Annotated in this window: 40 protein-coding genes (2 of these 40 running past the window's edge); 24 read left to right on the forward strand and 16 right to left on the reverse strand. The window is 55.1% G+C overall.

Features of this window, described 5'->3' with window-relative positions; all coding sequences use genetic code 11:
• The 7 genes from QWI16_RS15545 to QWI16_RS15575 form a co-directional block, all read left to right on the forward strand.
• Positions 1-882: the final stretch of a beta-N-acetylhexosaminidase gene (locus QWI16_RS15545; RefSeq protein ID WP_302714469.1), read on the forward strand. Its footprint begins 1,674 nt before the window's first position; only the last 882 of its 2,556 coding nucleotides appear in the window; its start codon lies off the left edge, out of view; it ends in the stop codon at positions 880-882.
• A 704-nt stretch (positions 883-1,586) separates the two neighbouring features.
• Positions 1,587-4,241 carry a TonB-dependent receptor gene (locus QWI16_RS15550; RefSeq protein WP_302714471.1) on the forward strand — a complete coding sequence of 885 codons (2,655 nt, stop codon included), beginning with the start codon at positions 1,587-1,589 and terminating at the stop codon, positions 4,239-4,241.
• Positions 4,242-4,312: 71 nt separating this feature from the next.
• Positions 4,313-5,836, forward strand: a complete 1,524-nt coding sequence (locus QWI16_RS15555) for a tryptophan halogenase family protein (RefSeq protein ID WP_302714473.1) — start codon at positions 4,313-4,315, stop codon at positions 5,834-5,836.
• 36 nt (positions 5,837-5,872) lie between these two features.
• Positions 5,873-6,577: a DUF6445 family protein gene (locus QWI16_RS15560; protein WP_302714474.1), complete on the forward strand. Its 705-nt coding sequence runs from the start codon at positions 5,873-5,875 to the stop codon at positions 6,575-6,577.
• Positions 6,578-6,741: 164 nt separating this feature from the next.
• The gene (locus QWI16_RS15565; RefSeq protein ID WP_302714475.1) at positions 6,742-8,247 is read left to right on the forward strand and encodes a tryptophan halogenase family protein; all 1,506 of its coding nucleotides are present in this window, start codon (positions 6,742-6,744) and stop codon (positions 8,245-8,247) included.
• Between the two features lie 593 nt (positions 8,248-8,840).
• Positions 8,841-11,933, forward strand: a complete 3,093-nt coding sequence (locus tag QWI16_RS15570) for a TonB-dependent receptor (RefSeq protein WP_302714477.1) — start codon at positions 8,841-8,843, stop codon at positions 11,931-11,933.
• A 123-nt stretch (positions 11,934-12,056) separates the two neighbouring features.
• The gene (locus tag QWI16_RS15575; RefSeq protein ID WP_302714478.1) at positions 12,057-13,565 is read left to right on the forward strand and encodes a tryptophan halogenase family protein; all 1,509 of its coding nucleotides are present in this window, start codon (positions 12,057-12,059) and stop codon (positions 13,563-13,565) included.
• Between the two features lie 27 nt (positions 13,566-13,592).
• On the opposite strand, the gene QWI16_RS15580 is transcribed toward QWI16_RS15575, so the two are convergent.
• From QWI16_RS15580 to rdgC, 3 genes are read right to left on the reverse strand one after another with little or no spacing between them, the layout of a single operon-like run.
• Positions 13,593-15,104, reverse strand: coding sequence for a tryptophan halogenase family protein (locus tag QWI16_RS15580; RefSeq protein ID WP_302714479.1), 1,512 nt, complete (start codon positions 15,102-15,104; stop codon positions 13,593-13,595).
• Positions 15,105-15,160: 56 nt separating this feature from the next.
• A complete protein-coding gene (locus QWI16_RS15585; RefSeq protein ID WP_302714481.1) occupies positions 15,161-15,721 on the reverse strand; it encodes a glutathione S-transferase in 561 nt (186 codons plus the stop codon).
• 1 nt (position 15,722) lies between these two features.
• The gene (gene rdgC, locus QWI16_RS15590; protein ID WP_302714484.1) at positions 15,723-16,631 is read right to left on the reverse strand and encodes a recombination-associated protein RdgC; all 909 of its coding nucleotides are present in this window, start codon (positions 16,629-16,631) and stop codon (positions 15,723-15,725) included.
• 784 nt (positions 16,632-17,415) lie between these two features.
• Between rdgC and nagK the strand changes: the two genes are divergently transcribed.
• Positions 17,416-18,327 carry an N-acetylglucosamine kinase gene (gene nagK / locus QWI16_RS15595; protein WP_302714486.1) on the forward strand — a complete coding sequence of 304 codons (912 nt, stop codon included), beginning with the start codon at positions 17,416-17,418 and terminating at the stop codon, positions 18,325-18,327.
• Between the two features lie 62 nt (positions 18,328-18,389).
• Entirely contained in the window at positions 18,390-19,466 is a 1,077-nt protein-coding gene (locus QWI16_RS15600; protein ID WP_302714488.1) for an acyltransferase family protein, read from the forward strand.
• Positions 19,467-19,565: 99 nt separating this feature from the next.
• Here QWI16_RS15600 and QWI16_RS15605 read toward each other — a convergent pair whose 3' ends face one another.
• The 3 genes from QWI16_RS15605 to QWI16_RS15615 form a co-directional block, all read right to left on the reverse strand.
• Entirely contained in the window at positions 19,566-20,582 is a 1,017-nt protein-coding gene (locus QWI16_RS15605; protein WP_302714490.1) for a LacI family DNA-binding transcriptional regulator, read from the reverse strand.
• Positions 20,583-20,779: 197 nt separating this feature from the next.
• Positions 20,780-22,099 carry a GntP family permease gene (locus QWI16_RS15610; RefSeq protein WP_302714492.1) on the reverse strand — a complete coding sequence of 440 codons (1,320 nt, stop codon included), beginning with the start codon at positions 22,097-22,099 and terminating at the stop codon, positions 20,780-20,782.
• A gap of 89 nt (positions 22,100-22,188) precedes the next feature.
• Positions 22,189-23,145 carry a 2Fe-2S iron-sulfur cluster-binding protein gene (locus QWI16_RS15615; RefSeq protein ID WP_302714494.1) on the reverse strand — a complete coding sequence of 319 codons (957 nt, stop codon included), beginning with the start codon at positions 23,143-23,145 and terminating at the stop codon, positions 22,189-22,191.
• Positions 23,146-23,268: 123 nt separating this feature from the next.
• On the opposite strand from QWI16_RS15615, the gene QWI16_RS15620 reads away from it, so the two are divergent.
• Together QWI16_RS15620 and QWI16_RS15625 are read left to right on the forward strand one after the other, a co-directional pair.
• A complete protein-coding gene (locus QWI16_RS15620; RefSeq protein WP_302714496.1) occupies positions 23,269-23,829 on the forward strand; it encodes a lipid-binding SYLF domain-containing protein in 561 nt (186 codons plus the stop codon).
• Between the two features lie 262 nt (positions 23,830-24,091).
• The gene (locus QWI16_RS15625) at positions 24,092-27,088 is read left to right on the forward strand and encodes an AAA family ATPase (RefSeq protein ID WP_302714500.1); all 2,997 of its coding nucleotides are present in this window, start codon (positions 24,092-24,094) and stop codon (positions 27,086-27,088) included.
• Positions 27,089-27,130: 42 nt separating this feature from the next.
• Here QWI16_RS15625 and QWI16_RS15630 read toward each other — a convergent pair whose 3' ends face one another.
• The gene (locus QWI16_RS15630) at positions 27,131-27,886 is read right to left on the reverse strand and encodes an aspartate/glutamate racemase family protein (protein WP_302714502.1); all 756 of its coding nucleotides are present in this window, start codon (positions 27,884-27,886) and stop codon (positions 27,131-27,133) included.
• Between the two features lie 215 nt (positions 27,887-28,101).
• Between QWI16_RS15630 and QWI16_RS15635 the strand changes: the two genes are divergently transcribed.
• From QWI16_RS15635 to QWI16_RS15655, 5 genes are all read left to right on the forward strand, one after another.
• Positions 28,102-29,328: a tRNA-dependent cyclodipeptide synthase gene (locus tag QWI16_RS15635; protein WP_302714504.1), complete on the forward strand. Its 1,227-nt coding sequence runs from the start codon at positions 28,102-28,104 to the stop codon at positions 29,326-29,328.
• A gap of 240 nt (positions 29,329-29,568) precedes the next feature.
• Positions 29,569-30,807: a hypothetical protein gene (locus QWI16_RS15640; RefSeq protein ID WP_302714506.1), complete on the forward strand. Its 1,239-nt coding sequence runs from the start codon at positions 29,569-29,571 to the stop codon at positions 30,805-30,807.
• Positions 30,808-30,893: 86 nt separating this feature from the next.
• The gene (locus QWI16_RS15645) at positions 30,894-31,520 is read left to right on the forward strand and encodes a TetR/AcrR family transcriptional regulator (protein WP_302714508.1); all 627 of its coding nucleotides are present in this window, start codon (positions 30,894-30,896) and stop codon (positions 31,518-31,520) included.
• A gap of 133 nt (positions 31,521-31,653) precedes the next feature.
• Positions 31,654-32,832, forward strand: a complete 1,179-nt coding sequence (locus QWI16_RS15650) for an efflux RND transporter periplasmic adaptor subunit (protein ID WP_302714510.1) — start codon at positions 31,654-31,656, stop codon at positions 32,830-32,832.
• 3 nt (positions 32,833-32,835) lie between these two features.
• Positions 32,836-35,967: an efflux RND transporter permease subunit gene (locus QWI16_RS15655; RefSeq protein WP_302714512.1), complete on the forward strand. Its 3,132-nt coding sequence runs from the start codon at positions 32,836-32,838 to the stop codon at positions 35,965-35,967.
• A gap of 170 nt (positions 35,968-36,137) precedes the next feature.
• On the opposite strand, the gene QWI16_RS15660 is transcribed toward QWI16_RS15655, so the two are convergent.
• The 5 genes from QWI16_RS15660 to QWI16_RS15680 form a co-directional block, all read right to left on the reverse strand.
• Entirely contained in the window at positions 36,138-40,520 is a 4,383-nt protein-coding gene (locus QWI16_RS15660) for a PAS domain S-box protein (RefSeq protein WP_302714514.1), read from the reverse strand.
• A 69-nt stretch (positions 40,521-40,589) separates the two neighbouring features.
• The gene (gene pulA / locus QWI16_RS15665; RefSeq protein WP_302714516.1) at positions 40,590-44,153 is read right to left on the reverse strand and encodes a pullulanase-type alpha-1,6-glucosidase; all 3,564 of its coding nucleotides are present in this window, start codon (positions 44,151-44,153) and stop codon (positions 40,590-40,592) included.
• Positions 44,154-44,272: 119 nt separating this feature from the next.
• The gene (locus QWI16_RS15670) at positions 44,273-45,034 is read right to left on the reverse strand and encodes an ABC transporter permease (RefSeq protein WP_302714518.1); all 762 of its coding nucleotides are present in this window, start codon (positions 45,032-45,034) and stop codon (positions 44,273-44,275) included.
• Positions 45,031-45,957, reverse strand: a complete 927-nt coding sequence (locus QWI16_RS15675) for an ABC transporter ATP-binding protein (RefSeq protein ID WP_302714520.1) — start codon at positions 45,955-45,957, stop codon at positions 45,031-45,033. Before QWI16_RS15675 ends, QWI16_RS15670 begins: the two co-directional genes overlap by 4 nt.
• Positions 45,958-45,989: 32 nt before the next feature.
• Positions 45,990-46,562 carry a hemerythrin domain-containing protein gene (locus QWI16_RS15680; protein WP_302714522.1) on the reverse strand — a complete coding sequence of 191 codons (573 nt, stop codon included), beginning with the start codon at positions 46,560-46,562 and terminating at the stop codon, positions 45,990-45,992.
• A gap of 99 nt (positions 46,563-46,661) precedes the next feature.
• Between QWI16_RS15680 and soxR the strand changes: the two genes are divergently transcribed.
• The 3 genes from soxR (at position 46,662) to QWI16_RS15695 (ending at position 48,926) form a co-directional block, all read left to right on the forward strand.
• The gene (soxR, locus tag QWI16_RS15685) at positions 46,662-47,147 is read left to right on the forward strand and encodes a redox-sensitive transcriptional activator SoxR (protein WP_302714524.1); all 486 of its coding nucleotides are present in this window, start codon (positions 46,662-46,664) and stop codon (positions 47,145-47,147) included.
• 287 nt (positions 47,148-47,434) lie between these two features.
• Positions 47,435-48,430: a helix-turn-helix transcriptional regulator gene (locus QWI16_RS15690; RefSeq protein ID WP_302714525.1), complete on the forward strand. Its 996-nt coding sequence runs from the start codon at positions 47,435-47,437 to the stop codon at positions 48,428-48,430.
• Positions 48,411-48,926 carry a cupin domain-containing protein gene (locus QWI16_RS15695; RefSeq protein WP_302714527.1) on the forward strand — a complete coding sequence of 172 codons (516 nt, stop codon included), beginning with the start codon at positions 48,411-48,413 and terminating at the stop codon, positions 48,924-48,926. Before QWI16_RS15690 ends, QWI16_RS15695 begins: the two co-directional genes overlap by 20 nt.
• Here the strand turns inward: QWI16_RS15695 and QWI16_RS15700 are convergent.
• From QWI16_RS15700 to QWI16_RS15715, 4 genes are all read right to left on the reverse strand, one after another.
• Positions 48,923-49,345 carry a YybH family protein gene (locus tag QWI16_RS15700; protein WP_302714529.1) on the reverse strand — a complete coding sequence of 141 codons (423 nt, stop codon included), beginning with the start codon at positions 49,343-49,345 and terminating at the stop codon, positions 48,923-48,925. The genes QWI16_RS15695 and QWI16_RS15700 overlap by 4 nt on opposite strands.
• A complete protein-coding gene (locus QWI16_RS15705; RefSeq protein ID WP_302714534.1) occupies positions 49,342-49,767 on the reverse strand; it encodes a VOC family protein in 426 nt (141 codons plus the stop codon). Before QWI16_RS15705 ends, QWI16_RS15700 begins: the two co-directional genes overlap by 4 nt.
• A 96-nt stretch (positions 49,768-49,863) precedes the next feature.
• Positions 49,864-50,211 carry a YciI family protein gene (locus QWI16_RS15710; RefSeq protein WP_302714536.1) on the reverse strand — a complete coding sequence of 116 codons (348 nt, stop codon included), beginning with the start codon at positions 50,209-50,211 and terminating at the stop codon, positions 49,864-49,866.
• Positions 50,212-50,363: 152 nt separating this feature from the next.
• The gene (locus QWI16_RS15715) at positions 50,364-51,608 is read right to left on the reverse strand and encodes an RNA polymerase sigma factor (RefSeq protein WP_302714539.1); all 1,245 of its coding nucleotides are present in this window, start codon (positions 51,606-51,608) and stop codon (positions 50,364-50,366) included.
• Positions 51,609-51,747: 139 nt separating this feature from the next.
• Here QWI16_RS15715 and msrP point away from each other — a divergent pair, with 139 nt between their 5' ends.
• The 5 genes from msrP to QWI16_RS15740 form a co-directional block, all read left to right on the forward strand.
• Positions 51,748-52,746: a protein-methionine-sulfoxide reductase catalytic subunit MsrP gene (gene msrP / locus QWI16_RS15720; protein WP_302714541.1), complete on the forward strand. Its 999-nt coding sequence runs from the start codon at positions 51,748-51,750 to the stop codon at positions 52,744-52,746.
• Positions 52,747-52,755: 9 nt separating this feature from the next.
• Complete coding sequence (gene msrQ / locus QWI16_RS15725) at positions 52,756-53,364, forward strand: protein-methionine-sulfoxide reductase heme-binding subunit MsrQ (protein ID WP_302714543.1); 609 nt, start codon at positions 52,756-52,758, stop codon at positions 53,362-53,364.
• A 320-nt stretch (positions 53,365-53,684) separates the two neighbouring features.
• Positions 53,685-54,812 (forward strand): helix-turn-helix domain-containing protein, encoded by a 1,128-nt coding sequence (locus tag QWI16_RS15730; RefSeq protein WP_302714545.1) that lies wholly within the window; start codon positions 53,685-53,687, stop codon positions 54,810-54,812.
• A 288-nt stretch (positions 54,813-55,100) separates the two neighbouring features.
• Entirely contained in the window at positions 55,101-57,227 is a 2,127-nt protein-coding gene (locus QWI16_RS15735; protein WP_302714547.1) for a family 31 carbohydrate-binding protein, read from the forward strand.
• Between the two features lie 187 nt (positions 57,228-57,414).
• Positions 57,415-57,671, forward strand: partial view of a di-heme oxidoredictase family protein gene (locus QWI16_RS15740; protein WP_302714548.1) — the beginning only. The gene runs 2,464 nt beyond the window's last position; the window shows 257 of its 2,721 coding nt (coding positions 1-257); the start codon lies at positions 57,415-57,417; the stop codon falls past the right edge of the window.

Below are 57,671 nucleotides of genomic sequence, written 5' to 3' on the forward strand. Positions count from 1 at the left end.
GGGCCTGCTGACTTGAAACCCTATTTCGTCAGCCGAGTTTCGCAGGTGGTGAGTGAGCGGGGCTTGGATCTGGCGGGCTGGGAAGACGGTTTGATGTACGATCCCAACAACACCTTTAATCGCGCTCAGTTTGCCAATGAGCGGGTAATTGCCAATGTCTGGGACAACATTTGGGAGTGGGGCGTGGCCGACAGGGCGCACCGCTTGGCCAACGCGGGCTACCAAGTGGTGCTGTCGCACGGTACGCACCTGTATTTCGACCACCCTCATGAGGTGAATCCGCACGAGCGGGGTTACTACTGGGCGGCTCGCTACACCGACCTGGCCAAAGTCTTCGGCTACATGCCGGATAACCTCTACGCCAACGCTGACTTTACCCGCAACGGCGACCCGATTGACAATCTGGAGGCGCTGGTTGGCAGGCCGCTGCCGCCTCTCGAGAAGCCGGACAATATCCTTGGTATCCAGGGGCAGGTGTGGACGGAAACCATACGCACGCCTGAGCAACTCGAGCAGATGGTGTACCCGCGCCTGTTAGCTTTGGCAGAGCGCGCCTGGCACAAGGCGTCCTGGGAAGGCACGCAGCCCGCTACCGAACAGCGCTTGGAGGATTATCGCGGGTTTCTCTCTTCTTTTGAGAAAGAGCTGCCCCGCCTAGTCGCTGCCGGGGTGAGCCCCTATTTGCCACCTCCTGGCGCGGTGCTGGACGATGGGGTGCTAAGGGCGAATTCATCCCTGCCTTCGGCGAGCATCGAGTACAGCCTGGATAAAGGCGCTTCTTGGCAAGCCTATGACAAGCCGGTACGCCTTGAAGCCACCACAGTGCAATTGCGCTCTCGTTTTGACGAGCAAAGCAGCCGGGTCGTCACACTGGAAAATTAAAACAAGATCTGGCTCAGGTGGCCTCGCTACCTGGCTGAAGCAACGATTGTTTTATTGGGCCTCGCTCTCACCGGCGGGGCTTTTTTTATGGCCAGCCAAGTGCTTTGCGGACTCCCTCTTCATATCCAGGCAGAGACGGGTCGAAGTATTCTATGGCTCTCCAAAGGTATCAGCGGCATTTCCTATTCTCAGTGGGACTGTTGACCCATAAGTCTTAAATCTCTCCGAAAAATATAGTTTTTTATTTTAATGCAAGTCTTTTAACGTTTTTTAACTCTTTGGGCGCTGGTGGTGTGAAAATTTAACATTTATCAAACCCTCTTTATGTTAGAAATTTTCACAAATTTGGTGCATTTTGGCATTAAATATCGCTCTTTTATGATGATTTGGCATTATTTTTGACCCAAAATGGTGCAAATGAGGGAAAATTGCCATGAAAATTAAAAAAACCATAACTGGTCGTTGACAACGTTGTCTCGACGGGAGTAAAACTAAAAGCACGCCGATGGCTGTCGTTGGGCTGAGCAAATGTGGGTTGGGTTAAACACATCGAGTTTGGCAAATTTAGCGGCTGTGAGTCAGGTGTAACCAAATTAATGACAATTGCTGCTCAATGACGAGCTTAGTCTTCGGGCCGTTTTCGGTTTGATGATTGAGTTTTGCGGTTGGGAACAGCAAAACAAGATAAAAGTGAGGATGAGGTTATGGGATTGAACAAGCGCGCATTTCGCAGAAAGCTGATCGCATCGAGCATCTCAGGCTGCCTACTGGCGCCAGTGGTGGCTCAGGCTCAAGATGAGCCAATGTACGAAGAAGTTGTTGTCACGGGTATCCGGGCGTCGTTGAACGATGCCGTTGACATCAAGCGTAACGCCACCGGTATCGTCGATGCCGTATCGGCAGAGGACGTGGGTAAGTTCCCGGACAGCGACGTGGGTGAGTCTCTGGGCCGTATTCCCGGCGTCACCGTTGGCCGTGCTTTCGGTCAGGGCGCCTCGGTGTCAATTCGTGGTGCCGCCCCCCAAATGACCTTGACTCAGCTGAACGGTCAGAACGTCGCCTCTACCGGCTGGTACGACCAGCAGTCCATCGACCGCAGCTTTAACTACTCTCTGCTGCCTTCTCAGTTGATTGGCGGTATCGAGGTGTACAAATCATCTCAGGCCGATCTGAACGAAGGTGGCATTGGTGGTACGGTAATCGTTAAGACCCGCAAGCCGCTGGATATGGATGCGAATACCCTGTTCCTGGGCGCAAAAGCGAGAACCGGAACCATTGGCGATGAGATTTCTCCAGAAATTTCTGGCCTATACAGCTGGAAAAACGATTCAGAGACCTTTGGTGTGCTGGTTGCCGGCGCATTCGAGGATTCAGATTACGTGCGCCGTGGTACCGAAGCTGATTATCAGTGGTCACAAGACGTTGAGCCGTCTACCTTTGTGCAGGAGCGCGAGCGCACCGCCTTGGATGCCAACATTCAGTTCGCGCCTACCGAAGCCCTGAGCTTTAACCTGCATGTGCTGTCGTTGGATCTGACCGCCGACAACATCGGTACTAACTTGTATTACTTCCCGCCCAGCGCAAGCACTTACTCCTGTGAGCAAGTAAACGCAGCGGGTGTTTGTGTTATTCAAACGGTCGACCAAGCAATTCGTGGTGATTTGCAGCCGGGTTGGGCGAGCGGTGCGCCAGACTCCGAGACCTTTATGCAACACTGGGGTCGTGTGGCTGAAATGACCTCAGACACCTACGACTTTAGCGCTGAGTACGCCGGTGACGGCTTCACCTTGAGCGGCAGTATCGGTCAGACTGAAGCCAAAGGTGGCACCAATATGACCACCAACTTCCAGTACTTCCCAAGTACAGGCAGCCCAATGTCTCTGTGGGCCGGCACCATCGACGCTACTGGCAAGCAAATCAAAATCCACACCACCCACGATCCGAGCATGACGCTTGACGACCTGCAAGAGTACACCGTGCCGCAAGCCTGGGCAGTGGGTAAAGGACCGAATACCGATGAAGAGACCTACGCTCAAGTCGATGTGGAATTCGATCTGGACTGGGGTATATTTACCTCGTTTAAAACCGGTATTCGCACCACCGATCACGACGTAGAGCGTTTCGACTACAACGGTAACCTGACGGTCACCGAGGTAGCGACAGCCTCTCTGTACAATGGCACCTATGAAGTGGGCGTCAACGGCGTTACAGTGCCAGAGCCCAACCTGGATGCCATGATCGCGGCCACCGAAAACAACCTCAACGGTTGGGACGAGGCGCGCCCGGGCTACTCTCTGCTGAACGAGCAGAACGACGCCTTCTACGGCATGTTTACCTTTGAGGGCGATCGTTTCAAAGGTAATGTCGGTGTGCGTTACATAAGTTCTGATATCACTCGCACTCAGTACGAGTTGGACGGCACTGAGTTGGCCGAGGGCGATATTGGTGAGAACAACGGTTACAGCTACACCACGACCGATCACCAAGCCGATTACGATGATTTCCTCCCCAGCTTCAACCTCTCGGTTGATCTGACTGACAGTTTGCTGATGCGCTTTACTGCGGCGCAAACCATCAGCCGCCCGAATTACGCGGATATGGTGGTGAGTTACTCCGGTTATGCCGACGACCGTGACGACAACCAAACCGTCAACATGGGTTCTGAGGGCTTGTTGCCAATGAAGTCTAGCCAAGCGGACCTCAGCCTGGAGTACTACTATGGCGAGGGGAATTTGGTGTCTGCGACTTACTTTGTCAAGTCGATTGATGACTTCGTGACCGATGTTATTAATCCCGACCAGCAGATTGGTGTGGAAGATCCGGCCGGTGGTGATAACTGGACCATCAACGAGAAAGTGAACGCCAGCGGTGCTGATATCAATGGTATTGAGCTGCAAATCAACCACGGTTTCGACAATGGCTTTGGTGTGTCTGCTAACTATACCTATGTGAATGCCGACGCCCCTGCTGAGGCTTTTGCTGATCGCATTGGTGTATTTACCGAGTCTTCCCAAGACAGCGCCAACTTGGTAGGTTACTGGGAAAATGATACATTCTCAGTACGTACCGCTTATAACTGGCGTTCTAAGTACATGATTCGTGAAGGCGGCTTCTACTATGGCAACCGCATGCACGATGACTTCGGCTCATTGGATTTCAGTGCGAACTGGTACTTGAACGACAATATCGACCTGAGTTTCGAAGCTACCAACCTGTTGGCTGAGGACGATATCCAGTATGGCGCGGCAGATGAGTCAACCAGAGAGTTCGGTATGAAGGCTCCGCTGCTTGAAGGCTACCCTGCCTGGTCCTATGAAGGCGAAACCCGCTACATGCTGGGCGTTAGCTTTAAGCTTTAATCGCTGGTAGGTTCGGCAAAAAGCCCAGCGAATGCTGGGCTTTTTTTTGCTTTGAATGTTTGAGGGGCATTGTGGAAATAAAGCGTATTGCCATTGTTGGGGGTGGGACCGCAGGCTGGATGGCGGCCAATCATTTGGGGTTGGCCCTATGCCAAACACCTGGGCTCGAAATCACACTAATCGAATCCAAGGATGTGCCTGTTATTGGTGTGGGGGAGGGTACGGTTCCCCGTATCAAGGATACTTTGCAGAAGTTTGGCATTTCAGAAGCCGAATTGCTCAGAAAATGTGATGCAACTTTTAAGCAAGGGATAAAGTTCGCCAACTGGATGAGCCCAGAAGCTCAACCCAGGGGGTTCTACTACCACCCCTTTTCCCCACCTTACCCCTTCGGCTACGATTTTACGCCGCACTGGCTCAATAGCGCTAGAAGCTTAGACTTTGATCGATTGTCTGATTTTTACTGTGTTTCAGAGCAAAAAAGGGCACCTAAACAGATTAGCTCGCCGCCTTATCAGGGTCTAGTTGATTACGCTTATCACTTTAATGCTGCGAAATTTTCCGAATTGCTGGCGGAAAATGCCAAAAAAAGATTCTCTGTTAAGCATATTTTTGAAACCGTTGAGGCTGTTCATAAAAACAGTGAAGGCTTTATCGCTAGTCTCTCCTATGCCAGTGGCAGAGGGGAATTTTTTGATTTTTATATAGATTGTTCGGGGTTTTCCTCACTATTATTCGGTGAATCTCTTGGGGTTCCCTTTCTGGATAAGTCGGAACAAATTAAAAGTGACGCCGCTTTGGTGTATCGTCGGCCGTCTAATGAGGAAGAAGAGATATCGCCTTTCACCTTTGCCAAGGCGCACAGGGCAGGTTGGATGTGGGATATTCCGTTAACGAACCGAAGTGGTCTTGGTTTTGTGTACGCTTCTGACTTTATGTCGGAAAATGAAGCGGTGGAAGCTTTCTCGCTGCAGCTGGGTGAGAATGTCGATGCAGGGGATCTCAGAAAGGTGCCGATGAGAATTGGCTATCGAAAGAAATTTTGGGAGAAAAACTGCGTTGCTTTGGGCTTGGCTCAGGGATTTGTTGAGCCACTAGAAGCCACTTCTATACTGGTGACGGATTTTTCAGCAGACTTGATTGCGAAGAATTTTCCGGTTGACATTCATTCAATGCAAGTAGCCGCCAATCATTGCAATAGAGTGGTTGAGTATACCTGGGAAAGAGTGATTGACTTTGTTCAGCTTCATTATTATTTATCAGATCGAAGAGATTCAGATTTTTGGGTAGAAAATACCGAGAAAGCGAGCTTGTCGGATGTGCTCTCTGAGCGGTTGATGTTGTGGAGGTCCACCCCGCCGAAAAGAACCGATTTTTTTAGCCGATTTGATATTTTTGGCCCGGAAAATTACTTGTTTGTGCTATACGGCATGAATTTTGATACTCGCTCCAGGCCTGTTGCGTCGCAGGACGAAAAGAAGTTTTCCGAGATTGCGGTTAAGGTCCAGAGCCGTTCGCGTGAAATGAGCGATTCGTTGCTTTCTCACCGTAAGTGGTTGACTGAGTTGAAGAAAGCGATGAATAACGCTGGTTGATGTTGGAGGAAGAAATGTGTAAGGGGTATAAAGTTTGTGATTAATCCGAATTTTTCTGTGAAGAGGGAGACTCTGGGGAACGAGGGCAATCTGATTGTTGTTGTAGATGATTTTTTGTCCGATCCAGAAAAACTGCGTGAAGAAGCCTGCAGGGCTGGTTTTAGGGCGCCAGCGATGCTGAGCCAGCGCAAGGGCTACCCTGGCATAAGAGCTCCTTTGCCTTCCGAAAGCTCGGCGCTGTTAATTGATGAACTTGAAGGTTTGATTCGGCGAGAATTCTGCTTGACAGATGGGCTAAATTCGGTCCAAAGCACTGCCTCGTTTAACCTAATGACTGTGCCTGAAAGTGAGCTTGGACCCTATCAAACGATACCGCATTTTGATACGTCGAAGCGAAACTTCTTTGCGGCGCTATTATACCTGTGTGGTGAAGAGCATGGTGGCACTGCGTTCTACCGACATAATAGTTCGGGGTATGAGTCGATCACTCCGCAAACCAGTGAGTCGTACCTTGATTATTGTTACACAGAACTTAACAGTAAAGTTATACAGAAGAAATACTTTTCAGAGTCGGACGATTACTATACGAAAATTGGTTTTGTTTCGGCTAAGTATAATCGACTGGTGATTTATAAAGGCGCATTGTTGCATTCCGCCAACATATTGTCCTCTGCCGGTAGTATAAGCTCAGACCCCAGAGTAGGTCGGTTAACTCAAAATAGTTTCCTTAGCTTTGAATAGGTTGTGACGATCTCTCAGAAGTGAGTATTTCTGAGGATGTGAATGAAAAATAATAAGAAATTGAATATTGCGACAATTCTTGAGTTTTCTGGTCTTGTAGATTCATGACTATTGCTTTTCGTTACTCGATCGCCTAATTAAGAACGTTCTCCAGGAGCTTGGTTATGGTGCCAAATACGGACATCTATTTTAAGGTTATCATTTTAGGCGGCGGCACGGCAGGCTGGATGGCGGCGAATCTTATTTTACATTGCTGGCCCAATGCTGATCTGACCCTGATTGAGTCCGACGATGTGCCAACAGTGGGGGTTGGTGAAGGCTCAACACCCTACTTGAAATCCTTTTTTAAGCATTTGGGCATTGCCGATCGTGAGTGGATGCCTCATTGTAATGCTACCTACAAGTCCGGTATACGCTTTCCGAACTGGAGCAATAAGCCTGGGTATCGGAGTTATTTTCATCCTTTTTATTCTGAATTGGATATCCCTACAGCAGACGTATTTTTTGCGGAGTGTAAAAAGCCAGCTCATCAACGCACTACACGCATTCATCCGGACGATTTTTTTGTCAACAATCAAGTGGCTGCTTTGGGGTTGGCTCCCATAGCAAAAGCGCCTGGAAATTTTGAGGTCGATTACGGCTATCACTTTGATGCTGGTTTACTGGGGCAATACCTCAAAAAGCGCGCTATCAAAATGGGTTTGAAACACCGGTTTGGGCATGTGTCTAGGGCGAATCTCGATTCGAACTCAGGTCGGTTACTCTCTGTGGATACTCAGGAGGGCGAAGCAATCAAGGGTGACCTTTTTATAGATTGCTCCGGCTTTTCAGGGTTAATCAGTCAAAAAACCTACCATTTACCTATGCGCGAATACCGCGACTGCCTGTTTAATGACAGCGCTTTGACCTTGGCAACGCCTGTGGATCAGAATCAGCATCTGGTCTCAGAAACGCGCTCTACGGCTTTAGGCCACGGTTGGGCCTGGAAAATCCCCCTGACCAATCGCTATGGAAACGGTTATGTTTACAGTTCGGCATTTGTGAGTCGTCAATGTGCAGAGCAGGAGTTTTCAGCGCATCTAGGGTTGTGTGGCAGTGAAGTCAATTTCCGTTATTTGAGTATGAAAGTCGGCCGGCTTGAGGAGCATTGGCATAAAAATACCTTGTCGGTGGGCTTGTCTCAGGGATTTGTCGAACCTTTAGAGGCGACAGCTCTGATGCTGGTTCAATTCACACTCGAGACGTTTCTTCGTTTGTTTGATCCGACAAAACCCTTACTGGCCAACCGGCAGGCGGAAGTGAACCGGCGAATAAACACTCTCACCGATGGCGTGAAAGACTATATTACCGCCCATTACAAACTGAGCCAGAGAGACGATACTGACTATTGGCGGGCGTGTCGGGAGGTGCCAGTCTCTAGCACCTTGGCTGCGCTGATAGACGCCTGGCCGGTTCCGGAGGCGTTTGAGCAGGCGCTTCGCGACAACAGAGACAGTTTGGCGTATTTGCGGCCTTCCTGGTTTGTTTTGTTTGCCGGGTTGGGGCACCTCCCAACACAAGCAGATGCGGTCGATGATCGACAAGCTCGCGATGCAAGAGATCGCTGTCGCTTAACGGCTCAGCAGCGCTTCCCAGATCACTGGCGCGTGCTCAATCAAATGCAAGATTAAAGCTCCTCCGATTGTTCGTTGATCGATCTGCGCGGCTACTCACCTCCAGGCCCTATGGTTGTTTAAGGTTGGTCTCTCGCGTATCTCTGCAAACGGCCGGTTTCAATGTGAGCGGTGGCGCTGCGGGTTCCCAACACCGTCGGGCTGTTGATTGTATCGATTTACTACACGGCGTCAGAATCTTCTCCTTGAGGGCAACGTTGTCTCTCTGTTATCTCATTGTAAAAAATACCCCGATTTGCCTTTTCTGTTTGATAGTTTGTATCTGGCATAACTAATTGATTTTTAAATTAAAATTTAATATTGTTTGTTTGACTACAACCATTCAGTTCACACTTTTTATCACAAATCCTTCTTGACAACGTTGTCGAGCGGCGAGTACAACTACGCCTCGTGACGTTGGGTGTTGATAACAAAAAGACCCTTCCGAGCACATTCTGATGCCCAGTTGGTTGCCCCCGACGAAGCGTCATCCAACGGATTTGTTTCAACGAATTGGGGCTGGCTTGGGTGTCGGCCGCTTGCTCGCTAGCGCCCAGGCCACCTGCTTTGGTTGAAAATAAAACAATACAAATATCAGTGAGGAGACAGTTATGGAACCTAAAAAGAGTGCCTTCCGCCGGAAGGTTCTGGCTTCCAGTATTTCATCCTGCCTGTTGGCTTCGGCCTACGTTCAGGCACAAGACTCTGAGCCCTTGCTCGAAGAGGTTGTGGTCACCGGTGTCTATGCTTCGCAGCAAAATGCGGTGGATACCAAGCGAGATTCAGCCTCTGTGGTGGATGCCATTTCCGCCGAAGACATCGGCAAGCTTCCCGACGTTACCATTTCTGACTCGTTGCAGCGCATTCCGGGTATTCAGGTAGAGCGTACCGCTGGCGAAGGTGGCCCGGTACAGATTCGCGGTATGGCGAATGTTGCCACCTCGTTGAACGGTGAAACCTTCCTAAGTGCCACCAGCATTGATACATCCAGCGCTGACTATGGTGACCTGCCGTCTCAGTTGTTTTCCGGCGCCGACGTTTACAAGGCGCCTTTCGCTTCTTTGAGCACCGTTGGCACGGCTGGTACTGTCAACCTGAAAACCCGCCGCCCCTTCGATCTAGACGAGGGCTGGACCTTCTCCGGTAGCGCGGAAGTGGATCGCGGTTCCATCAGTGAAGAAACCGATCCAACTGTCAGTGGCCTGATTGGATATAACGCCGACAAGTGGGGTGTTTTGGTCAGCGCGGTCACTACCGAGAAGAATTTAGCAACAGACTTTAACGGTTGGTTCGATACCTCGGAAAATGGCGGCATTGCGGCCGCACGCACCAATGGAGGTAACGACCCTTACAACCCAGGTACATATTACATGGTGCCGCAGGGCTTCTCTGCGTACAACAAAGCAGAAGAGCGCCAGCGTGACGGCGTGAACCTCTCTTTCCAGGCCGAGCTGGCGGATGGCATTGAGCTGGTGGCGGATTATTTTTACAGCGACCAGGAGCGCTGGAACCGACGCTCAGGCCTCTCTACCAATAACCGCTGGCAGACCTTTGGCGATTACGCCTTCCCGCTCAACGGTGAGGGTTACGGCGGTGAAAGCTTTACTTTCATACCGCCAGCCCCAGAAGGAACCGACCCGGTGCCTCAGAGTTGGGTTACTCTAGAGTCATACGAGGCTAGACCTCTTCGTATTCAGTCCTTCAGTCAGACTAACTACAATAACGAGCATTCGGAAAACGCCAACGTCGAGCTAAACTTTGATACCGGTGGCCCGTTGACGGGTCAGGTGCGAGTCACTACCGCCAGCGCTAAACAGGCGTTGCGTAACGGCTACGGTGAAGGCGATGTTCTGGATTTCGCGGCTTCGCGTTTGAATGCAGTTGACGACAACAGCCCTGGTCGCGGTGGCTTCCTGCCAGCGGAATTTTGTACCGATGGTCAAGAAGTGGTTGGTGATAAAGGTGGTTGCTTTGTTGACTACCAGGCGGACAGCATTGACGCGTTTAACACGCGTACCTTCGATGCCGGTTGGATGCTGACCTACGAACAGGTGGGTGAGAATATCACGTTTGGCGGTTTCGACACCGTTGTGAATGGTGGCCAGGGGCAAATGTCCGTGGCCGATTATATGGCTAGCAAGGATAGCTACCATATCGGCTCTTTCACATCGGAAAACAACAGCGATACCAAAGGCACTCTGGATACTTTCAGTACCCGCTGGAATTACGCCTTCGATGACACGCCGTTTATTTCAAGCGTTGACGTTGGCGTTCGTCAGAGCGGACGTACAGTAGACCGCACAGTTTATTCGTTATTCGGTGGTCTCGACGCAACCGGCGGTTGCTACGCGCAGTGGCGAGCGATCGACCAAGCCGCGGTCAACCCCGACGTCTGCAGAAAGGGCGAAGACCAGCTGGGCGAGATGGTGGATGGTGCATGGCAGCCCTATCAGCTGCTTCCAGATATTGGTATTGACGAATATACAAATGCTGTGTGGGTAGACAGCTACAGTGATAACGTCAGTGGCCTCCCAGGTGTTTGGGCTATTGATCCACACGAGTTTGACGACTCGGAAGCGTTTATGAACCGCGTGTTTGGCGACAATCAGCGCCTAACCAATGCTGGTCAATCCTTCAGTGTTAACTTGGACGAGTTGAGCTACTTTGCGCAGGTCAACTTCGAAGCAGGTCCCGTCAATGGTAATATTGGTGTTAATGTTATCGAGACTGACCTCAGCATTCGTCAAAACGAGGTAGGCTCTAATTATCAGCACTCCAACACTGGCCCTGATGTGGGGGATGTACTGACTGATCGCAGCTATACCGATGTGCTGCCTAGCGCCAACGTAAATTACAATGTCACTGAGGACATTGTACTGCGGGCGGGCTATGGCGAAACCATGATGCCGGTTGATTTGCTGGATTTAGGTGGTGGTAAGACGGTAGGTGAAACCTTTGATGCCGAATGTAATTGCATGCGTATTGAAGGCGTTAGCTTTGCGGGTAACGCTAACCTAGATCCAATCCGCTCAAGCACCTTTAACTTGTCGGCGGAGTGGTATCTGGGCGCCGCCTCTATGGTTGGTGTTACTTACTTCGATCTGGACATCGACAGCTTTGTAACAGGCGGGTTTGTCTATGTGCTTGAGCCCGACGCCGACGGCATTAGTCGTGGCGAAGCCGGTGGCGGCCTTTGGGAAGCCACGGCTCCTGTTCAAGGTACCGGCGGTGAGGTAAACGGTGTCGAGCTGCAAGCGAAAGTTGCATTTAGCGATATTACCGATGGTTTTATGTCTAACTTCGGTTTTGATGTCAACTACACCTTCTCTGACAGCGCGCGGGAAGACACACAAGGTTTTGATGGCGAGGAGCTTCCTTTCATCAATAACTCTGAGGACACCTACAACATTGTAGGTTGGTTCGAAAATGAGTTCTTGTCGGCGCGTCTGGCCTATAATTTCCGCTCTGAGCGCTTGGTCGCGGATGGCGGTGTTAATAGTGGTAACCAAGGTCTGTACCAGGATGACTATGGTCAGCTGGATCTGAACGTTACCTGGACAGTAACCGACAATGTGGACGTTTACCTGAACGGTTCCAACATTACCGAGGAAATCCAGCAAACTTACATTCAGTTCTCTGATCAAGAAGCATTCCAAAACGTATACGAAGCTCGCTGGGCACTGGGTGCCCGCGTCAACTTCTAAGACGTGACACAAGTGGCGCCGCATGCGGCGCCTTTTTTATACTGACCGCCGCAGGCCTTCGGGCTTTTTTGCGGCGGTTTTTTTCTATAAGCTAGTCGAAAAATCACATGCATTGGCTAAGTCGTGACCCAACATAACGTAAAACAGGTCGTCATTGTCGGTGGTGGTACCGCTGGCTGGATGACCGCAGCCAGCTTGAGCCGGCATTTTCGCAATACCGGCATCCAACTGACTTTGGTCGAGTCTTCCGAGATTGGCACTGTCGGTGTGGGCGAGGCCACCATTCCTACCCTGCGGCGTTTTTACGCTGAGCTGGGCATGGAGGATATGGAGGTCATGCGTGCCACCCAGGCAACCTGCAAGCTGGGCATCCAGTTTCGCGACTGGTGCGCGCCTGGCAGCTCATTTATTCACCCCTTTGGCTTGTATGGGCAGAAAGCCAACGGCATCGATTTTCACCATTACTGGATGAGGCTGAGAGAGCTGGGCGATGCTGGCGAGCTGGCCGACTACTCTCTGGGTGTGCAGTTAGCTTTGCACGAGAAATTTGTCGAGCCCTCACCCAAGCCGCCGTCAGAACTGTCGGTATTCGATTGGGCACTGCACTTCGATGCCTCGGCCTTCGCACGGTTGATGCGTGAATACGCTACCAACAATGGCGTTAAATGTGTGGATGCCAAAATTGATTCGGTCAACTGCCACCCGGGAGGGGGCGTCTCCTCGCTGATACTAGACAGCGGCGAAGCGCTGGCGGGAGATGTGTATATTGACTGCTCGGGTTTTCGTGGTCTGTTAATTGAGCAGGCCCTGCAGACCGGATACGAAGATTGGAGCCAGTGGCTTATCTGCGACAGCGCCGTTGCCGTGCAGAGTGATCGTAAGGGGTCTGCGGCGCCTTACACGGTGAGCCAGGCTCACAGGGCGGGGTGGCAGTGGCGCATACCCTTGCAGCACCGCCAGGGCAATGGCCATGTTTATTCAAGCCAGCACATCAGTGATGATGAAGCCCTGGAGACGCTGGCCGCTCACGTCGATGGCGAGCTGCTGCACGAGCCGCGTCAATTTCGTTTTACCGCCGGCCGGCGACGTAAGGCCTGGAATCACAACGTAATTGCCGTGGGGCTGGCCTCGGGTTTTCTCGAGCCGCTGGAGTCCACCAGCATCGCGCTGGTAGAGACAGCCATTGAGAAAATTCGCCGCGCGTTTCAACGCCCCTGGTTCACCAGCAAAGAGGTCGATCAGTTTAATGATCTGACGGCCCAGGAGTATGAGCGTGTCAGAGACTTTATTATTCTGCACTACAAACTTAATCAGCGCGACGACAGTGATTTTTGGCGCTATTGCCGCGATATGCCAGTTCCGCAGACCTTGGCGGACAAGCTCGCGGCTTACCAGGGACGCGGTGAATTGGTTCGCTACCCAATAGAGATTTTTGGTCCGCCGAGTTGGATGGCGATTTACTCCGGTTTTGATTGCTTGCCCGAGACCTATGACCATCGCGTTAAGCAGATGGACGCGGCATACCTGCAACAAGCCTTGCAGGGTATGCGCGAATCCGTGGCTGCAGTGGTTGATTCAGTGGAGGCTCACGAGGCGTTTATTGCCAGATGTTGTGCGGCCGCTAAGCCTTAGGCTCTTATGGAGAAAGACACCATAAGCTTAAGGCGGCGGTGCGGCGCAGTGGCGCTGAATAAACTCTGCGTGGCTGACAGGTTGGCTGGCGGCGTTGTGAATAGTCTTGCGTATAGTGGCCAGTGTTGTTTTTAGTTCACCCAGGCTGATGCCATCGGCTCGGCGGTCATAGTCCTCGGCAAACTCGTGGAATCCAAGGTACATGGTGACCCAGCTGTCTCGCTCGAAGGCTTCCGGCTCCAACATCACGACATGACCACGTTGGCGAAACAGGGCCATTTTGTGCTGCAGCGAGTCGGGAATGTCCATGCTCCGGCAGTGTCGCCAAAAAGGAGTGTCATTTCGCTTGCTGGCTTTATAGTGAAGTATCAAGAAATCGCGAATGCGCTCAAATTCATGAGCGTGCTGGCGGTTGACTTCGGCTTGATCCCAGGCATTGATACCGCGATAGGGAAAAAACGACAGCAGCTTGGTAATGCCGGTTTGAATCAGGGAAATACTGGTGGATTCCAGAGGTTCCAAAAACCCTGAGGCAAGCCCAAGTGCAAAACAGTTTTTGTTCCAAATTTTTTTTCGCTTGCCCGTGACAAACTCAAACGTTTTGGCCGCTGTTAATGCTTCGCCATCAAGCCCGTCCATAAGCGTTTGCTCCGCTTCGGTGCTGTCACAGTACTGACTGGCATAGACATAGCCATTGCCGCAGCGATGTTGCAGCGGTATGCGCCACTGCCAGCCGCTGGCTTTGGCAGTGGTGCGAGTATAGGGCGCGGGCTCAGAGGTTTTGGCGCTCTGGACCGCCATCGCCCGGTCGCAGGGCAGCCAGTGGCGCCAGTCGTCGTAGCCGGTTTGCAGGGTTTGCTCGATTAACAGCCCGCGAAAACCCGAACAGTCAATAAAGAAGTCGCCGGTGACAACTTCGCCGCTCTCTAAGGTGATGGACTCGATGTCGCCCGTACTGTTTTCCTGCTGTACTTGGGCAACGCGCCCCTCAATTCTTGTTACATCGCGCTGTTCAGCGTAGCGGCGCAGGTACTGAGCATAGCGGCCAGCGTCAAAGTGGTAGGCGTAGCCAAAGTCGGCCAAGGGAGTAGGGGGAGTAGGATGCGGCTGAGCAAAGCGCTGGTGCCGTGCGAGCTGGGTGGCAAATGAATAGTCGGCTAGGTCGACGGTCTCGCCCTGGGCTTTGAGTCTCGCCAAGTAGTGATGAAAGGCAACCCCGCCAAGATCGATACCATAGTCGGCGAAGGGATGGAAAAAGGCGGTTCCCGGTTCGCGCCAGTCGCAAAACTCGATGCCGAGCTTAAAAGTGGCCTGGGTGTGTTTTAAAAAGTCGATTTCATCAATGCCGAGGGCATCGTTAAAACTGCGAATGCTCGGTATGGTGGCCTCGCCCACACCGACGGTGCCAATGTCCTCGGATTCTATGAGTGTGATGCTCAGTCCCGGAACTTGCAGGTGTCGGGCAAGCGCGGCCGCTGCCATCCAGCCCGCGGTGCCGCCACCGACAATCACCAGATTCTTAACATAGTTGCTCGACACCTTTGCTCTCTTCCTTCTGTTCACTTGTCAGTCAAAATGCTATTTGTGTTTAATCACTAAAGTCTCGGCGGGGCGGTATCGCGAAACGGTTCGTAATTGTTGAGCGCTTGCAGCATATGCGTGAGGTTGTCGTAGGCGTGAATACTGAATCTCTGACGGTACAGCCCCCACGCCAGGTAGCAACCGAGGCGCAGCTCCATGTCGTTGAACGGCGCCTGGTGCGCCAGGGCCATGGTATTGAGTTCAGACAAGGTCGACTCTACTCGCGCTTTTTGTCGCTTTAGATAGTCGCTGCGATCGGTGGTAATGCCATCGAGCTCCAGGAAAAAGAGGTTCACACAGGCATCCAGTGAGGTGTTAACCAGGCAAAAGGCATCGTATTCGGCGACGTCTTCAAGAAAGACGCGGCCCGATTTCTCACGAATGTATTTCAGGATGGAGGTCGAGTCGGTCAGTGTCAGCGTGTCGTCACGGAGGAAAGGGACTTTCTTCGTGGGGGATTTCTCGGCGCTGGCTGCGCGATCGGTTTCCACGAACTCGCAGTCCAGTCCGCTTTCGGCCAGTGCGATGCGGCAGTGCCGGACAAAAGGTGAGGTGTAGCTGCCGTAAAGTTCCATATCAAACCTCCTGAAGTTCTCCGCCAAAGGCGTGCAGTGCGGCCTGGATAAAGGCCGTGAGTTCCAGTGTCATGATAGCGAATTCATGATCAAACTGCTCGGCGAGGGTTTCGGGGTTGCGGTCGCCAGCTCTTTCCAGCAGCGTATCGGCAAATTTGACACGCTTAAAGGTGAATTGGTCGTCCAGCACGCAGTGAATGGTGTCTTTCCAGCCGAGTGCTAGCTTGTTAACAAACATGCCCGAATCCAGATGGCGAGTCAGCTGGTCGTCCGTCAGGTCCAGCTTGCGGCCGCGGATGATCCGCTCGTCCTGGCTGGAAATCAGCTCGCATTCATCGCCCAGGGTAAAGTCGTCCGCCGGGCGGCCGGTTTTGAGCCACTCGGTCATGATAGCAGGTGCCGGGTTATGGGGCGTAAGAGGCACGGCACGCAGTGAGCCAAGCGCATCGCGCAATGCGCTCATGAGCTCCTCTGCCCGGTTGGCACTGGCGCTGTCGACGACGATCAGGCGCCGGCGCGTGTCGATAAACGCATGGTCAATGCTGGATTTGGCAAATGCCTGAGGCAACAGGGAGAAGGTGATTTCATCTTTGAGATTCTCACGTTCCTTGCGACCCACCGGGCGACCGTCTCGTGCCCGAATCTCACGAATTTTTTCTTCAAGATGTTCTTTTATAACGGCTGAGGGCAGCAGTTTTTCCTGCTTTTTAATGCTGATGGCAATATAACCTCCAGTGCCGTGGGTTAGCGATTGCCCCTCTGGCCCCAGAGGTGATACCCAGCCGTAACGGCTTAGCTCCATCTTGCCGCAGGGTACAAATTGTGCGGCTTCCAGCTTCTCTGCCAAGGTTTCCGGTGTTTCGTCGAAGGGGGCGGCCAGGCGAAATGCCCGAACATTTTTGTACCACATAATCTTGCACTTTCTGTGTAGGGTTGGGGGCGCGAGTGTACCATCCAAGGGCAGCTGGACCTAACGCCCGGTGAGGCTAAAGCGAGGGTGGGTCCATCGCCTAAGGGCTTACGAACTTAGGTGGCTATGAGGTTGCCGATAATAAGGGGGAGGTTGACGATCATTTGTGCACCCAGGTCTTTAATTTTGGGGTTCTTAGTGGGAGCGTTGAGCGCTGCAAAGCCCTTTGAAGAACGCAGCGAGCCATCTCGGCCTCGGGTACCCTGGTGCGAGCGCGCTGGAGCGCTGCGAGTTGTGCCGGCCCGCGCGGCCCTGAACGGGCTTTTTTGGATTTATTTTCCGCCGTTTTTTGATGTTTTTTTGTAAGCGGTTGAAATTAAATATCTTTTTGTAAGCTGCCTTTGTGGGATTTTTATTGCAAACACTTGACAACGTTGTCTTATAGTCCTAGAGTTAGAGTCGTTGACAACGTTGTCTGATTCGTTGCTCAGCAGACTCGCGCAAACCAAAGTTGTTGGTCGCGAATAACCCGAATTTGGTCTCTCAGCCATTATTATGGGCATTTTAGTGGTTGAGGATCGAATCGTGGTGCCACGGATCGCATCACGTGATACGCAAGGACTGTAAGTATCATCTATCATGGCTCTCCTTGTGGTTGGTGTCTGAAAGGCACCAACCACCTTTTTTAAGAGCCTTAAAGCAATTTACAATTGATTTCTTAACAGGGCGCAAGAAGCGGCCTGATCCCGGTTCCCGCCGGAGTATTCCAATAAATGAGGTTAACATGGGCAAAAAGCCTGCATCTGGCGACACTCTGTACCTGGGTATTGACGGTGGCGGCACAAAGTGTCGGGCCGTATTGGTCAACGAAAGCAACCAGGTACTCGGTGTTGGTAATGGCGGCCCTTCAAACCCCTATCACGGTGTCACCCGAGCACTGGAATCCATCGTTAACGCCACTGATCACGCCTTGCGAAATGCCGGACTCAGTGCTGCTGACAAATCGCGGGTTGTGGCTGGCCTGGGCTTGGCCGGTGTTAACCTGCCGAGCCTGTTCCAAATTGTTAATCAGTGGGATCACCCCTTTAAAGCCCAGTATCTGACGACGGACCTTCACATCGCTTGTATCGCTGCGCACGAACAGGACAACGGCGCGGTGATTGTATCCGGTACCGGCTCCTGTGGCTTTGCCCACGTGAACGGCAAATCCTTGACTCTGGGTGCCCACGGCTTCCCCTGTGGTGATGTTGGCAGCGGTGCCTGGATGGGGCTTGAGTGTGTGAAAGCCGTTCTGCTCGATTCTGACGAGCTGGGCCCAAAAACCGGCCTGACGGAGCTGGTTGCCGAGCAGTTACAGGCACGGGGCATTATGATTGTTGAGCGCCTCAATGGTGCTAAGTCTAGCGATTACGCCAAACTGGCACCTCTGGTGTTTGCTGCCGCCGAAGAGGGTGACGAGGTTGCGCTCAGTATTGTTCACACAGGTGCGGACTATCTGACCCAAGTGGCGCGCAAACTCTGGGAATTGCAGCCGCCGCGTATGGCCATGTTGGGTGGTGTCTCCTCGCGTATTGTGGATTGGATGGATAAAGACATCGCCACGCGTATGTCCGATCCTCTCAATCAGCCAGAATTTGGTGCGGTGCATTTTGCCCGCAGCCGTTTTATGGCTGAAGCGAGCGTCGCCACCTCCTGAGGTGGTTCAGGTTTAGTCTGTGCCTGCTGCTCCAGCGGGCGTTGGTGGTTTAGGTAGTGATTATGGCAAAACAGCGGTATATTGCATTGGATGCGATGCGCGGGCTCACCCTGGCGCTTATGATTCTGGTGAATACGCCCGGCTCTTGGTCTTACGTTTACGCACCGCTTTTGCACGCCGACTGGCACGGCGCGACCTTTACCGATTATATTTTCCCTTTCTTTTTGTTTATCGTCGGCTCGGCGATGTTTTTTTCCAGTCGCTCCCAGCAAGGGATTAGCTACTCTGAGCGCAGCCTAAAAATTTTTCGCCGCACGGCCCTGATGTTTTTGATTGGCCTTTTGCTCAATGCCTATCCGTTTACCGGTAGCATAGGAGAGCTGCGTATCCTTGGTGTATTGCAGCGTATTGCTCTGGCTTACTGCGCCTGCGCGTTCATTGTCTGGCTCCCCGGTAAAGCGCGCCTGGCCATTGGTGCTATTTTGTTGCTGGGCTATTGGGCATTGTTGAATCTTGCGGCTGATCCCTACTCTTTGGAGGGCAGCGTGGTTCGCCAGTTTGATCTTGCCCTGCTCGGCGCCGATCACCTCTGGCAGGGTAAGGGCATTGCGTTTGATCCCGAGGGCTTACTCAGTACTCTGCCCTCAATCGTCAACGTGATGCTGGGCTTTGAGGCGGCGCGGGTGTTGATCGGCAGTGAAAATAAGCAGCGCGCTCAACTTCAGCTGTTGGGTGTGGGTATTGTATGTATTCTGGTCGCGCTTTTGTGGCACCCGCTCTTTCCGATCAATAAATCACTTTGGACCAGCTCGTTTGTTTTACTGACCTCGGGCGCAGCGATTCTTACGCTTTTGGCGCTGGTACAGTTGGAGAAGTTCAGGGCAGTTACGCCAGTGTTGAAAGGTTTTTCCGTGCTGGGTAAAAACCCCCTGTTTATTTACATACTCAGTATTGTTTGGGTGAAGACTTATTACCTGGTGAGTATTGAGGGGGTATCGGCTTACCAGTATATCTACGAGCAGTTGACCCTGGTGTTCAACGCCTACAATGCATCGCTTGTCTTTGCGCTATTGCACGTGGCTTTACTGTGGCTGATTGCTTGGTGGCTTGATCGGCGCAATATCATTATTTCGATTTGATGTCTGCTGGCTGTTATAGCCTTTTTGTCGGGCGACAGCTATGACTAAACCTTGCTTAACGACTGAATATATTCCGAAGGGTTTTGCTATGAGCCCGGATTAATGCCGGGCTTTGGTGCTTGACTCGCGGATGATCAGCTCGGGGTAAAACCCTTCGCTCTCAACCTTTTTACCATTGCGCAGCGATTTGATCAGCAGCGATGCCGCTCTCTGGGCAATGGTGCTGGTAGGCTGGGCGGCAGTGGTGAGGTTGGGCCATGCCTGGCGTGAGAAAGGGCTGTCCTCAAACCCTGCGATGGACAGCTCCGCCGGCACATCGACGCCTGCGATACGAGCGGCAAACAAGGTGCCCGCGGCAATTTCATCGTTACAGGCAAAAATGGCGGTGGGGTTGCTGCCTTTAGTGTTGAGCAGTTGCCGGGTTCTCTCTACACCGGATTCGAACGAATAGCTGCCCGGTATAACCCGCTTGGCAGAGTACTTGATCTTGTGGTCTTCCAGAGCCGCTTTATAGCCAGCCAGGCGCTCGCCGCTTGATTGGTGTTCTTCGTCCCCGCCGAGAAAGGCAATGTCTTTGTGGCCGAGGCCAATCAAGTGCTCGGTGATCGCGTAGGCCGCGTTGCGGTCGTCAATATAAACACAAGGTGACAAGTCGTCCGGTGCCTTGGCGCCAGACAAAACCCGCACAAATTTTACATTGCGCTCGGCGATGGCGGCGAGAATGTCGGGGTTTTCTGAAATGGGCGGGGTTAGTACCAGGCCGCCAACACGGCTGCGATCGATCATCTCCAGGACTTCCTGGATGATGGTGCGGTTGGTTGCATCACAGGGGTGTATCACCAGCTCGTAGCCTTGAGCCCGGCATTCATCCAGAATACCTCTTTGCATGTCGATCACATAGTTACTGTTGGGGTTGTCATAAATAAACCCAATCGAGGAGGCGGCGCCGCGTAACCCGCGCGCCGACAAGTTGGGGCGGTAGTTGAGTTGCTTTACCGCTTTCCAGACGCGCTCCTGAAGCTCCTGCCCTACTGTACCTTCATTGTTGATAACGCGAGAGACGGTTTTAAAGGAGACTCCGGCGAGCTTGGCAACGTCTTTAATCGTGGCTTTCATTCTGCGATCTTTTCACTGTGACCTTGTTGGGTTTGTAAAGAGCGATTCCGGCTCTGGGGTGTCACCGCTTGCTTGTTATGGGTTACATCCGACACAAGTTTACAACCTTTAACTCACCTAGGCGAGTGTTAATGCGTCAGCGGTATTGCACTGCACTTCGGTGGTGCAGCGTAATACCCGGTCGACTTTGCCAAGGTTTAAAGGGTGTGTAAGACACTGTTCAATGTCAGTACGGCGATGATGCCGACAACACCGACGATAGACTCCATGACCGTCCATGACAGTAAAGTCTGTCTGAGGCTCAAATTAAAATACTCCTTGTACATCCAGAAGCCGGAGTCGTTCACGTGGGAGCACATCAAGCTGCCTGCACCAATCGCCAGGATCATCAGGTTCGGGTCGACCCCGGTCGTTGCCACTATCGGAGCCATAATGCCTGCAGCTGTCAGGCCTGCTACCGTCGCAGATCCCAGGCAAATGCGGATCAAGGTCGCCATCAGCCAGCCCAGTAGCAACGGGTTGAGGTCGGCCCCGTCGATCATGGCTGCAAGAGTGTCACTCACGCCACTGATCACAAATACCTGCTTGAGCGCGCCCGCGCCGGCAACAATCAAAACGATGAGCGCAATGTCCTTGATCGCTTCACTGTAGTAAGACATAAGCGTCGCAATGCCAACTCCCCGCCGTATTCCCAAGGTGTAGCTGGCCAGTGCTAATGCCAGTAGCATCACCACGAGAGGGTGGCTGGCGAATTGCAGAAGGTTTTCGGTTTCGGGTGAGGGCGCTAAGCCTGGCAGCACGGTAGAGCTGGCGATCAACACCACCGGAAGCAGCGCTGTGATAAAGCAGTTCCAGCCACCGGGTAGGGAAGAGGCATCCTGCTCTTTGGGGATAAAGGTTTTCAGTGGCTCTGCCTTGATGTGTTTTAGCTGAGAGGCAAATACTGGCCCCGCCAATATCATGGTGGGTACGGCAACCACCAGACCGAGCAACAGCGTCTTACCAATGTCGGCATTGAACATGGGCACCATGGCGGTGGGCGAGGGGTGGGGCGGCAAAAATCCGTGAGTGACCGACAAAGCGGCCAAAAGCGGAATGCCCAGGTAGACGGCGGGCAATCCAGATCGATAGACCACGGAGAAGACCAGCGGCACCAGCAGCACAAAGCCCACGTTGTAAAAGAGTGGAATCCCGACAATAAAGCCGGTCAGCATCAGCGCCCAGGTCATGTAGCGCTTGCCGCAAAGCTGAATCAGCGACTGAGCGATTTTTTGGGCAGCGCCGGTCTCGGCGATGAGCTTTCCAAACATCGCTCCCAGGCAGACGATCACCACCAGTGCGCCAAGAGTGTTTCCGATCCCCTGTTCAATCGCCGATGGGATGGCGGCCGGCTCAATTCCAAGGGAGAAACCGGCAAAAATGGAAGCGACAAGAAACGCAAGGAAAGGGTGCAGTTTTAGCCAGACGATCAGCGCGATGAGTAACGCGATGGTCGCCAGTACAGCGAATATGTCCATGGGCAGCTCTCAGTTATTGTTTTGAATTTTTTGAGCAGTGTATAGCAAGCGGCTGGGAGAGTGAACGCTGCGAGGGCGCTACCGAGGGCTCATCGGCTGGGCTCAAAGGCGTCGCAAAATACGCTGCGCGGTCTGGCGCCAGCGAGGAAACATTGTTTGCGCATCTTGGCAACGAAGCTGGGCGCACCACACAAATAAATCTGATAATTGTTCAGGGGCGTATAGTCGGCGCGGACCGTCTGGTAAGCATTGGCTTCACGCCAGAGCGCTGAATCGCCGCCTTTGGCGACCAAGCACTGCAGGTGCACATTGCTGTGATGACGAGCCAGCCGTGTGAGAGCCTGCTGCCAGTAAAGACCCTCGGGTTCGCGTGCGCAATAGACGATGTGAATGGGGCCAGTGTGAGCGCGAGCGAGCGCCTCTCGGGCGATGCCGTACAAGGGCGCAATGCCCGTCCCCGTACCGGCAAGCAAGAGGGACTGGTCCGGCTCCGCCTGGTAGGTGCAATCGCCCATAGGCCCCTGAATATTGACTCGATCCCCGGGCGCGAGCTGCTGATCTGCCCAAGCACTGAATTGCCCCCCAGCTCTCACCTCGATGTGAAGGCTCAATACGGGATCACTGGGAATACTGGCAATGGAGTAAGTGCGCGCGATTGTCTGATCCCGCCAAACATTGATGTATTGGCCCGCGTGGTACGACAGTGGGCAATGCAGTTGCAACTCCAGCACCCTGGGCGAGAGATGGCGTTTGGCCATCACTTCTGCAATGAGCAACTCCTCTTTGACCGCGTAGGGGGTAACGGACACATCCGAATCGGGAAAGCAGCTGCAACTTAAAAATAACTTTTTCTCGCGCTGGCTGGCCGATAAGCCTGCCGTGGCCTGCGCCGGCAGCTCGCCTCGCTCGCAATGCATCAGGCAGGATTGGCAAACACCGGATTGGCAGCTGTAGGGAATGCGGTAGCCGGCGCCTAAGAGCGCATTAAGGACACTTTGCCCCGCGGTGAGGGCAACGGCTTTGCCATCGATATACACTTTTGCCATGGTTGAATATTGCGAAAGACTGCACAGATCCCCATTAGGCCATAGAACCGCCGACAGGGTAAACTGTCTGTACAATGAGGCGAGCAGAGGGTGTTCGCCTGATGTTGGCCTATGGAGGCAGCTATGCAACGGTTAATGGTTTTTGCGGTTTTGGTTTTACTGTTTGGTAATGCCGCGGCACAGGACATCTATCAGGAAACGGTCAATATCTTCAAAGAGTCGCCTAAGGTTCAGGTCTTTTTCCAGAATGCCTACGGTTATGCGGTGTTTCCTACCATAGGCAAGGGGGCGGTTGGTATCGGCGGCGCTCATGGCAAGGGGCGTGTTTATCAAAACAATCGCCATATCGGCGACACCAGCATGACTCAGCTCAGTTTCGGTTGGCAGCTCGGTGGTCAGGCATTTAGCGAGGTGATCTTTTTTCAGACCGCCAAGGATCTGGAGCGCTTTAAGCGCGGCGAGTTTGAGTTTGGAGCTCAGGCGAGTGCCGTGGCCATAACCGCCAGCGCCAACGCCAAGGTAGGTACCACGGGTTTGGCCGCGGGTGCTTCGGGTACATCGGATGCCGCTGGCGCGCAGACGGCTACCTACAACAACGGTGTGGCTGTCTTTACCCATGCCAAGGGCGGTTTGATGTACGAAGCGGCACTGAGTGGCCAGAAGTTCAGCTATACCCCTTTGTAGCTGAAAGCTCGTCGTTATTAAGACCCGTGCTGCACACGGGTCTTTCCCTTTGAAACCGTCTCTCAAACTTTGTTAAAACCCATGGAGCTGTGACTTCAAGCACTATCGAGCAGTCAATAGGGACGAGGGCAGCCCCTCTGTTCACCAGCGGTACCCGCGCCAGTCACCCTTCCCTAAAATGCCCGGCGGCTCCGGTTGCGCTCCCTTTAATGATGGCATATTGTCCTATAAACTGTTTCTAGGGATGGACAGGTAGAGTCTGATGGCAGTAAAGGTACAGCTGAATACGCGAGCGCTAAAAGCCCTTCGCACTCAGAAGGGATTAAGCCAGGAGGGTTTGGCAAAGGCTTGCGAGGCCAAGCAGTTTCGACTGTCCATTGCTACGATCAAGCGGGCCGAGGCCGGCAAGCCTGTGGGGTTTCGCACAGCCAACGAGCTCGCACGCTTTCACGCCGTTGCTCTGGAAGCCCTTTTGGCCGATTCGCTATCCGGCATGGCTGGTCGGCAGGGGCCCGGCACGGTAAATACCGCCCTTTGGGTGCGCGTTGAAGACACGTCCATTTTGGATGCGCTGGCAGATTTGATCGGTGCCCGCGGCGCTATTCACCAAGAGCGCCTCGGTAGTCTTCTTCTGGCAGCCTTTGCAAACAATGATGCCGAAAGTAAAGGGTATCTTCACGCCCATTACGCGGCTCTTGGCGCTTTGCGGTACGCGCGATCCGAGGCGTCCAATATTTACCTCGCCCTGCAGCTGGCGCCGGGTACGCCTTTCAGTAAACAGAGCTTTTTTCGTCAGGAAACCCTGCAGTGGTTCGCTAGTCTCTCGCCTGAGATTCCCGCCAATACCCTGTATGTCAGTGATGATCTCTACGATCTTGCGGCCGATCATTTTCGTTACCGCCCGGCCTCGCGTGCCGGCGTGTGGGAGCTACTAGGCGAGCAGAGTCTGGATAACTTGCTGCCACTGTCGGGTCGCGAGACGGAGTTGACGCGGGTGCTTGAGTTTTTTGCCGGTGTGGACGATCAGTCGCGGGCAGCGATCATGCTGCTGCGCGGCGAGGCTGGTATCGGCAAAACTCGTTTGCGCGCGGCGGTGCACGCCGCCCTTGAGCCGCTCGATATCGTGATTGTGAGTATTGATCTTGAGACGGGCTGGCTGGAGCTGGATCAGGCTCTCGCAGGGTTACTGTTGCGCAGTCTGAACCTCGCTCTCGATGGCTTGGTCAAGCGCGAGGCGTTGCTCGACCATGCCAGTAACGGCGATGCGGCGGTGCGGCAGTTCGTCCACACCTTTTTCTTCGATGCAACACAGCCCCGTCAGGAGGTCTGGCCGTCTCACGCAGGGCTCGACATGTCGCGGCTGCCCGAGGTAGTGGCCAGGGTCTTCGCTTCAGCGCGGGTTTTGTCTGGTTGCCGTCTTGTCCTATCGATGGATAACTTGCATCTACTCGATACGGCAGGTTTTGAATTTTTTAACCAATTATTGTTGCAGCTTGAGAGTTTGCCCGTTCAGGCCCTGTTGACCTCTCACCCCACACCCGCTCAAGAGATATTTATGCAGCGCCTGGCGCGGCAGGGCTTTGCTCTGGACAGTGTGTCGCTCGGTCCTTTGGATGAACAGGCCGGCCGGCAAATCTGCCAGGGTTTTTCCGGTGTGCCCGAAGACTATGCCGAGCGCTGTCTGGATCTTGCTCAGGGCGTGCCACTGTACCTGATTCAATTGATGGGAGCCTACCGTCATGACCGGGGCGCCTTACCCACCTCGCTTGGGGTGCTTGTAGAGCGAAAGCTCCACCAGCTGACCGGTCCTGAGCGTCAAGCTCTTGAAGTGTTGAGTGTATTGCGCGCACCTGTGGCATTAGAGGCGCTGCGTGAACTCATGAATGAGCCCTTTTACCAGCCGCATGGCTTGCTCGAGCGTCATCTCATACAGCCCACAATGGATGGCCAGTTGCAAATGAGTCACCAATTGGTGCAGCACCTTGTGTATGAAAAGCTCGATTTGGCAAAGAGAGCCAGTTTACACCGGCAGGTAGCAAACTTTCTTGAGGCGCAGCCCGGGAGATGTCGCGCCGTGGGGGTGCGGCAAATGGCGCATCATTTCTCCCAGGGTGGTGATGACTACAAGAGCGCTTATTACGGCTTTCGCTGGGCTTCTACCCTGCTGCAACAGGGCCAATACGATGATGCCCAAGTGGTCCTGGAGGAAAGCCTGCAGCGGTTAACACCCTTGACTCACCCGGGCAGAGACGACCTTGAAGTGGATCTGCAGCTCGCTCTGAGTACTGTGTATAAGGTCAAGTACGGCTGGGTATCCCCGCTTCTAAAGGCAACTTACGACAGAGTTAACGAATTAAGCCAGCAGCTGGGGGCCGATGCCCGTCAATCGCTGGCACTGTTTGGCCTTTGGACCATAGAGCTTGGAACACTGAACTTTACCGGCGCTGAGGCCATGGCGCTCAAGCTGTTGACATCGGCGTGCAGTATCGGCGATGCCCAGGGGCAGATGTATGCCCAGGTGGCGTTAAGCAATACGCTGTTTTGGCGCGGTCGTCATACGGAGGCTGAGCTCGCCGCCGCCTCCGCGCTGACAGGTTTTAAGGAGTCCTATTTGGAATCATCGCTGGCGCTCTTGGGTATGGACCCAAGGGCGTTGGCGGGATGTTTTGGCGCGCTCTCAGCTTCTTTGGCGGGGCACGAGGCCGAGGCAAGCCATTACCGCGACGCTATGCTGGGGCAGATACGGGCGATTGACCACGATTTCAGTTTGGCCATAGCCCTGCAGGGCAGCGCCTGGCTTGAGTACCACAGGGACGATGCCGCTGCTACCCTGGCTGAGGCGGAGCAGCTGGAAGCCTTGGCCAAGGCTCGCAATTTTCCATTTTATCGTGGGGTGGCGGCCCTGTTTGCCAGCTGGGCGCGTCACCGGTTGCACGATGACCCGGATGCCGCGCAACATGCTCACGAAGGTTATTGGCGTTGGCTGGCGGCCAGCGGAGACAAAGTGGCCTACTCGCTGTACGGCGTTACACTCGGTTCAATTTATGTGGAAAGTGCCCGTTTTCAAGAGGCGCGGGAGCTGCTTGAGCAGTGTATAAAGGTGGCCACCGCACGTGGTGAAGACTGCTACCTGCCTGAGCTTTTTCGGCTTTTGGCCCTGTGCCCTGGCGAACACAAACGCAGGGCCCTGGAGCAGGGGCTGCTTTACGCCAAAGACTCGCCTTTGTTGAAAGCGCGCCTGGACGCCTTGCTCGACTAGGTTACGAACTCCCTCTTATCAAAATATTCGTCACTTCGGCGACTACCCATTCTTGACTGTCTCGCTCTCTGTGAGCGGTGGCGCTCGATAGGTGCGTTTGCTCTGAGAAATGCCAGAGAGCACTAAGTGCTGCAAAAAACTTATGGCAACCCGGTTGGGATCGAGTACCGGAATGTCAAGATGATTGCGCTTGAGTCGCTGTCGAACCTGATCTGCAATGCCGATAAAGCCCGTGCAACCGAGAATCAATGCTTCGGCGCCGTCTTCTGTGACAGCGGCATAAGCTTGTCGGTAGACTCGTTCGGCCGTTTTTTCTGGGTCATCCAGTAACTCACTGACGGGTGCTTTTGCCACTTTGATCGAAGCAAATCGATCCTGCAGTGCGCCGCTGTAAATGTGTTCCAGCTGCATATCCACGACGCTGTCCAGAATGGTGATGATGGAAAATCTTCGGCAAATGGATAGCGCGGTTGCCGTGTTAGCGGTGAAGCCGCCGATGATGGGAACGCTCAAGTGTTCCCTTGCGATCTCCACACCGCACATGTCCATGTCTGTGACATAAACTCCCTCACTGCCTTGCGCTTCAGCCTCTTTTGCAATAGCCAAAACGTATTGAGAGTTTTTTGCCAGATCGCTACGGCTTTGAATGCTGGGTGTTGCTCCCTTCGGTAAGGCTTTCAGAGTGACCTTGCTGGCAGGGTGCAGTGCAGGGAAAATGGCTGTTCTTAAGCGCTCTGAGAATAAAGAAAGCGATTCCGTGCTTGGAAAATACACTGGAATAATTATCGTCAGGTTCATTTAGATTTCTCCTTATCCTCCGTTTTAAAAATACTAGACAGTAAAAATTTTTCTTGCAATACATTTATGTTTGCTTGTTTATTAATCTATAAAAATTTCATTTTTTTCTGGTCGTGGAGTGGAGGATGTTATGTAAAAAATACTTTTAATTATTTTTATGCTCGTTTTTCAGGAATTTATTTCTGTCGGTATTCTTTTGTCTTAAAAAAGCTTCTATGGAAATGGAGATTTTTGCTATGTTTTTTCTCGAAGAATTTTCCCGTGTGCTAGACAGTAAGAGAGTTAAGTTTAAAAAAATAGTGGCATCTGTGTGTTTCTCTGAGCAGGAAATTTCTGGCGGTGAGGTTCTGCATGCACTTCTGATTCAGCATGAAGGTAGGCCAGCCATTGCTCTGCTGCCCTCTGATCGGGTTCTCGATTTCCCGGCTTTTGATCGTTTATTTGGTTGTCGGTATTCAGGGGTGTTAAAAGACGGGTGCTGTTCGGAGGTTTTTCGCGAAGCCGACCTGGCGCATCTTCCTATTTTCATAGACTCGGCGGTTTCCTGTGAAACGGTTAGTATTTATCACGAGTCACCGTATTTCTCTATCGAGGTTAGACTGGCAGATGTGCTGAACCGGTTGGGGGCAATGCCTTGTCCTTGCTTTGCGCCAAAAAAATATAAGGTTCGACCCAGGACGGTGTCGCCGTCATGGAGGAGGGAAGGCCTATTTAATGCTGAGCGCGTGGTGCTCGGTGTGAGTCTTGAAAATGACAAATTTTGTGGTGAGAAACTCAAAGCGCAATTGCATTGGGTTGCCGGGCGGTTCGAGCACTGCACACTGCTTCTGGGCGATTGGATGCACCATCACACGGTGCGCATGAACGAAGACTGTGATGAGGCTCAGGCGCTGGCGCGAGCAGAGGCGGTTGCGCGTGACAAAACTCTCGAGCTTGAAGCTCTGCTGCAGAAAATTGAGGGCCGCTGTCAGTTTGAGCTTCTGCCAGGCTCTGAAGTGGTGATGGCCAGCCCGGATTACCCGGCGCATCGGCGGCAGCTGGAGCAATTGCTAGAGCAGTGTCCGGATTTTGCTTGTTCTGCCAGGCATTTTGCCGCCAGCTACGTCAGTCGCCGGGATCAGCCGTTGGAGGCCTTCTATGCTCATTCGAGTGCTTATCTCTTGGATGAATTGGCGCTGTTCGCGTCCCTTTCCCAGCAGGGGTACCGGGTATTTATCTACCCGGGGGCTATGGCGGTATTTCACGAAATGTCCTGCGGTTTGCATCCGCAAGCCCCCGAGCCTTTGCATCAGCTGGTCAGCGTCGAGCTGAAGTTTACCAGCAACGCACAGCACAACCGTGCGGCTTCACCGACGCAAGAGCAAGGCTTGTACCGTAGTTTCGCCGAATGGCGCCTCGCGCGAGCTATGGAGGTGCCGACCTTGGGACAGTCGGCCACTTAGCGCGACTGAAGGGCGTTTCTGAAGATATGGCGCGTAAATGATACCAAAGTGATACCAACAGCCAAATGCCCTTTCAATATACTGCTCAGACCAGTCAGGCCGGGGGCATCTCCGGCCGCTTTTGCGCTGGCAGATAAGCTTGTGAAGGAATCACCAGCCAGCGGGCAGGCACAGGACGCGCAGCCCATACAATAAGAGGGGCCCGGAAAGTGGCAGGGCGGCCCGACAGCGGTGATTGAATTGGCAGACCAGATCGGTAACAGCTCGGCGTCGCGCAGTGCGCTCTTTGAAAGAATACGCGGCGGACGCATCTCCTCCCCCATGCAACAGCTCAACCGACAGTGGAACCTGTATGTGCAGGGGCTCTGGGGGGTGGACACCAGTCAGTCGGTCTTTCAGGTGGTCACCGGTGAGCCGCCGCCGGGCTGTGAAGGCGATGCGCGGCTCTACTGGTTTGCTGACCAGGTGCCCAGTGACAGCTCAACGGGGGGCTACGACCGCTACGGCATCACCAGCTCCCAGGCCTACAGTGAGCTTTTGTTTTCTCTTTTGCCTCAAGATGGTGGCGAGCTGCGCGCGGTGTTGTCCGAGGGCTACAGCGACTGGGTGAGATACCGCTCCCAGTATTACAGCGGTAGCCTCGGGCAAAAGGTCTTGGATCAGGACGCGCTGTTTCGCAAGTGGGCCGCCCGTAGCCTGTCGCCCAAGGTGGCGCGTCACGCTATTTCGGTATTTACTCAGGCGCAACTCACCAGTTTTAATCTGGCAATTGATGCCCTCGCCGATCCCTCCGCCCGTATTTTTTGCCCCGATGAGACAGGCCGTCAGATGCCGCTGTTCCGCTATTCCGGCTCTGCGCAAGCAGTCCAGTCCGTCTTTGCCAGCTCAGACCCCGTCGGTCATTTTGCCTTTGATTCCGGCGAGATAGCGCAGCGCGCCAGCCACGCCTGGGCCGATGAGCGCGAACGTGGTTTTAGCCGGCTGTGGCGCTGCCGCGATTTGTCCCAAGACAAGAATATCCAGGCGAAAGCGGAGGGCGCCAGGGTCACTGTGCATGGCCGCCTGGGAAGGGTGGCACAAATTGAAACTGCCCCCCTGGGCTGGTTTGATCCGCGTATGGTGAAGATGGCGTACCGTCACCCCGGCGACCATCGTATCTGGGACGTGAGGGGCCGCTACGATTGGCAGAGTCTGTTCGCCCAGCCCGACGGGGCCTTATCGCGTTTTGTATCCTCGCTGGTGCTGGTGGAAGAGGGACGGTTTACCCTGACCGTGCACGCGCCGTTTACCCGCGCTGAATTCGAGGCCATCAGCGCCAGTGCGGGTCTGCCCTGGCCGCTGCTGCAAGTGCATGATAACCGGGCAGTGGAATGCCGCTATCGGCAGGATCTGGATGGCTCCATCTCTTGCGATTTCGTGGCCCGCCCGGGTTACCAGCACGTCTGGGGGCTGACCTACCGCGCTCTGGCGTATTCATAGGGGCGGTTCTAGGTACTGTCGGGGTTTACCTTTGGATGACAATTCCCTAAAATGAACGAATGTTCATTTTTGTGTGTTGTTGATTCATGGCCGACGACAAACGCCGAGCGATTCTTTACGCGACTCTCTGTCTACTGTCCGAGCGCGGCTTTCATGGCTTTTCCATGAAACAGCTGGCGGAGAGGGCCGGGGTTGCCGCTGGTACCATCTATCTCTATTTTCGCGATAAAGAAGACCTGATCCGACAGTTATACCAGGACATCATCTCCGAGGTCGCGCGGCGGGTGTTTGTCGACCACGACACTTCTTTACCGCTGTACGAGCAATACCGGCGTATGATGCTAAACCTCTGGACCTTTCATCTGGAGTGTCCGGAGATCATGCTGAGTAAAGTCCAGTTTGACTCCATGCCACCGGACTTGCTGTTTGGCCAGCGCGGTAAAGAGATGGCGGTATTGCTCGATCAGCGCGACGACGTGCTCGATGTCTTTAAGCCGATGATGGAGCTTTACCAGCGAGGTCGCGACAGTGGCGAGCTCAAGCCTTTTTCCGATGAAATGCTCTCGGCATTGTGCATTGATCCGGTGTGCGCCCTGGCTCGTGAGCATTATTTGGGCTTGCTGCACATCAATGAAGAGCAGCTGTCGGCCGTAATCGATGCCACCTGGGATGCCATCCGCTGGCACCCTCAACCGACGGTTAATCCCGTTTAACATTCTCAAAGTTTTGTTAGCCAGGTGACGAGCGGCGTTTATTTACGTGATAATGAACGTTCGTTCATACCCGGTAGATTCCTTAAAGACGTAGCCGCTGGTGCCTTTTGCACCACAAGACAAGGAGCAGCAAATGTTGTCCAACTTTTTTCGCCGCGAAGCGACCCGCCTGAGTCGACCTGCTATTGCCCTGGTAATGGCAGCGGTGTTTTTGACGGCCTGTGAAGAGCAGGCGCAAACGCCGGGCGGTGCGGGCGCTGCGCCGCCACCGACGGAGGTGGAAGTTGTCACCCTCAAAGAGCAAACGGTGACCCTGAGCAACGAGCTGCCCGGCCGGGCGGTTGCGTTTCGCAAGGCTGAAGTGAGGCCTCAGGTGAGCGGTATCATCGACAAGCGCCTGTTTACCGAAGGCGGTAGCGTTGAGGCCGGCGAACAGTTGTATCAGATTGATCCGGCTCGCTACGAAGCGGCGGTGGCCAATGCCAGGGCGCAACTTGCTCGGGCGCGCGCGACCCTCGCCACCACAGAAGCGAGGGAAAAGCGCTACAAAAACCTGTTGACGGACAAAGCCGTCAGTCAGCAAGAGTACGACGACGCACTGTCGGCCTTTGAAGAGGCGAAAGCGAGTGTAGCCGTCAGTGAGGCGGCGCTGCGCACCGCGGAAATTGATTTGCGCTATACCGAGGTTAAGGCGCCGATCAGCGGTCGCATCGGGGTGTCTTCAGTGACCGAGGGTGCTCTGGTATCGGCTCAGCAAGCGGCAGTATTGGCCACTATTCATCAGCTCGACCCCATCTACGTGGATGTTTCTCAGCCTGCCCGGCGTATCCTCGAAATGCGCCAGCAGATCATGCAGGGCTCCTTGGCCGAGGCAGACTCTCCCAGCGTGCAGCTGATTCTTGAAGACGGCAGTGTCTATGAGCACGAGGGCAAGTTGCAGTTTGCCGATATGAGTGTGAACGAGACCACAGGCACTGTGGTTGTCCGTGCGTTGTTTCCCAACCCGGACAGCCTAATTCTGCCGGGCATGTTCGTTCGTGCTCAGGTGACCGAGGGCGTGCGCGAAGGTGTGATCTTAGCGCCTCAACGCGCCGTCACTCGCGATCGCGAGGGCAATGCCTCGGCCATGGTCGTGACCGCCGAGGGCGTGGTCGAGCCGCGTCCCTTACGCGCAAGCCGGGCAATCGGCAGCGATTGGCTGGTTGAAGAGGGGCTGGCTGCCGGCGATCGCGTCGTTGTGACTGGCCTGCAGAAAATCCGCCCCGGTGCGCCGGTCAATGCAATAGAAGCGGGCAGCGCTCAGGGGGAGTAAACCATGGCGAAGTTTTTTATTGATCGCCCGGTTTTTGCCTGGGTGATCTCGATCATCATTATGCTGGCCGGCGTGCTGGCCATTGAGACCTTACCTGTCTCCCAGTACCCCGAAGTAGCGCCACCAGCGGTCAGCATCCGTACTACCTATCCAGGTGCTTCTGCCAAGGTAGTGGAAGACTCGGTGGTGCAGATCATCGAACAAAACATGACGGGTATCGACAATGTCCAGTACATGTCGTCTACCAGTGATTCGTCCGGTACCGGTGAAATCACCATTACCTTTGACGCCGGCACCGACCCGGATATTGCTCAGGTTCAGGTACAGAACAAACTGCAAGGCGCCATGACCCTGCTGCCGCAAGAAGTTCAGCAGCAGGGCATTCGCGTGAACAAGTCGTCGTCTGGTTTTTTGATGGTGCTCGGGTTTGTGTCTAACGACAACAGCCTGGATAAGTACGACCTGGCCGACTATGTGGCGGCGAATGTGCGCGAGCCTCTGAGCCGTGTCAGTGGGGTTGGCAGCATCACCATTTTTGGCTCGCAGTACGCGATGCGCATTTGGCTCAACGCCGACAAGTTGGCCACCTACAAACTGACGACCGTGGATGTGGTCAACGCCATTCGTGCGCAGAACGTTCAGATTGCCGCTGGTGAACTCGGTGGTGCGCCGGCGGTGCCAGGGCAGGATGTAAACGCCAGCATTGTGGTGCAGTCGCGCCTGGAAACCCCCGCCGAGTTCCGCAACATTTTGTTGCGGGTCAATGAAGACGGCTCCCAGGTACGCATGGGCGATGTGGCACGGGTCGAACTTGGGGGTGAAAACTACCAGTTTGAAACCGAGTATAATGGCCAGTCGGCGACCGGCCTCGCGATTACACTGGCCTCCGGCGCCAATGCACTGGAGACCGCTCAGGGCGTGCGTGACCGCATTGCTGAACTCGAACCCTTCTTCCCCAACTCCATGGAAGTGGTATATCCCTACGACACGACACCTTTTGTGAAGTTGTCCATCGAAGGGGTAGTGCATACCTTGATTGAAGCGGTTGTGTTGGTGTTCCTGGTCATGTATCTGTTCCTGCAGAACTTCCGCGCTACCTTGATCCCCACCATTGCCGTGCCCGTGGTATTGCTGGGTACCTTTGCCATCTTGGAGGCCTTTGGTTTTAGCATCAATACGCTCACCATGTTCGCCATGGTGTTGGCCATCGGTCTGTTGGTGGATGACGCTATTGTGGTGGTGGAGAACGTCGAGCGTGTGATGCACGAGGACAAGTTGCCGCCGCGCGAGGCGACGCGAAAATCCATGGGACAGATTACCGGGGCACTGGTGGGCATTGCGCTGGTGCTGTCGGCCGTATTTGTCCCCATGGCCTTTTTCGGTGGCTCTACCGGTGTAATCTATCGCCAGTTCTCCATTACCATTGTGTCTGCCATGGCCCTGTCGGTACTGGTGGCCTTGACGCTTACGCCCGCGCTCTGCGCCGTTATGCTTAAACCAGGCGAAGAAGGGCACTACGACAAAAAGGGCTTTTTCGGCTGGTTTAACCGCTTTTTCGATCGCTCCTCGACAGGCTATCAGAGCAGCGTCAGCCACATTTTGGCGCGCAAGGGGCGGTACATGGCCATCTACATTGCCATCGTTGTCGTGTTAGCACTGCTCTTTGGCCGGTTGCCGGGCTCTTTCCTGCCCGACGAAGATCAGGGCATTATGTTCACCCAGATGACGCTGCCGGTAGGTGCCACCAAAGAGCGCTCTATTGCCGTCATGGACAATATTGAAAACTACTACCTGAACCAGGAAGAGTCAGTGGTGAACTCGGTCTTCTCGGTCATTGGGTTTAGTTTCAGCGGCCGTGGCCAAAACAACGGCATCGCCTTTGTCAAACTCAAAGACTGGGATGATCGCACCGAGGACGGTCAGGACGTGCAGTCTTTGGCAGGGCGCGCCATGGGCTTTTTCTCTACCATTAAAGAAGCGATGGTGTTTGCCTTTGTTCCTCCGGCCATCACCCAATTGGGCACTTCGTCGGGCTTCAGCCTGCAGCTCAAGGACCTCGGGGGGCAGGGACATGAAGCTTTGATGAATGCGCGCAATCAGCTGCTGGGCATGGCCTCACAGGAGCAGGAGCTGGTGGCGGTTCGTCCGAACGGTCAAGAAGATACGCCCCAGTTCAAGCTGGATGTGGATCTGGAAAAAGCCTCGGCACTGGGCATTTCCATTGATCAGATTAACAGCGTTTTCTCCACGGCCTGGGCGGCGTCCTACGTGAATGACTTTATCGACCAGGGCCGTATCAAACGTGTTTACGTGCAGGGCGATGCGCCTTTCAGAATGATGCCCGACGATGTCGGTAACTGGTATGTGAAAAATGCCGAGGGCGAGATGGTACCTTTCTCGGCTTTCTCCACGGGGCGTTGGATCTACGGTTCACCGCGCCTTGAGCGGTACAACGGTGTTTCGGCGGTGAATATTCAGGGCCAGGGTGCACCGGGCGTCAGCTCCGGCCGAGCCATGGAAATCATGGAGTCCTTGATGACCAAGTTGCCACCCGGTTTCGGTTTCGAGTGGACAGGCATGTCCCTACAGGAGCGCGAGTCGGGCGATCAGGCACCGCTGTTGTACGCGCTGTCGATTCTTGTGGTGTTCCTGTGCCTGGCAGCGTTGTATGAAAGCTGGTCCGTGCCTTTCTCGGTGATGCTGGTGGTACCGCTCGGGGTCTTGGGTGCGGTGCTCTTTGCCATGGCTCGGGGGTTGTCGAACGACGTTTACTTCCAGGTGGGTCTGTTGACGACGGTCGGCCTGTCGGCGAAAAACGCCATTTTGATTGTGGAGTTCGCCAAGTCGCTGTACGAGGAGGGTATGGATTTGATGAAGGCGACCATGGAGTCGGTGCGTATGCGTTTGCGCCCGATTATCATGACCTCCCTGGCGTTCGGGCTCGGGGTCACGCCATTGGCCATCAGCACCGGCGCCGGCTCTGGTTCGCAAAATGCCATTGGTACGGCGGTACTCGGGGGCATTATCTCGGCCACTTTCCTCGCTATTTTCTTTGTACCCCTGTTCTTCGTGGTGGTCTTTAAACTGGCAGAGTGGGTGTCGCCTGGGAAAAGTAAATCCCGGTCAAACCCTTAATTAACTGAGAGTTGAAGTGATAAGAGCGGCCAATGGCCGCTCTTTTTTGTTGAGCTTGGTTTTTGTCGGTATCGGCTCTGCCGTTTAGCGTCAGTCAGCTCAGGGAGTGGCAGTCCGACACCATTATCTAAGTAGGCAGGGGGTTAGTAAGCGCGCGGATTGACACCTGCTCAACCCGCGCTGAGGAAGTCTCTGAACCGCTCGATCAGTTGATGGCAGCCGTGTTCAAACTCCGCAAATCGGGTGTTTATGGCTTGCCAGTTTTCCTCCTTTGCTGCTTGTTCAAGTTCACCGGCCAGCCGCTGTAGCCGCGAGGCCTGCAGTTGTCCCGCACTGCCTTTGACAGAGTGTGCCTGTAAGGCGATAGCCTGGGCGTTGTTTTCGCTCAGTGCTTCGCGCAATAAGCCGAGTCGCTCGGGTGTTTTTTCGCAGAACAATTGCAGCAAGCGGTCGAGAATTTCTCGCTTTGCGAATAGGCTTGCGAGGGCTTTGTCGCTGTCCCATAAAGCTTGGTTTTCCCTCTTCTCAAGCGTGGGCTCCGTGTCTTGCAGCCGGGGTGTATGGTTGCGTATCCACCGCTGCAGGCAAAGCGCCAAAGCGGGTATTTGGATTGGCTTGCCGAGATAGTCGTCCATCCCCGCAGCCAGGCACTTTTCACGGTCGCCGTGCATGGCATTCGCCGTCAGTGCGATAATGGGTAATGTCCGATTCTGCTCTCCCGCCACACCAGCGCGTATCTTCCGGGTCGCCTCAAAACCATCCATTTCCGGCATCTGGCAGTCCATTAGTACCAGTGTATAGGGCTCGCCGTCTGTCGCAGCTTGCAAGGCCGCTATCGCCTCGTGGCCATTGCCAGCGCAGTCAGCGAGGAGATCTAGCTCTCCTAGTATCAGCTGCGCCACTTCCTGATTAATGGGGTTATCCTCCACCAAGAGAATTCGGGTGTTTTCAGGCCATTGCGTGGTGGTAAGTGTATCCCTGCGGCTCGGGTGGCCAAACAGATTGGACGATTGCATCCGGCCGCCATGTTCTGTCAATTTGCCCAGCACGTCCAGCAGTTGAGCGGTAGCCACAGGCCGGTAAATGCTTTGGTCTGCTCCCGATAGCTCAACGCTGTCGCTCAAATTGGACAGCAATACCAAATGCCGGCACTGGCCCGCGTGCCGCATAGCCTGAAACTGCTTGAGCGCTGTCGCATCGGACCGGCTGTCAATTAGCAGCAGATCGAACGTCGCCGCTGCGTCGTGCTGCTCGGTGGGTGAATCGAGGCGTACATGAGCGCCCCACGCGCTGAGTTGTTTACCGAGGCTTTCGGCCATAGTCGCATTGGGGCTGTATATTAGCGCGTGGAGATTGGCTTGTTTTAAATCCGGTGGTTGGTAGAGACTACTGGTTGATTTATCGAGTAACACAAAAAATTGAAAGCAGGATCCTTGCCCCGCTTTACTGTCGACCGAAATAGTGCCGCCCATCAGCTCAGTGAGCTGTCGGCATATGGCAAGGCCCAAACCCGAGCCGCCATATTCGCGAGTGGTCGAGGCGTCCAGTTGCGAAAACGGCTCAAATAAGCGCGACTGTTTTTGCGGGTCTATGCCTATGCCGGTGTCGTGAACCGATATCTCAAGTATCACATGCCGCTCACTGCTTCGGCTGGCACAGTGCACAAGCACGTGGCCTTTGTGGGTAAACTTGATAGCGTTGCCGACCAAGTTGGTGAGAATTTGTCGAAGCCGGCCAGGGTCACCTGTTACCGTGGCCGTCTCCAGCTCGCTGGTATCGAGGATCAGTTCCAACCCCTTGTCCTCGGCCCGCATGCCCAAAGCATGGCCAAAAGTATCGAGAAAATGGTGCAGCTCGAAGGTTACCTTCTCTAGCTCAAGCTTACCCGCCTCGACTTTGGAAAAATCCAGAATGTCATTGATAATCGCCAGCAGCGATTCGGCACTGCTGCGGGCAATACTCAGTTTGTGCAGATCAGCCTCGTTGACGAGAGAGCGCTGCAGAACGTTGAGCATGCCCAATACGCCGTTCATGGGGGTGCGAATTTCGTGGCTCATTACCGCGAGAAATTCACTTTTGGCCGCGGCGGCCGCCTCAGCGGCCAGCTTGGCTTTTTCCAGGGTATTTTCCGCCAGCTTGCGCTCGTGTATATCCTGAAAGGAGCCATAGAGACGGCTACAGCGACCGCCGCTGAACTCCGCTTGTCCGGTTGCGCAGATCCAGCGCTCGCGGCCTGTGGCGGTCACGATCTTGAGCTCTGTCTGGAAAGATTGACCGGTATCAATGGTTTTTTGTATGAGGTGTTGCAATGTGTCGCGGTCTTTTCCCTCTTTGTAAAAGCGGGTGGCTTCTTCTAACGTTGGCGTAAAATCTTCGGGCACTTCGTGAATGCTGCGAGTCATCGCTGACCAGTAGAGCGAGCCGGTTTCCAGGTTGTATTCCCAGGCACCGATGCGTCCCTGCTCACTCATGGCCTCGAGCATTTGTTGTTGCCGTTTGAGTTGATGGGCGCTCTTTTGTCGCTCGGTGATGTCGATTGCAGAGGCGTAAAATTTGCCTGTCTGTGGATCGGGTGAGGTATTCCACAAGAGTGTCAGGTAGCGGCCGTCTTTACAGCGCGTGCGATTGGTGTAGGAGAAGGTGGGCTCACCGCGTGCTAGCTGCTTGACCTCATCTTGAGCCTCTAGCAAATCATCGGGGTGCACCAACTCAAGCGAGCTAGTGCCGATAATTTCGTGTTCCGAGTAACCAAGCACGCTGAGAAAGCTGGGATTGACCCGCTCAAACCGGCCGTCGGCGTCGGTAATGCACATAAAAGCGCTGGAACTCTCAAAAAATTGATTCAGTTGGCGCTGTGATTTTTCCAAGGCCTCGAGAGCGGCCTTTTGTTCGCTGATGTCCAGGTGAGTACCTACCATGCGCTTGGGCTGACCCGCCGACAACCACTCGACCACCTCGCCTGTGGTCAGTACCCAAACCCAGTTGCCGTCTTTATGGCGCATGCGCACTTCGCTGGAATAGCGTTGTGTTTCTCCCGCCCAGTAGGCATTGAGCAGGGCGTGGGTACGCGCGCCATCTTCGGGGTGAATCAGCCGTTTCCAGGTGTCGATGCTAGTTGGGGAGAGCTCCTGTAAGTCATAGCCAAGCATATTGGCCCAGCGCTCGTTGAATACGGTTTTGCCGCTGGGCAAGTCCCAATCCCATATGCCCACGCCGGTACTGCTGATCACCAACTCCAGTTGCGTTTTGTGCTCTTGCAGTGTGCGCTCGGCGGCTCGTCTATCACTGATATCCTCAATGATGGACCAGATATAGCGGCGCCCGGAGCGGTCGCTGATCAGCAAGCCGTTGAGCTGTACGGGAACACGGCTGCCGTCTTTGCGAATGTATTCCTTCTGATAAGGCCCATAGCGGCCGGTAGTGCTGAGTGCAGCCAACTGTTGCTGCTCTTCGTCGGCGTACTCTTGAGGGGTGAGCGCCCAGTAATCGAGTTGGTGGAGCGCCGCGAAGTCATAGCCGCAGCATTGCAACAGTGCATCATTGGCCTCGACAAAGCGGCCGGTTTGATAGTCGTTGAGTGCGATGCCCAGAGGGGACAGATCGAACAGCCCACGCAGTCGCTCTTCGGATTCTCGCCGCGACTGCAGCAAATAGATTACCCACAGTGCCGGTGCCAGAATGGCCAGGCACAACAAGGCAATCAACCCACGCACCCAAAGTGCGTTACCGGCCGCGCGGGACCAGCCGCCTTGAGGCAGGGCGCCAATTTCCCATTTCCCCGCGGGTAAACTGACGCTTGCAGTCACAGGGTCACGGGAAAACACGGCCGGATCGCCGTAAAACACCGCTGCCGCATCCTGCTTTACGCCCGTGTGGCGTATGGCAAACTCGAGTGAATGTATGTCGTTTATGCCGCTTGCCTGATAAAACCTTTCCAGATTAATGACCGCGGAAACCAGCCCCCAGAGTTCGCCGTCATCCAGATACACGGGTATGCGTCCGATCAGACCCTTGCCGCCCTGGACCAGCTCAACCGGCCCGGCGACGGTCATGGTGCCCGCCTCAATGGCCGCGAGCACGGCCGGTGCCTGCGCGGTGTTCGCGCGGTAGTCGAGCCCAATGGCTTGTTCATTACCTTGCATGGGGTACATCAGCCGAATCACCAGATCCGGCGCGCCGCCAATATTGCGCAGCAGAGTGTCACTGCCGAACAGGTGGCGGGCAAAGCGGCTGAATCTTTGTTGATCCATCCCTGGATCAACCTGAATAGCGGCCACCAGTCCCTGCACCGTCTGCAAGCTGCTATTGATCGTACCCTCAAGCTGCGCCCGAATGACCGCTAGCTCGTCGCGTACTTCGCCGCGTTCTTGCTGGTGGTAGTTCTCGTTATTAAGCCGGTCGACGTAATAGCCACCGGTGAGTACGGAGGCCAGAATAAGAATACTGATCAGCAGGTAGTAAAAGCGCGAGTTGGGGATGTCCCGCCGCTTGCGGTTGGTGGAATTATTGAGAAACTGGCGGTAGGGCATTAGGGTCCCGAGCGTAGAAGTCACTGTGTGGTTCCACTATAGCGCAATCGGGACAGGCTTGAAAAAGGCAGCCCCGGCGGGGCTGCCGAAGGGCTAATCCTCGCGGACGAACACCGCCGTAGTCAGTGGCGGCACGGACAGGCTGGCGCCGTCGGCACTGGCTGTACGGGTGAGCGCATCGGCCGAGCCCAGTTGCACAGGGTGCAAGCGCAAGGTGCCAGCAAGCGGCGTGCTCACTGTTACTGGGTTGGCGGATGGATTAAACACCACCACCAGAGCGCTGTAGAGCGGATCACGGTTTTGGCTGTCGGCGATACTCATCACCAGCAACCCCGGTGCCTGTTCCGGCCCGGTGTTGTGGAACCTCAGCTGAGTGTTGACGGCATCGGCTGTTGGTAGACGAAACAGCGCTGAGCTGCTGCGAATACGGAGCCACTCTTTAAACAGAGTCCTGGCCTGGGCGATGTCACTTGCGTTGGGCTTGGCGTTAGGGTCACCGATGATCTGGCCGATCAGGTCCCAGTTACTGCCGTCTTTGTCTTCGCGAGGCAGGCCCTTGTTCCAATTGTTGTCCTGCCCGGTGAAATCCACCCGGTTGAACCAGTCGCCCGAGTCGTAGCTGTCGCGCTGCATGGATTTGGAGCGCAGCAGCTCGGCACCCATGTGAATAAAGGGCACGCCCTGCGCGAGCATAGGCAGGCTCAGGGAAAAGTTCTGCATACGCACCCGCTCGGCGCTGGTCATGGGCGTTGGCGCTTTGTATTGCAGGTTATCCCAAAGCGTTTGATTATCGTGTTTGGAGATATAGTTGATGCTCTCTTGCGGGTCCTCGGTGTAACCGGTATTGAGATCAAAATAGGGGATATCAATGCCGGTGACTTCTTCACCGTGGCGGTTGGTCAGCGGATAACTTTTCAGGCTGCCCGCGAGGTTGACGCGTAACCGGTCGGCCAGATCAATCAGGTTGCTGGCCTCGGTATCACCGCCGGTGTTGAGCTCGTTGGCAAAGTGATACAAGCCCGTGCCATAGCCCTGATTGGCTCGCAGGGCGGTGCCGCTGTCAAAGGGGCCGCCGCCGCGCACCGCATCGCGAAGGCGGTCGTTAAAGGTGCCCACCCCTGTGCCCGCCATATTCACCTGAACGGCGTTGACGCCCCGGCGGTTGTCGACCACTTCTCCGAAGTTCCAGCCCTCGCCGTAGAAGTAGGTGTCGGCATCCACCGCCTGTACGGCCGCCAGAGCAGCGAGAATATTGTCGCGCATATGATGGCCCATCAGGTCAAAGCGAAAACCGTCTATGCGGTAGGCATCGGCCCAGACCACCAGCGAGTCGACCATCAGTTTTTCCATCATGCGGTGTTCGCTTGCCGTATTGTCGCAGCAGCTGGACGTTTCCACCGCCCCAGAGAGTTCGTTGCGTCGGTGGTAATACCCCGGTACCAGTTTATCCAGTACGGATTTATCCCCCAGGCCAGAGGCGTTGGTGTGATTGTAGACCACATCCATCACAACCCTTAGCCCCATCTCGTGCAGCGCCTGGACCATAGCGCGAAACTCGACAAGACGGGTAAAACCGCTCTGGTCGGTGGCGTAACTGCCCTCGGGCGCGGTGTAGTGCAGCGGGTCATAGCCCCAGTTAAACGAGTCCAGCGAGCGAAGATCATTCATCAGTGACTGGGCATCACCAGTGGCCGGATCGAAACTTTCCAGCGCCTCGCTGAGCTTGGTGCCTGCGGAAAACTGATCGCATACTGGCGCCGTCTGGTTGAGTGTGCACAGATCACCCACGGTATCGGTGATGTCGACCCGCTCACCGGCGTTTTCATTAATGGTGGCGATATCAAACGTGGGCAGCAAGTGGACGGTGTTCAGCCCCGCCTGTTGGAGCTCGCCCAAGTGGATAACCGGCACACTGTCGCTGTCGGTAAAAGCCAGGTACTTTCCGCGATACGCCGGATCGGTGCTTTGGTCCAGGGCCGAGAAGTCGCGAATATGCACTTCGTAAATAATGTGATCTTCCGGTGCTGCCAGTGTGGGTACGCTGTGGCTCTGCCAGCCAGAGGGCATGGTGTCGGCCCGAGACAAATCCACTACCTGACTCAAGGCACTGTTTTGCGCAAGGTTAAGCGAGTAGGGATCGGTGCTGGTCAGGCTCTCTTGCTGATCGCTGCGGTAGTGATAAATCGTGAAGGCGTAGCGGTAATAGTGGCCGTGCAAATCGCTGGCGTTCGTGGCACGCCAGACGCCGTACTCGCCTTTGCTCATCGCTTGAGTCGAGCTGGGCTCACTGTGCTCGGCGCTGGCAAAAATTTCCACCCGCATATCGGTTGCGGTGGGCGCCCAAACGGCAAAGTGAGTCTCGCCGCTTTCAATCCAGGCGCCCAAGCGTGCGTCAGTGGCAAAGTAGGCGTCGAGAGCCCCCTGGGTTTGCACGCTGGTCGCCTTGAGTAACTTGCCTTGGCTATCAAAAGCGGCGGCGACCAGCTCGCCGGCGAGCCAGGTGTCGGCGTTAAGGGTCTGGGTGTCCAGTTGCCAGGCGGACCAGTCTGCCAGATGGGGAAATTTTCCGGCGGTGGCGCTATCCAGGGTAGTTGCTGACAAGACGCTAAACTCGCCGCCGATGAGCGTATTATTCTCCACCCGAATCTCGCCTTGTTGGTCGGCGTACAGGCGAACTTCGGCGGTCTGTTCCGGGGCATTCCAGAGCAGAGTGTTGGTATTGACCCAATGAGCGCTGAAGCTCGCCAGTGTCACCTGCGCCGGGCCGGCATCGCCTGAATAGGTCAGGGTGCTGGATCCATGCGCGGTATAGGCAATGTTGCCCAGAGAAAGATCCATTACCAGGTCGGCATCGCCCAGCGCTTTGGTGTCGCCTGAGTGCAGAATAAAGTTGATGCAGCCGCCCGGCTCGTTCAAATCGAGAAGGTAGTAGGCGCCGCGTTCGCTGTCGATGCCGCTAGGCGGCATGGGGTTGTCCCAGGTGATGCCATTGATGGTGTTATCGGCGAGGGCATTACAGTCACCGCCGTTCCATAAGTGCAGGCCCCAGTCATCGTAAAGTGCATCATCGCGCTGATAGAAAATAGCCGCCTGGGTATCGCTTAAGGTAAAGGGCAGGGGGGCTTCGCCGCTGTCATCTTGCGGGTAGTGAATATTGGATAAACCGTGCTCGGTGAGCGCGACAGAGCCGCGGCTCAAATCCATCATCAAGTCGTTTTGCCCCAGAGCTTTGTCGTCGCCGGCGTGGACAATAAAATTAATGCAGCCGGCGTCTTCAGCGGGCGCGTTTAAATCCAGGACATAGTAGGCGCCATAAAGCTCGTCGACACCCGTAGGCAGCATGGGGGTGCCCCAGGTAACACCCTCGACGGCGGATTCGGCCAGGGCGTTACAGGCGTCATTGTTCCAAAGGTGCAGCCCCCAGTTGTCATAGTTGCCGTCTTCGCGTAGGTAGAAAATAATCGCCTGATCGTCTGCGAGCGCTACGGGCAGTTCGATACTCGGCGCCGAGCTTGAAGAGCTTGAGCTGCTGGACATCTCGCTGGAGCTGCTACTGGCGAGGCTGGAGGATGAAACATTATCGTGGACATTGGTGCCGCCGCCACAGGCGCTTAACAGCGCTGCGGCGATCAGGCAACAGAGTTGCATGGATCGCATAAGTTCCTCTCACTGATGTTATGGTTATTGGCGAAAGTGAGAGTACGACAAGCACAAACAGCGGCGAAGATGCATACGTATTCATTGTCATGAATACGTATGCAGTTAAGTAGATCAGCTTAGCTTTTTAACTTGTAACCGGTTTTGAAAATCCAGGTTATGATTGAAATAAATATCAGCATAAACAGCAGGATCATACCGAGGCTGATGCCTAGGTGCACATCGGCGTTGCCGTAAAAGCTCCAGCGAAAGCCACTGACCAAATACACCACCGGGTTGAGCAGGGTCACCTTTTGCCACAACTCGGGTAGCATATTGATGGAATAAAAAGTCCCACCCAAAAACGTGAGCGGTGCAATCACCATCATCGGGATGATTTGCAGCTGCTCAAAGCTGTTCGCCCAAAGCCCAATCAAAAAGCCGAGCAGGCTAAAGGTCAAGCAGGTGAGTACCAAAAAGCCAAACATCCATAGAGGATGCTCAATGGAGTAATCCACAAACAGGCGCGCGGTGATCAGGATGATCACGCCGAGAATCACCGATTTGGTGGCGGCGGCGCCGACGTAACCGACAACGATTTCCAGAGTTGAAACAGGCGCTGATAAAATCTCGTAAATGGTGCCGGTAAACTTGGGCATATAAATACCAAAGGAAGCATTTGATGTGCTCTCGGTCAGTATGGTCAGCATGATTAGCCCGGGGATAATAAACGCGCCATAGCTGATGCCGTCAATTTCCACGATGCGCGAGCCTATGGCCGAGCCGAAAACAATAAAATACAACGAGGTGGACAGAACCGGCGAGGCAATGGATTGCATCAGCGTGCGCCAGGTACGCGCCAGTTCAAACAGATAAATGGCTTTGACACCGTGCAGGTTCATTGTTTCTCCTCCACCAGCGAGACAAATATTTCCTCCAGCGAGCTTTGCTTGGTCGACAGATCGCTGTATTCGATGCCCGCCTCCTGCAGTTGCCCCAGCAGTTGTGACACACCGCTGTCATCTGCGGCAGTGGTGTACTGATACACCAAGGTGCGGCCGTCTTGTGTGAGGCTAACGGCGTCGCTGTTGACGTTAGTGGGCAAGCGGGCGATGGGGCGTGCCAGTTGCACGGTCAGGGTTTTGCGGCCCAGCTGCTTCATCAGCGCGTGTTTTTCTTCCACCAGGACAATCTCGCCCTTGTTGATCACCCCGATTCGGTCGGCCATATCTTCTGCTTCTTCGATGTAGTGAGTCGTGAGAATGATGGTGACGCCATCTTCGCGCAGCTTTCGGATCATGGCCCACATGTCCCGGCGCAGCTCCACATCCACCCCGGCGGTCGGTTCATCGAGAAAGAGAATCTTGGGTTCATGCGCCAGTGCCTTGGCGATCAGTACCCGTCGTTTCATACCGCCGGACAGCGCCATAATGGTTGAGTCACGCTTATCCCAGAGCGACAGATTCTTCAGCAGTTGTTCCAGATAATTGTCGTCGGGCGCACAGCCGAACAGACCCCGGCTGAATTTTACGGTGGCCCAGACGGTTTCAAAGATATTGACGGCCAGCTCTTGGGGTACCAGGCCGATACGTTGGCGAGCTTCGCGATAATCCCGCAGTATATCCAGTCCGTCGGCGGTGACTTCTCCGCCCGAGGCGTTGACGATGCCGCAAATAATACTGATCAGTGTGGTTTTGCCGGCGCCGTTGGGCCCGAGCAGGGCAAAGATTTCGCCGCGTTTGATCTCAAGGTCAATACTTTTAAGCGCGCAAAACCCGGATTGATAGGTTTTGTTGAGGCTGCGTACCGCAATAATGGGTTCCACAGAGGCTCCTTGTTCGAGTGTCATGGCTTGGGTCACCGGCTCATCTCCAAAGACAGTGACCCGTTTGAGGGTGCGACCCGGCCCGCGTGCGCACCGCCGGTGCCGAGCCATTCCCGTCGGGTGGGAGGGGCTTGCATTAACAGGGTGCAGGCGAGGCTTTCAACCGGTGACAGTTGCCGCATAAGCGCTGGCAGCAGCACCCGCTCTTCCAGATCCAGATGCAAAAGATACTCACCGACAAAGCGGTTCCAGTCAAGGTAGAGCCGCTCAATCAGCTCACAGTGTCTGTGCTCCGGCAGCGCTTGTGCGGTGCTGGCCTGGGCGCAGAGTTGCTGTAATTGCGCACCGAATTTGAGGTGATCGTCTTCCATGCGGTTGGCCATGGCGGGATCGTAGTCGCGCAGCAGGCTTTCCAGCGCGCTGTCTTCCTGATGGCTGTGGGTATTGAGCAGCTGGCGGATTTCCGCCAGTTTACTGATGATCTCATCGATTCCTGCGGCCGGATGGCTCAGCAATGCCGAAACGGCAAACAGCTCAGCCCGCAGGGTTTTGTGTATGGCAGCAATGGCGTTGCCCATAAACAGGGGGTTGGTATTGAAAGTCATTGCGGTGTCCTTTTGTTGGCTTGCCTTACTTGTATTGCGTCGGGTCGGATGATAAAACCTCAAGTTAAGTTAAGGTCAATAGCCGAGCCGCGTTAAATCATGTCTTTTTTATCCCCCGATTCTCCCCCACCAAAAGTGGAGCTGACCGTAGGCGAAGTGGCCAAGCGCAGTGGCCTGGCGGTGTCGGCCCTGCACTACTACGAGTCGCGCGGGCTGATTTGCAGCTGGCGCACCGGCGGTAACCAGCGCCGCTACCACCGCCGCGTATTGCGGGTGCTGGCCATGATCAAGGTGGCCCAGCGCACCGGCATCGATCTCGATACCATTGCCGATGCCCTGGCCGAACTGCCCGCAGACCGGATACCCAGCCACACCGACTGGCAGCGCTTGTCGGCCCGCTGGCGCAAGGTGCTGGATGCGCGTATCTCAGCCTTGACCGCTCTGCGCGACCAGCTCGATTCCTGTATCGGTTGCGGCTGCCTGTCACTGGCCGACTGCCCGTTGCGCAATCCGGGTGACGCCATAGCGAGCGAGGGCCCGGGGGCACACTTTCTCGATCTCAACGAAATCGATGAGCCGCGCTAGCGGTATTGCCACGGCTGCTCAGAAATCGTGTTACCCAGCTAATCGAATGACGAACCAGCGAATCGACATGTGACAGCGTCCGGTATCGCTCGGCGTCAGACTAAGACAGATTTGCGTCAGAATATGACGTATATTGTGGTTAGCATGTCGCCGGTAATGAAAAGACATCGCCTCAGCACTGGCAAGATTTTCCGCAGCGGCTGATACCGCGATTTGAAGTTTTCTGAGGTATCGGAGTGCTCGCCCCGGTGCGCAGAGCGCCGAGTATGGTTTGCAGAGAGTGAATTATGGCCAACACCGCCACTCGTCTTATTAATCTGATTATGCTGCTCCAGCGCGAGCCGAACACGCCCGCCTCAAGGCTGGCCAGCTCGCTGGGTGTTTCCGTGCGCACCATTCAGCGCTATATCACCATGCTCGAGGATATGGGCGTGCCCGTCTACGCCGAGCGCGGGACCCAGGGCGGCTATTCTCTGGTGCGCGGCTATCGTATGCCACCGTTAATGCTATCCGCTGAAGAGGCGGTGGCGGTGTATCTGGGGACTTCCATGGTGGAGAGGCTCTGGGGCAAACTGTTTCGCCCGGCGGCAGAAAGCGCTATGACCAAAATAGAAAGTGTGCTGCCCGATGACCAGCTGCGCGATATCAACTGGGCGCGCGCGAGTTTGCTGACGCGCGGACTGCCGCGTATGAACCCGGGTGTGGACGAAGAATGGTTTCAGGCCTTGTGCAGTGCCACCCAGCGCTGCCAGCAGCTGGAAATTGTCTACCGCAGTCGCGGCAGTGCTCATCCGCTGCGCCGTTGCATAGATCCTTACGCTCTGATCTACAGCTGGGGTCAGCAATACTGCATTGCATTTTGCCACAGGCGCGGAGAAATCCGCTCGTTTCGTGTCGACCGCATCGAGGGCCTGCGGGCCACGGGCATGAGCTTTTCGCGCCCCGAGAACTTTAATCCCGATGATTATTTCAGCTTGGCAACCAGCGATGCGCCCCCGGTTGATGTGACCTTGCAATTCCCCGCCGAACACGCGCTTATGGCGAGAGATCACCCGTGCTGTTGGGATAGCCTTTCACAGAACGATGACGGTTCGGTTACCGTGCGCTTTACCAGCTCTGACCTGGAGATGGCCGCTTGCCGGGTGATGAGCTTTTTACCCCAGGCGCGCCTGCTGTCGCCGCCACCGCTGATTGAATTGGTGCGGAAAAAAGCCGCGGCCATTGCCTGCGAATACACCACTGTGATTGCCAAGGAGCCCGACTATGCCAGTGCCCATCATTAATTTAGGCGAGTTGACACTCACCCCGATGCCGCCGGGTATGGCTCCCGAGGGGGCCGCCTGCGAAAAATACGGAGCCACCATGGCTTATATAGGTGCGCAGCTGGGGGCGCGTCAGCTTGGGTACAATGTGACGCAAGTGGAGCCGGGAAAGAGCGCGTTTCCCTTTCACTGTCACCGTGTCAATGAGGAGATGTTTTTTATCCTGGCCGGAGAGGGGCAGTTGCGCCTGGGCGAGGATCAGCACCCCATTCGCAGTGGCGATATTATTGCCTGCCCGGCGGGTGGGCCGGAAACGGCTCACCAGATTATTAATACTGGCAGTGAGCCGCTGCGGTTTCTGGCGGTGAGCACACGCAAAACGCCAGAGCTTGCCGAGTATCCCGACAGTGGCAAATTTGGCGTTATGGCCCAGTACGCCGGTGACGACGGCAAACCACAGATGTTTTTACACGTCGGCACCCGCGAGCAAAACCTGCCCTATTGGGACGGGAACTAGGGCGTTAAGTCGAACAATGCTTGACCCGTGTCCATATCAAAAGGCGCGGAAAAGTGCTCGTGAAAAACCCGCCAACGATCGGTTTTGCGCCAGCAAATGGTGGCGCGCATCCAGGAGGTTTTAAGCTCGCCGTTATCCTCGGCGCCGCAGTTGAGCAACGAGTGACAAATACCGAGTGAGTCGTTGGCGACAATGCTAAGCTCGGGCATGTCAAAGACCATGGGCCCGGGGCAGTGCTCCACACACATTTTCCAGTGCTCGCGGTAGGCATCCAGGCCGACAAATCTCAGGCCCACCACCGCGTCATAGGAGACAATATCCTCGGCGTAGTTGGCCATAATGCCTCCCATATCCAGGGCGCGGCAGGCCGCCAGCCAGGTTTTGGTTAGGGTGTGAATCTCGTGTTCGGCGGTGTTCATGATGAGGCCCCCTGATCCAGCGGATCGCAGTTAACCATCCACTTAATGCCGAACTTGTCGGTGAACAATCCGAAACGTTCGGCCCAAAACGTTTTCTCCAGCGGCATGTGAATCTCGCCGCCGGCGCTGAGTTTGGTGTAGGCGCTCTCGGCCTCGGCCACCGAGTCCACCTGCAGTGCCACGCTGATACCCTGAGGGGGGTGATAGTTGCCGGGTGGGGCATCGGAGGCCATGAGCATGGACTCGCCAATGTTAATGCAGGCGTGCATGATTTTGTCGTCCCAGCTGGCCTCCACCGGGCTGCCGCCGGGGGTGTCGCCGTAGCGCATCATGGCCTCGACCGGCAGGCCGAGGCACTGGCTGTAAAATGTAAAAGCCTCGGCGCAGTCGCCGTCGTAAAACACATAGGGGTTGACGTTCATCCGCTAATCTCCTTGGTGGGTGGTTGTGCTTGTTTTGTATCCATTGTCGAACGCCAGCACCGCTTTTCGACAGTATCAATAGCGATGATCTGCTTATTAATCCACTTGCAATTGCCTGACCGGGCGCACCTCAATGCTACCGACCCGAGCCGGGGGAATGCCCTGGGCGATGCGCAGCGCCTCGTTGAGATCGCGTGCCTCAATCATGTAAAAGCCGGCCAGCTGTTCTTTGGTTTCGGCAAAAGGACCGTCAGTGATCTGCACTTCACCGGAGCGCACCCGCACCGTGGTGGCCGTGTGGACACTTTGCAGGGCTTCGCCCGCGACCATGTGGCCACTGCGTACCAGTGACTCGGCGTAGGCGGCGCATTCGCTGTCCTTCGGGCTCTCGGGCAGGCCGTGCAGGTCTTGCTCGTCGCTGTAGACCAGACATAAATACTTCATGGGGTATTCCTCAAGTTGGGTAACAGGCGGTTTGGGTAATGGGCGCTCGGCGACGGTTTGTGAGCCGCTGATCGCCGAGAGGGTTACTGCTTTATCGTCCGCCGACCTGTCGAATCGACACCGAGAAGAAATTTTTTCCTGACAGGTCGTGTTTATAACCGCTGGTGACACGCGGCCATCTGGCGCTCTATGTAACGTCGCTCCGGCGCCTGGTGGGTGAGCTCCAGTGCTCGCCGGTAGCTGTGCCCGGCATCGGCGTAGTGACCAAGGCGTCGCTGCAACTCGGCGCGCGCGGCAAAGGCAGGGAAATACTGCGCCAGAGCGGGATTAGCAAGTAGCCTATCCACGGCCGCGAGTGCGGCATCGGGCCCCTCGACCATCGCATTGGCAACGGCCCGGTTGAGGGCAATCACTGGGGAGTTCTGCCGCGCCAGCAGCGCATCGTAGAGGCCGACAATTTGCGGCCAATCGGTGTCTGACCAGCTCGGCGCTTCAGCGTGAATGGCGGCAATGGCAGCCTGCAGGGCGTAGGGGCCGGAGGTCGGGCCAGTCAAAGCGCGGCGCACCAAGGCGCAGCCCTCGGCGATCTCGCCCGTTTGCCAGAGGGAGCGGTCTTGATCTTCCAGCAGGATGATATCCCCGTCCTTATCGTAGCGGGCGTCGCGTCTTGAGTGTTGCAGCAGCATAAGTGCCAGCAGGCCGCGCACTTCGGCCTGGGGCAAGAGCTCCAGTACCAGCCGGCACAAACGGATGCCCTCGCCGGCCAAGTGACGGCGCACCAGATCGCTGCCACTGCTGGCGCTGTAGCCCTCGTTAAACACCAAATAGATAACTTGCAACACAGAGTCGAGCCGCCCTGGCAGCTCGGAAGGCCCCGGCACTTCATAGGGAATGGCGGCGGACTGAATTTTGCGCTTGGCACGAACGATGCGCTGAGCAATGGTGGCCGGTTTGGTGAGAAAGGCGGCGGCGATCTCTTCAGTGGTCAGGTCGCACACCTCGCGCAGGGTGAGGGCTGTGCGGGCTTGTGGGTTCAGGCTTGGGTGGCAGCAGGTAAAAATAAGGCGCAGACGATCGTCCGGCAGGCGGTCATCATCGCTGAACGGTGCCTCTTGAGGATCGATTGGCGCTTCATCAAGCAAGTGCTGCATACCGGCAAAGCGCCGCTGGCGGCGTATTTGGTCAATGGCTTTAAAGCGGCCGGTGGAGACCAGCCAGGCGGTGGGGTTGTCCGGTATGCCGTCGCGCGGCCACTGCTCCAGAGCGCAGGTAAAGGCCTCGTGTAGCGCCTCCTCGGCCAGGTCAAAGTCCCTGAGCAGCCGGATAAGGGTGGCCAGCACTCGCCGGGAGTGCGCCTTGTACACCTGTTGCAATTCGGATGTGATGTCAGTGGCCATAAGATGCGCACATCGGTAAAAGTGGGCTCATCGTATATCCAAACTCAGGTTGTAACAAATCCGCCTGTCGCAGGTCTATCATACATTGAGCGCCGGACGGTGCTTAGCTGCCGGTCGTAGACGTCAACCAAGAGGGCTTATGTTAATCAAACAGACGGAATCCGTATCTGAAAACGATGTGACCCCCGAGGCGGTCTACCGCGACCGGCGCCGGTTTATGCGCATGGCACTGGCTGGCGGTGCATTGGCGGCGGCGCCCCTGGCAGGTGCCAAGCCCAGCTTTGTGGCCGATGCACCTGTGCAAACCGGTCCGGCCTGGCTTTCGCAGCGTATCGAGGAGGCCCAGGCGCAGCAAACGCCTGTGGAAGATAAACTTACCCCCTACGAGCATGTCACCAGCTACAACAATTTCTACGAGTTTGGCTACGACAAGTCCGATCCGGCCAAACACGCCTCAGCGCTCAAGCCTCACCCGTGGAAGGTGGAAATTGCCGGTCACGCGGAAAAAACCGGACGCTTTAACCTGGAGGACTTGCTCGGCAAAGTGACCTTGACCGAGCGGGTCTACCGTCTGCGCTGCGTCGAGGCCTGGTCCATGGTGATTCCCTGGGTGGGGTTTGAACTTGGCGAGTTGCTCAAGCAGTTTCAGCCCAGCAGTAAAGCTAAGTATGTCGCGTTTGAGACGCTCTATGCCCCCGAGCAAATGCGCGCCCAGGGCAGCGCGTTCAGCACCATCGACTGGCCCTATCGCGAAGGGCTGCGGATGGACGAGGCCATGAACCCGCTCACCCTCTTGGCGGTGGGCTTGTATGGCAAGGTGCTGCCCAATCAAAATGGTGCGCCACTGCGCCTTGTGGTGCCCTGGAAGTACGGGTTTAAAAGTATTAAATCCATCGTCAAGATTGAATTCACCGAAAAAGAGCCGCCTACCAGTTGGAACATCAGCGCGCCCAACGAGTACGGCTTTTACGCTAACGTGAATCCCAAGGTCAGCCACCCGCGCTGGTCGCAGGCAAGTGAGCGGCGCCTACCGAGCGGCTTGTTTAGCCCGAACATTATCGACACCCAAATGTTTAACGGTTACGGCGAGCAGGTGGCGCACTTGTACAAAGGCATGGACCTGAGAAAGTACTATTAGGCGGTGAAAATGGTGGCAGTACTCTGGCGTCGACTGGGTATCGCGGCCGCTTCACTCCTGCCGTTTGCCTGGATAACTTACCGAGCCATTACCCAGCAACTGGGGGCGGACCCGGCCAAAACCATCGTATTATTTACCGGCGAGTGGACCCTGTATTTTCTGTTCATGACTTTGTCGGTCACGCCTTTGGTACGCTTGGCAAAATGGCGCTGGCTAATGACGCACCGGCGGATGCTCGGGCTCTTCGCACTCTTTTATGCGCTTTGTCACCTGGCGGCCTATCTTGTGTTTATTCTCGGTCTGGACTTCTCGCGCTTTGCCGCTGAATTGGTCAAACGACCCTACATTACCGCGGGCTTTCCGGCGGTTCTGATTCTCATCGCCTTGGGTGTCACTTCGACCAAAGCGATGATGAGACGCCTTGGCAAGCGTTGGCAACCGTTACACCGCCTAGCTTACTTGGCGCTATCGCTCGGTTGGGTGCACGTATTTTGGCAGATCCGTTCCAGCTACTTCGAAGCGGCGGTATACGGCGCCATCACGGGGGTTCTCTTGGGGTTGAGGGGTTACTGGAGTTGGAAAAGGGCGCAAAACGCCCGGTCCGTATCGACTCCTTAGGCGCTCTGCCCTGATAGCACCTCGCTCAACTGTCGGCTCGGCACCGTGCCTCGAACCATTTCCCCTAAAAATTAAAGCCTTGGCCTTAGTTTTGGCCCAGGCATCCACCGGTGCGGCAGAAGGCGTTCACCGGTATGGTTTTCAGGTCGGATGCGGGGCATGGGTGCTCTCGACCTTGCTTTTTTCTTTGTTAACGTTAACACTAAGAGGGTTGTCTATCGGTGCCTGCCTAAGGGAGCGGTGGTCTGCCCGCCATCATCAGCGCGCCTCACGAAGGATAAAAATAACACCCCGTCCATCGGGCTCGTGTGAACACAGCCATGCAATTTCTTGAGACGCTGAACAGGCCGCTGTTCAATCTGTACGATTTCACCCTCTGGATGACGGCACTTCAGTGCTTGATTTTTGCGGTGCTCTTGCAGTGCCGACGCGAGAAGTCGGCCAGTCATCACTTGTTATCCTTGTTTGTCGCCTCCATAGGGCTGGGTCAGCTGGCGTTTTTTCTGACCTACAACCCTTATCTTTCCGGGATTCTGTCGCACCTGGGGCAGTGGAGTTTTGCGCCCCCGGCACTAGTTTTCTACTTGCAGGGGCCTTTGCTCTTTCATTATTTGCGTGCGCTCACCTTTGGCCGCCACCGCTTTCGGTTCATGGATTTGCTCCCTCTGGGCCTTTGGGCAGTGGCGAGTAGTCTGAGCCTGGTGTTATGGAATGAGACGCTGGAGCTATGGTTGTGGCGCCCCTTTGTATTGGTTGGGGCTGTGGGTTTCATTGTTTCCACGGCCTATGGTCTGGCGAGTATGGCGGTCATACGGCGTTACTCTGAGCGCCTGAAAGACCAGTTTTGCACTGTTGAGAGCCTGGACTTTCTCTGGCTGAAGTTTTTCGCCTGGGGCTTCTTGTTTATCTGGTGTATGCAGGTGCTCCCGCCTTTTACCTACCACACGGCGCCTTGGGTGGTGCAGGAGGTAATTACTCACTTGCCGAGTATTGTCGAGCTGATCATGGTCAGTTTTGTGATTGTCGCTGGGCTTTTATACGCGCGGCGAATGGAAAAGGTGACCGAGGAGCCCGAGTGGGGAGAGCCGCGCAGTGATGCTTTGCCGCCCACAGGTGAAATGCTGCGCGAGCTCGACCAACGTATGCGTGCTGAGGCGCTTTATGCCAAACCGCGGTTGAACATAGAGCGGCTGGCTGGGCAGCTGGATATGCCTCCGCGCCAGCTTTCTCATTTGATCAACCACTATTTCCACAAAAACTTTTTCGAGTTTATCAACGACTACCGCCTGGAGCAGGTTCAGATCCGTTTGCGCTCACCCGGCTGGCAGGACAAGTCGGTGCAAGAGATTTACGAATCCGTCGGCTTTCGCTCCAAGTCTTCCTTTTTTACGTTGTTCCGCAAAGCAACGGGCATGACACCGACGCAGTACCGCGCGGCAGATCAATAGCGCGCATAAAGTTGAAACCGAGTTCGAGTTTGCTCGCAAGGTTCGAACCCCACGCCGCTATCGGGACCGTTCCCTTAGAGGCTTCTTGGCCGCCAGAGCAGGCAGGGTGCGATTTTCAGGGCTTGTTCGTGTTGTTCTCTTTCTTCCCCCGGCGGTAAAAACAAACTCCTTTTTTAGTTCAGACAGTCAAACTGGCCACCAAATCACCATTGTGGTTTTCTCAGTATACGCGAGCCTGGGAAGGGCACGCCTCATTCTCACTCAAGGACGCCACAACAGGTGACAATAATGTATAGATTCCTGAAACTTGCCGCGGCATTGCCGGTGCTTTGCACCGCCAGCGCCGGTGCGGCGATTGACTCGGGCGCGGTGAATCTGCCCGCCGATGACAAAGTCCTCTATATTCTGGGCCAGGACACCACGACCCTGCGCGATTACAAAAATCAGGTCTTGAGCCAAAGCGGCAGCAGCGCGCCCGTGCCTGGCGGGGTCACGCTCTACACTTCCATTTTGCCGACTGAAATTCACGGCAACACAGCACCGGACAATGCAAGTCTCTATGTCAGCGGTATAGAGGGACCTCCGGTAGATACGGCCAATGGCGAAGTCAATTTTGCAGAAACTCTGGGTGACTACGACGCCTTGGCCACTGGTGAACCGGTGGCACTGGCCGTTGGCCTCTACTTGTCGGATGAGTGGGCCAACTGCGGTAATCAGCCGCTGCGGGCCATTGCCGGCACAGCTGACACTGACGTCGGCAGTGCCAGCGACCCTACTTCTTTGACCTATCAATACCGCTACGCCATCGACCGCATGTTGCAGTATTTTAAAAGTCAGGGCCGCGCGGTCTATCTGCGAATAGGCTACGAGTTCGATGGTCCTTGGAATTGTTACAACCAAGACTTCTACAAACAGGCCTATCGCTGGATCGCCGAGCGCATTGATACTATCGGCGCTACCAATGTTGCCACCGTCTGGCAGGCGGCGACCTATCCTGACAACGGCGATGCCACGTACCATTTTGATGCGGGTAACAACCCCTACCAGCATTACAGCGACTGGTATCCGGGTGATGATGTTGTCGACTGGGTGGGCATCTCATTCTTTGCTGGCAGCGACTATCTCAACTATCAATGGTCCTGTCAGGATGGCTCCAAGCCATGGACTGTACCGGATACCACACCGCGGCTCTTGCAAAATACGCTGGTGGATTTTGCTCGCGATCACGGCAAGCCTGCCATGATTGCCGAGTCGGCTCCCCAGGGTTTTGATTTGGCGGCCAACACCTTCAGCTGCGTTGCTGCACGCACCAATACGCAGAGCTTTGCCAGCTCTGCGGCTATGTGGGATGCGTATTTTGTGGACTACTTTGATTGGATTGAACAGAACGCCGATCAGGTTCGCGCCTTCTCCTACATCAATACTGATTGGCAATCGCAGGGCCGCTGGTATTGTGCGCTGGGAGCCTCTGCCTGCGCAGCTGGTTACTGGGGAGTGACCTCGTTGCAGGCCGATTCGTTGATACTTGATCGCTTCAATAACCGTGTGTCGCAGTCGCTCTATGCGACCGGCGCTGACGGTGGTACCGGCCCGGCACCAGACCCAGACCCCAACCCAAACCCGCAGCAAGCGGCCTACACCAGCCAAAGTATTCCCGGCCGGATCGAAGCGGAATACTTTGATCTGGGTGGCTCGGGTATTGCCTACAGCGACGCGGATGCGGACAACAACGGCGGCGCTCTGCGCCCCACGGAGGCAGTGGATTTACAAGCCACCAGCGATGACAACGGCCAGAACCTCGGCTGGACTGAAAACGGCGAATGGCTGGAGTACACTTTGGACGCGGTTGCCGCAGGCACTTACGACATACGGGTCCGCTTGGCCACACCCAATCCTGCGGGTAATCGCGCACTGAGCCTGACTCTGGGTGCTGATAATTTGGGCACTGTGGCTGTGCCCCAGACCGGTGCCTGGCAAAATTGGCAGACGGTAACTCTGCCGGCGGTGGAGGTTGCCGGCGGTGCACAGCAAGTGTTGCGCCTGGGCGTGATCGGCGGTCAGTTCAATGTTAACTGGGTAGAATTTGTCGCTGTCGTCACGCCGCCCGTTGATCCCGAAAATCCTGTGGAGCCGGGAGGCAGCGACTGTACGGACTTTGGTATTGCTTACAGTAACGATCAGACCATGGTGCTCTACCACGAGGATCGCGGTTGGAATGGCAGCTGGAGCTATCTGTGTCTCAATGGTGATTGCCGTCAGGCAAACCGTGCCAACGGCTTTTTCACCCGCGAGGTGGAGGGCAGCTTGGGTCAGAGTTATGCCGTCGAATTTAAGGTGCAGCAAAACCCGGCCCCGGGACAGTTTATTGCCGGTGCCGAGACGTTCACCTTCACAACGGCTTGCGGTTTGCCCTAACCGCGCTTCCCAGCGCGTTCTTTGACGCGCTGGGAATATTCGCACAAAGCGGGTTTGACTTTGAGCGATGGAACCGGTGTTGCGCAAAGTCGAACTTGTCCGGCGATGACCGGCTGCGTAGGTTTTTTAGAGCGGGCAGGGTGGACCCACCGCCTGATCGGATAACAATAATTTAAGGGTAATGATTATGTCTTTGAAACACTCTCTCGGTATGGCATTGCTTGTCTTAGCCGCGTTGGCCGCGCAGGTGTCGGCCAACCCCATTGCTGTGAGCCTGACCGACGGTGACCGTCTGCACCTTGAATATAGCTTCAATGAACAAAAGTCCGGCGGTATGTGGTTGTCAGCCTATGAAAACGGCCAATGGTCGTTCACGACAATCAGCAACGCCCAGGAGACAAACTTGGGTGGTGGGCGGTGGCAATACGGCTATACCAGTGCGAT

The sequence above is a fragment of the Gilvimarinus algae genome (assembly GCF_030518215.1).
In the GTDB taxonomy this organism is placed as follows: Bacteria; Pseudomonadota; Gammaproteobacteria; order Pseudomonadales; family Cellvibrionaceae; genus Gilvimarinus; species Gilvimarinus algae.

Coding starts and splice junctions, on each gene's coding strand:
- QWI16_RS15550 (WP_302714471.1), top strand. CDS start 1,587: ATGGGATTGAACAAGCGCGCATTTCGCAGAAAGCTGATCGCATCGAGC.
- QWI16_RS15565 (WP_302714475.1), top strand. CDS start 6,742: ATGGTGCCAAATACGGACATCTATTTTAAGGTTATCATTTTAGGCGGC.
- QWI16_RS15570 (WP_302714477.1), top strand. CDS start 8,841: ATGGAACCTAAAAAGAGTGCCTTCCGCCGGAAGGTTCTGGCTTCCAGT.
- QWI16_RS15585 (WP_302714481.1), bottom strand. CDS start 15,721: ATGGAACTTTACGGCAGCTACACCTCACCTTTTGTCCGGCACTGCCGC.
- rdgC (WP_302714484.1), bottom strand. CDS start 16,631: ATGTGGTACAAAAATGTTCGGGCATTTCGCCTGGCCGCCCCCTTCGAC.
- nagK (WP_302714486.1), top strand. CDS start 17,416: ATGGGCAAAAAGCCTGCATCTGGCGACACTCTGTACCTGGGTATTGAC.
- QWI16_RS15600 (WP_302714488.1), top strand. CDS start 18,390: ATGGCAAAACAGCGGTATATTGCATTGGATGCGATGCGCGGGCTCACC.
- QWI16_RS15605 (WP_302714490.1), bottom strand. CDS start 20,582: ATGAAAGCCACGATTAAAGACGTTGCCAAGCTCGCCGGAGTCTCCTTT.
- QWI16_RS15610 (WP_302714492.1), bottom strand. CDS start 22,099: ATGGACATATTCGCTGTACTGGCGACCATCGCGTTACTCATCGCGCTG.
- QWI16_RS15615 (WP_302714494.1), bottom strand. CDS start 23,145: ATGGCAAAAGTGTATATCGATGGCAAAGCCGTTGCCCTCACCGCGGGG.
- QWI16_RS15620 (WP_302714496.1), top strand. CDS start 23,269: ATGCAACGGTTAATGGTTTTTGCGGTTTTGGTTTTACTGTTTGGTAAT.
- QWI16_RS15625 (WP_302714500.1), top strand. CDS start 24,092: ATGGCAGTAAAGGTACAGCTGAATACGCGAGCGCTAAAAGCCCTTCGC.
- QWI16_RS15630 (WP_302714502.1), bottom strand. CDS start 27,886: ATGAACCTGACGATAATTATTCCAGTGTATTTTCCAAGCACGGAATCG.
- QWI16_RS15635 (WP_302714504.1), top strand. CDS start 28,102: ATGGAAATGGAGATTTTTGCTATGTTTTTTCTCGAAGAATTTTCCCGT.
- QWI16_RS15645 (WP_302714508.1), top strand. CDS start 30,894: ATGGCCGACGACAAACGCCGAGCGATTCTTTACGCGACTCTCTGTCTA.
- QWI16_RS15650 (WP_302714510.1), top strand. CDS start 31,654: ATGTTGTCCAACTTTTTTCGCCGCGAAGCGACCCGCCTGAGTCGACCT.
- QWI16_RS15655 (WP_302714512.1), top strand. CDS start 32,836: ATGGCGAAGTTTTTTATTGATCGCCCGGTTTTTGCCTGGGTGATCTCG.
- pulA (WP_302714516.1), bottom strand. CDS start 44,153: ATGCGATCCATGCAACTCTGTTGCCTGATCGCCGCAGCGCTGTTAAGC.
- QWI16_RS15670 (WP_302714518.1), bottom strand. CDS start 45,034: ATGAACCTGCACGGTGTCAAAGCCATTTATCTGTTTGAACTGGCGCGT.
- QWI16_RS15680 (WP_302714522.1), bottom strand. CDS start 46,562: ATGACTTTCAATACCAACCCCCTGTTTATGGGCAACGCCATTGCTGCC.
- soxR (WP_302714524.1), top strand. CDS start 46,662: ATGTCTTTTTTATCCCCCGATTCTCCCCCACCAAAAGTGGAGCTGACC.
- QWI16_RS15690 (WP_302714525.1), top strand. CDS start 47,435: ATGGCCAACACCGCCACTCGTCTTATTAATCTGATTATGCTGCTCCAG.
- QWI16_RS15695 (WP_302714527.1), top strand. CDS start 48,411: ATGCCAGTGCCCATCATTAATTTAGGCGAGTTGACACTCACCCCGATG.
- QWI16_RS15700 (WP_302714529.1), bottom strand. CDS start 49,345: ATGAACACCGCCGAACACGAGATTCACACCCTAACCAAAACCTGGCTG.
- QWI16_RS15705 (WP_302714534.1), bottom strand. CDS start 49,767: ATGAACGTCAACCCCTATGTGTTTTACGACGGCGACTGCGCCGAGGCT.
- QWI16_RS15710 (WP_302714536.1), bottom strand. CDS start 50,211: ATGAAGTATTTATGTCTGGTCTACAGCGACGAGCAAGACCTGCACGGC.
- QWI16_RS15715 (WP_302714539.1), bottom strand. CDS start 51,608: ATGGCCACTGACATCACATCCGAATTGCAACAGGTGTACAAGGCGCAC.
- msrP (WP_302714541.1), top strand. CDS start 51,748: ATGTTAATCAAACAGACGGAATCCGTATCTGAAAACGATGTGACCCCC.
- msrQ (WP_302714543.1), top strand. CDS start 52,756: ATGGTGGCAGTACTCTGGCGTCGACTGGGTATCGCGGCCGCTTCACTC.
- QWI16_RS15730 (WP_302714545.1), top strand. CDS start 53,685: ATGCAATTTCTTGAGACGCTGAACAGGCCGCTGTTCAATCTGTACGAT.
- QWI16_RS15735 (WP_302714547.1), top strand. CDS start 55,101: ATGTATAGATTCCTGAAACTTGCCGCGGCATTGCCGGTGCTTTGCACC.